The organism is Paenibacillus sp. NPDC101420, assembly GCF_050277435.1.
Taxonomy (GTDB): Bacteria; Bacillota; Bacilli; order Paenibacillales; family Paenibacillaceae; genus Paenibacillus_AQ.
Genome location: NZ_JBNNSE010000002.1, coordinates 632183 through 689853, shown reverse-complemented (window position 1 = coordinate 689853; position 57671 = coordinate 632183). Strand labels below are relative to the sequence as shown.

Sequence of the window (57671 nt, the reverse complement as noted above, 5' to 3'; positions counted from 1 at the left end):
TGTTCCCATGAGTCACGCCTCTTCTCGCTGACTGATTTAGGTTCTTACATCTATTTACCCAAATTATAAAAATGAACACAAGCATCATTTGCTTCTTGGTATAAAGTCAATCGTTGACTCTTCTCAAGTGTTAATGATAATATTTGGAAATAAATATCTCAGCAAGGGAGAAGTTTACTGGTGAAAAAGACTACAATGAAAGACATCGCGCTACAAGCTAATGTCTCCGTTGCGACTGTAAGCTATGTTCTGAACCGCGTCGATAACCAAACCATTCCTGAGAAGACCCGCAATCAAATTCTGTCACTTGCCGAAGAACTTCATTACATTCCTAATCTAGCAGCCCGTTCACTTGCCAATAAAAAAACGGGATTAGTAGGGATACTTGTCAATCATTCTGCTTATATGCCCCCTTGGAAACTCTATGACCAGTTCACCTTTATCCGTGCTTTGGAACAGCGTTTAACGGATGCCGGATATCATACGCTGTTATATTCTCTTGGTACTGACCATCCTTCTCTGAATATCATCGTCGAAAGAAAGCTCGAAGCCGTCTTTCTGATCGATGTACACGATGAATCCTTCTATTCGATTTCCAAACATTTTGTAGAAGGAATCCCTTTGATTTTGATCGACAGCATGATTGAAGATAAGCTGTTTAAGCAAGTTCTTTACAATTATCGTTCAGCTCTACAAAAGGTAATGCCGGAGGATCTTTCACAGGTTTGTTTAATTATGGAGAGCTTCAATAACTCCCTACTCACTAGCTTTATCCAAGACAATCTTCCTTTACCTGAGAAAGCAATATTCAAAGTTCAAAATATGGTGGAATTGAATACAATCTTATCGGAGGGGATTTACAAAGAGGCCATAGTTATTAATGAGTTTATCGGAAGTTGTGTTGAAAAATCCGGGGTATTCGCACGTCTTTCTGTTCTATGTACCTGTAATTGCCCAGAAATGCTTGGAGAAGACGTTCAGAAATTCATATTCACTGGGGATAAATCAGCCACTGCTTTTGAACTAATGGAGGAGTTATTACATCGTCCTGACTACTCCAAACAAGAGAATAATCGTTATTTTGTTGATTAATTTTTTTTCGATATTCACTTAATCGTTTAAGTCGAGAGGAGATTTTCCAATGACAGATCCTGTATTAGCAAAACATGCATCCACCACCGATCAATTCTATCCAACCCTTTGGGGAAACCGGAGATTTATGCTGCTACTTAGCTCGTATTCCATTTCTTTGTTTGGAAATACCTTTCACAGTATTGCTTTAAGTTTATGGGTACTTCAGACGACCGGAAGCGCTAAAATGATTGCCATTATTACGATAATCAATCTATTGCTCAGTTCTTTACTCGGATCGATAGGAGGCACACTCGCAGACAGGATCAATCGCAGAACCATTATGTTAATCACTGATTTGATAAGCTGCGGTCTAGCAGGTACGCTTGCTCTGGCCATTTCCATGTCTTCTACATCATTCATTATCGTGGCCATATTAACGGGACTTACGACAGTCTCAGCATTATTCCAATCCCCTGCGTATCAAGCTTCAATTACCACTGTAGTTGGAAAAGAACATGTACAAAAAGCAGTCGGGATTCTGAACCTGTCGGAGAACATCTGTCGGACGATTGGTTATTCGGCTGGAGGTATTTTTGTAGCAAGTTTTGGAGCGGCAGATGCCATATTATTTGATGGAGCTACATTTTTCGTTTCCTTTCTACTAGTTCTTGCTGTCCGCTCCCTTCCACTCCCAAACCGAGTGAATACCGGACCTAAAGAAGAAAGAAAATTCACACAGGATCTTGCGGATGGCGTTCGTTATATTTGGAGATACCCCTTCGCCCGAGCAATAATCATCATGCTTCCTACGCTCACTTTGTTCTTTATGCCTTCACTGATGCTAACGCAAGTTATGGCCGTCAAAGTATGGAATTCTAGTCCCTTTCAGTTTGGACTCATGGAAGCCTGTATTCCTCTAGGTTATATGATTGGTTCCAGCATGATCTTGTTTCTCGGCTCCAAATTAAAGAATCGCGGCTTCTTTATCATGACTGGACTGCTATGTCTGGGTCCCCTGTACCTCCTGCTATCGTTCGTCACTACTGCTGCCTTAGCCATTCCCATCATTCTTCTTATTGGCTTTATGTTCTCATTCTGTACATTGCTGATAAATACCATCCTCAGGTTGGAAGTTTCGGAGGATATACAAGGTAGAGTCTTCGGTGTACTTGGGTCCATTATGAGTGTAGCACCCTCACTTGGTCTTACAGCCGTTTCATTCCTGTCCGATCACTTCAGTCCAGCCCCTGTCATGGGTTCCATCGGAGTCCTGCTACTACTATTTGCTTTATTAACCTTGACCAAGTTAAAGGTGATTCGAAATTATAAGTAATTTTAGAACATATCTTATGACCGTTATCGCCCGTTTTTCCTAATAACGCGCCTATTATGAAGCTCGATCAGTAATTGAACAACTATAATGATCAATAGAAAGATTCCCACGACACCTGTTAAAAATGGATAAATTAGAGGGAAAAATACACTTGGATAACTTTTAGTAATATCCGAATAGTATCCCATACCCATAAGTGATGTACCCGAGAACTCGATAAGCTTCACCCCTAGATGATTGTCACTTCTTTGAGCATAACTCAGCACCTTTTCTTCTATACTGCCATCATGTGAGATCGTGATTATTTTCCATTTTCTCTTTTCCATCGGCTGACTATCATCTGTAAGTCTTTGGACTATATTAATTTCTTTCTCGCCAGTCTTTCGATCCGTAACAGTGAGAATATCTATCCATGAGAAATATCTGCTTCCTCGTTCCCGATTAGACAACCATATTTCATCAGGAGTTGAGATTTTTTGACCATTTAATAAAAACTGAACTTTCACAATATCTCCAGGCGGGACACTCTCCTCTTCATCCCAAAGGGTCAATTCTGCTTTCCTGCCTGTATTTTCTTCTTGGATCTTAATATGCTTATCATCAACCGTTAGTTCTTGAACGTTTAACGTGTTATACCCTTTCTCAGCATGGTTGATCTCATAACGCTGATTGATTTGATCTGAAATCATATACTCACGGATATAGTTGAACAATGGGCTGAGAGAAATCGCTAGCAAGAAAAATGAAATCACCGATAAAAAAATTATTTTTTTCATAATGAATCCTTGTGAGCGATCGTCAGCTTGAAATTTTGTCTTGAGCCACCTTCGAGGCCATTTGGAACCCCATCCTGCATAGGAAAGAAACCAAACTTCTGATAAAATCTTCTAGCAGGTTGACCCTCTGGATGATCCTCACCAAATGTAGTAACGAATATCTCTGCTGGGGTTTCGATACTTTCGATAATATAGTTAAGAAGGGCTGTCGCGACACCCTTATTTCTCTCTATGGCTGAAACAGATAACCAACCAATCTTGTAATTAGGGGCATTGGATGAAGAGAATAACACAGCTCCAAGTAATCTTGAACCTGGCGAACCATTGTTTTCTCGTACACAAAAAGCGCTTTGTCGCCTGATATTTTTTTCTAACGCTAGAGTGAAATTCGGATCATCTACCATCGGCCCAAAAAGGGACTCCACCTCTGCCGCCAGCTCCAGCCATCCTCTTATATCCTCCATAGTAGCTTTTACTACATTCATATATAAGTTCTCCTTTAGTAGTCTTGGTTACACCATTCGATACACTGAGGAATAAAGTTATCATAGCCATTTAAAGCAGTGATTGTATTTATTACTTCACGGGTTCCAAGTTCTCGCTCTGTATCATCCGTACTCTCTATTCCAAGTGACCGTCTGATATTATAAGCTAACCATTCTAGCTTCCCATGAAAACCATAGTTGAGCACATCGGACCAGTTAGCATAAATCTCGCCGCCATGATCGCGGTATGCATTAATAAGCGTGCAGAAAGCATCTTTGCTTACACTTCCCGATTCAAAGCCTGACCAATAAAGTGCTACATCTATTAACTCTTGGGTTGGATGGATAGGTCCTGCTGCTTCCCAGTCAATAATAATGGGTATCTGATGCTCATCCCATAGTACATTTTTTTGATCTAAATCCCGATGGCTGATCACCATATGATTCAATAATTGTTCCGCTGAAGAATCTACAAGTTGTTCCCAATGATTTATTTGGTTCAGGTTATCTAATAGCAAGCTAGACCATTCCAAACCATCCTGTTTTGCTTTTAGTGCATATTCATTCCAACGAACAGTGGATGTATTTACTGCCTCAAGATTTTCATTAGGATGATGATCAAGAAGTGTAGCGAAATCGATCTTATGAATTTTAGCAAGGTTTTCGCTAATCCTTTTACAACACCCTATATTAATACCTCCTGATGGCAATGCCTTACCTTCGACCCATGGAAATAATAAATAGAATTGACCCTCGAATTCATGTATAAAACTATCTTTGGATACGATGGCCGGTACTGCATTTATCCCATTTTGATAAGCCATATTTGCAACCTTTTCAGAAAGAGTATAGTTGTACATAGCAGTATCCCGCTGCATAATTTGAGGATTTAAAGCTTTCACTGCATAGAGCGCTTTGTCCGTTTGTAGACGATACATTCTGTGTAGAAGACCACCTGTTACCTGTTCTGGTTCATTTTTCAAATGACCTAACCCGTATTTTGCACATAGCATTTCGAAATTTAAGTTATAATTCAGATTTCCCATGTTATGTATCCCTTTCCTATCAATCAGAATCCCAACTTCAATAACCAAGCCGACAACTTCTCTTCCCGCTCTTTTAAGTCCCCATTTATGCGATTGTATTTACCAAGCCATTGCTCAGAAGCTATGCTGCCATCCAGCATATACAGGACACGTTCTGCCTGAGCAGCGACTTTCGCATCATGTGTAGCCAGTAGAATCGTTGTACCGGTCTGATTAATATTTATTAATATCTCCATAATTTCACTAGCAGCTTTAGAGTTCAATGCACCTGTTGGCTCATCACCAAATAGAATATCAGGCTCATTGATGATTGACCTGCAGATCGCTGCTCTTTGCAGTTGTCCACCCGACACTTGTGTAATATCACGCTCAGCGAGTGCGGAGATTCCGGTTTTTTTCATTAACTCAGCGGCTCTGTTATTGATGGTTCTACGACTAACGATTTTAGCTCGATAAGCGGATAAGATGATATTGTCCCGAATAGTCAGGTTTTTTAAAAGATGCATCTGCTGAAAAATAAATCCCATTTGATTTAAACGCAGTTCAGCTAATTCACTCTCAGAAAGACCACTGATGTCCTGTCCTTTAAAAACAACACTTCCTGAAGTCATCCGGTCCATACCGCTGATCGTATAGAGCAATGTTGATTTCCCTGAGCCAGAAGGGCCCATTATAGCTACGAATTCTCCCTTTGATACCTGTAGATGAACATCTTTTAATACCGTCTGCGGGGTTCCTTGCCCGGTTACAAAGGTTTTATTTAAACACTTCGTCTCTAATATGAACATACTACCACCTCACCCTCATTCGACAATCAGTTTAGATAAATTGGATTTCTTCATCGATATCGTGCTTACTACGGTTGTGAGTGCTACAATGAGCATGAAAAAAAGAGGGAGAACAAGATAAGCTATTATCGGATTAACTACAAACTGTATTTTGGATGCTCCCATAAAAGATCCGAGTAATTGAGTGAATTTTTGACCGATGGTATTCGCTGCAAAGGTTCCGAGAATGATTCCAAGACCAGAAACCAGTAGCAGCCTTACCTGATATTGCTTTCGAATATCTTCTAACGTAAAGCCAATGCTTCTCAAAATTGCAATTTGCGAGACGTCCTTCGCTAGCAGCATTTTTAGAAATAAAGCTGTAATCAATACTGAAATTGATATCGAGATGGCAATGGATAAGCCAGTGACCAGCTTTAATTGGCGAATCGTATTCCCGAGCGTCTGAGATAAATAGCTTTCTAGATGAGTAACTTTGGCTGGATAAAATAACTTTGCATATTGATCCATTTTCTCCTGAACGGAAACATTCGGATTCACATCTAAAGCTACGATATACCATAGCACGGACTTCGGGTCATAAGGTAATCGGGCTTTTGCAGTTCGACCTCCATTCGTTATATCTTGGAAGATCCCGCTAACCGTCAATTTTTTCGAAGTGCCATCTACCTCCAAAAGAACGCTATCCCCAACCCTTTTGTTCCATTCCTTGGCATTCAGATCAGAAAGGGCAATCTCCTCCCCACTTTCAGGGGTTCCTCCGTTAACATAAGTGAGCGGAAAAATAGAGAAATCTCCTGTTTCAACATTGATATTCTCCCATACGCCATCGCTGCCTAGCACTTTAAATCGAGAAGTAATTAATGGTGAGAATTTAGCTATATCGGAGTCCTTATTTAGCGTCGTTATCAGTTCATTAAATCGCTTCTCTATTTGATCAGATGGCTGCAAATCGATTCTCATGTCACTCTGACCTACACCCATATAAGAAATAAACCGAGGGGACTGAAGGGTATTCAATATATTTACTGGTACAAGAATGATAAACAGACAGATCACAAATACGAAGAATAACAATCCAAACATGGTGAAGCGTCCATAAACATCCTTTAGGCCAAGAAAAAGATTCACATTTATATGCCTGCGCTTACTCAGCACTACTCTACTTTTATTGCCTTTCAACTCACCCACAGTCCCTGACCTTAAAGCGTCTATTACTGTTATACGATTAAACCTTCTAAGAATAACTCTGCAAAAGAACACAATCATCCCGAAGATCAAACCGACCGCTAAGACTGGAACAATAGGCTGAAGGATCGTTTTCGGAGCAGTCCCCAAGTACAATGTGATATTCGCTGTAAACAATCGCACCACACCCAAAGATAATATATATCCTAGCAGTGAAGCGCATGCTGCCATCACCATATATTTTGCCAAATATATCCTTCTAATATCTCGCTGTGAGATCCCAATTGCTTTCATGACGCCAATCTCTCTATAGTCCTCCTCTAAAGTCGCGATCATCGTGAACCTTAAACATAGGACGGCAATAATCATAAGAAGGATACTTACCAAAATAATGACAACTGCAATAATCCCATCTGTCAGCGCATTCAGCGTCTTAAACAAAGGATAGTCTATCATTGGTCCTTTAGCGGGCATATCTGAGGATTGATAGATATTCCGGAACTCGCTAAGTCTACTTAAATCGGTGATTTGAAATTCAATTAAGTACTCAACTTCTCCATGGTTCTTCTTAAGTACATTATAATCCGTGTCATTTACGACAAAGCGCTTAGAGCTAACAATAGCTGGATTCATTTGGATGTCTCGAACAAAATCCGTAACCATAAATTTTTGATCTGACTGTCCATTGGAAAGGGTAACCTGATCACCAATGTTCAGATCATTCTGCTTCATATAATAAATAGGAACTGCGATTTCTCCTTCAGCTACCCTAATCACTTGATTCTCTAAATTCAGCAGCAAATCAAATGATGGGTTCTGCTTAACAAAACCTATATCCATTACGCTGTTCTCTTCCGACTTATTGCTGTTACCCAAGACAATCTTCGAGCCATCTATCCTTAGCATTTCTACTGTCTGTTGATTCTTAACAAGTGGATTTGTAGAGGCAAATTTTTGAATACCTGCGTTATCTATTGGACCAGAATGCATTTGAACAAAATGGGGAGCTTTTGATTTATCCAGCAAATGACTTAAAGAACCGGACAATTCCATAATGACTTGAGAAGCACAAGCAGCAAGCAACGCCGATAACATCATAAAAATAAATAAGACGATCGTTATGATTTTATTTCTTTGAAAATCTTTTTTCACAATTTGTAGCAGCATTGACGATCTCTCCCCTGCGTCTCATTCATCCTCCCTGCCCGGACCTTACTCAAACATTTGCGTTACGTAGGAAAAGCTTCCTTTTTCAGCTCCCAACGTAGTCTCCATAATATAAATAAAGCTCTGAATTTTGAGAATGATCTCTTCCGGCTGCCACTTGAAAATCCCTTCATCCAATAAAAATTGTGAGGCGACCAACAGAAATTCCATCGTTTCTTTAGGATAAGGACAGTGGAACAAGCTCTCCTCGATTCCCTGCTCAATCACCTCTGTCAACACAGGTGTTAGCTTCAAAATAGTTTCAGCCAAGCTTTTCTGATGGATTAGTGCATTCTCAGCTTGATGAAACTGTTCAATCATGTGACCTTTTCTCTCCGAATCAGGTTTCTGTGCCATTATGATTTGTAGTAGCTTTTCATGTACGGAGAGCTTTGAATCAGCAGCAATGATCTTCGCAACGTCTACTCCAGCATCGATGAATCGTGTGACCACTGCTTCCATAACCTCCTCCTTCGACTTGAAATAATAGTAGAACGTGCCCTTGGCAATCCCGATCTCCTGCAAGATGTCGTTCACTGTAGTTCTCGCATAACCTTTCGTAAAAAAAAGCATTTCTGCCTTATCTAATATTTCATTTCTGCGTTCTTCCGCTTCTTTAGAAATTCTCATTTATTCTGAGTCCTCCTTTTATAGACCGACCGTCGGTCTATTCCATTTAAATACATTTAATACATCATGTCAATGATGTTCCAGCAAATTAGACAAAAGAAAAAGGTAACCTCCAAAGGATGAGGTTACCTTAATGTGCAGTCAGCATAATCAGGAGACTTTTTTGCGCTTTAGAATATGATACACATTGCTGAACATACCGGACAGGATGCCAGCAATTGGGAATACAGCCCAGTTAACGTCCCATCGCCCATAGACAAAGCCCGTAAACAGAAAAATCGCCGTCGCCAAAGGCCACAACACAGCCCCAACAACTCCAACAAATCGGTTCTCTTCCTGCTTCTCTGCAGTGATGTTCGGCTCCTCCAGCAATTTCGTATAAGTTCCCTGAATATTCCCGTAATAGATGAATAGAAACACCGCCACAGCCGCAATAAAAAGAAAAGCAGCGACTCCATATGGAGCATAGTCATCGTTGACATAAGAAGTTGCGAAGATAAAGGTCGGCGACAGCACACAAAGACAGACGCCCACAATCAAAGCAAGGCGATAAGTCGGAGCATAAAGGGCTTGACTGCGCTGAAGCGCCGTTTTGAGCGCATAAGGTAGCTGAAAGCCTTGCTCTAGACTTTCGAAGCGCTCGAGTTTCATGCCGCTATGAATGAACATCCCAACGGCCACAGCGACCAGCACGAACATTCCGACCATCCCCAGCATTGAACCTTTATCAGCCATATCAGCATTATTTTCAAACAATGTACTAAGAGTAATCAACAGCGCCACCCCGCATGCGCAGAGAAAAACACCGAGACCGGTCCATAATCCGGAGCTACGTTTGGCAGCCGCATAAGCATAAACCTCTTCTTCACTCAGCATGGGCACAGTCTTCTCCTGTCTGGCTGGATGGATGCCTAGCTCAGCAGTCAGCTCCTCAATATTGCCGAATTCCGAAATAACGATACCGATCGCCTCATTCTCAGACTTACCATCCCGCTTCAGCTCCAGGTACTTATCTTCCATCCCGGACAGCAGCTCCTGCTTCAAACGCTCCAGTTCCGGAGTCTTCGGCAGACCTGCAAACATATTATCCAGATATACTATGATCGTCTCCATGCACTATCACCACTCCTTGATAAATTGGTTTACAACTTCCTGCGTAACCTTCCATTCCTCACATTTTTCTCGGTAATAGGCGAGACCCAGCGGGGTAATCCGGTAATATGTGCGCCGCTTGCCAAGACTCTCATCCAGATAAAAGGATTCAATGTACCCGTTCTTCTCCAGCCGGGTAAAGGCGGAATACAGCGTTGTCTCCTTCATGACATACTTCTCCTGAGTCAGCTGCCTGATATTCTTAGAAATCTCGTACCCGTAGGATTCCCCATCGAGCAGCATGTAGAGGATCATCGTATCATTGTAACCACGTATAACATCACTGCTGATCAAAAATGGTACCCCCTATGATTACTTCATCTGTCGTAGTAGTTGCAGTATACCATAATTACTACGACAGATGAAGTAGTTGCAAAAAAATAGGCAAAAAAATCTAAAAAGCATAAAAAAAGAGAATTGCTCTATGTGAGCAACTCTCCTCAAATCAGCTAGTTTCTTGAATTTTCAAAAATCTGATCAATCTTCTCTTTCGCACCTTCCCAGGAGGTCAATAATGGAAATCCATATTGTTCACGGGCTCTCAAATTCCATGGATGCGGAATACAGAGTACTTTCCTTCCGTCCTGCAATGCAGGAACCAAGTTGTGAACCCCGTCATCGATCAGAAGATCATAATTAATAAGATTCTTTCGTTTGCATGGGAAGAAATTTTCGATGGGAATAAACGGCATATGCTTCTGCAGCCAGTTCCATTTTTCAACAACTGCATTGGGCTGGGCCGCCGTAACAATAATAACATCATAAGCATTGTGCAGTTTCTCCATTTCACCTACAACATGCTCGTCGAATAATTCAAGCTCCTCATATAAACCAGGCCGCCCATAGAATACATCTTGTGTACAATCTGGATGACGTAAATGATCCGTATTCCAATCAAGCATCTCCTCGTACTTCAGTACATGAGTGGGGAAATCATTGTTGTTATGGTATATAGCTCGTTTGACTAGATGGCATATCGTGTCATCCATATCAACTGCAATTATAGGCTTTCTCATCTGTGTCCCCCATATGTTTTTTTATATTACTATTTAAGTATACACAATATAATTACTGTTTTCGTCTTGAGTTAGTTAAATTTCAATTTAATGTTTTTTAAACGCCTCTACGCATCTTTGACAGATACAGGCTTTACCACTCAGTTCCAAAGGTACCCTTTCTAGTAGTTCTGCAGAAATTTCCGTATGAAAACACCAACAATCACCACTATTAGCACCACAATGATTTAATTCTTTACATAAAGGACAATACCGTTGTTCAACTTGTTTATTTTTTATTTCCAAAGCTTCTACTCCCCCATACGATTAAACATTTCTCTTCTATTTAGTTACCAAGCATAGGATTATTCAATAAAGCATGCACAGCACTTTCCCAACATGCAATAAAGTCATTCACATTTTTTCCAATCATTTCATTCCTTCTATAGATCTTTGCAATACCTCTATACTTTCCTGAAGAAATGCCTTATTGTTCTCAATTCCTCTGGTTTTACACCAAACTACCGCACTAAAAGCATCATAAAAATTATAAAACGGTATAATATTTTCGAGATCAGGTAAAGGATGAATCGATTCGTAGCCTTGCACATAAGGGAGCCGTGTTAGCGGGTTTACTTCCCAGACGTATCGGTTTATTTTTGTAAAATCAATTTCGGAGGAACCACCACGAGCGCTCTCGTAATCAATTACACCAACGACTTCATTATCTTTTATTAATATATTGCCTGGTCGAAAATCCATATGAACAACACAAGGCCCATCAGGTTCAGGTAACACCGAATATACGCTATCAAAGTGAGTAATACATTTCTCAAATAAATCAGGATGAAGGAGTTCCTTACAAGGTTCTTTCCACTTTTCAAAATTATTTTTCAGGTATAATCTCCAGCTATTGTTCTCTACCATCTGAAAACCATCGGATCCATAACATCCATACGCTGGCATGGTAACTTCATGAAGCATGGCATGATAATTACCGATTTGAAACGCCAGACTCTGATCAATGTTACTCGTACAAGGCACCCCATCTATAGCGGAGAGAAGCAATGCACCGACACTTCTATTATCTCCGTCCCAGAAATCCAATACTTTTGGAACAGGTATAACACCCTTTAGTCTTTCAAGCATCTCATTTTCGCGAACCAGTTTATCCCTGTTGTATGGAATTTTCACGTATACGTTGTCTAGATTATTAAGAGTAAGTTTATACACTTCAGAACTAAACGACTCTGGAACAGACTCTATATTCAAAACACTCAGCTTAAAAATTTCAATTAATTTATGTATGGATTTCATACGACTACCTCCAATCTCAAGGGAAAGGTGCTCTGTTCACGGTTGTGAACTCCCTATTCTTGCATTAAGATAGAGAACATTAGGAGTTTCTAAGGAACTCAACCGGGAGATTTGAACAGATGAAATTTAAGAATCACAGCTTTTCAGGTATCATTCATAGTGATCTGCTTGCTACCCAAGAGCTTCTATATAACCCGTGCAATCTTGATTGCTCTGACCTCATTCATGAACCACATAATGCTGATTATGGGGCGTATATATTTAATATAAACGCGCAATCCATTAGATTCCGTGTTGCAAAAATCACACCTACAAAGATCGGGCAGTTTGTCACGTTATGGGAGAGAATTGGAGATGGCCCCATCCAACCCTATGATATATCAGATCCTGCTGATCTCTTCGTTATAAGTACGCGCAATGAAAATCACTTTGGTCAATTTGTATTTCCAAAAGCTGTGTTAGGTAAACAAGATATATTATCCAATAAAGGTGAGGGTGGCAAAAGAGCACTACGAGTGTACCCGCCATGGGATAATCCCACGAGTCGTCAAGCTCAAAAAACACAAAAATGGCAGTTGGAATATTTCTTAGAGATACCGGTAATTAAGCCAGCAGACGTTCTTCGTGCGCAAACACTTTACGGTTTTCCAGTAAATCGAACAGTCTGACCTATGTCCTCCACATGTTTTATATCCGCCCATAAAATAAAATAATTGTACAAAGAATCTCCTATTTTCACCGCTTCTGGATATTTCAAAATAATAGCAGCCTGTTGATTCCATTCCTCTTCCTGATCAGCAGAAGGCACAATTAATCGTGCTTTCTCTTCCGCTTTTACCCCCTCTAGTGTCAGTTCAATGATTTGTGGATCAGAGCCATAAGGCTTCAGTTGATGAAATGCATCCTTGTTTGCTACTTCATCGATGGATAACCCCTCTCCAGAAATAGCGGATAATTGAAAAAATCCGTCGTTCCCCTGATACCTCTCAGCATATTCTGGATTTAGTTCCCACTCGGAGGGATACTTCAAAGTGACCTTATACTCTTTTGAAGTATATGTTGACAACCCCGATGGCTTAACCAGCATTCCGATTCCAGTACTTACTAATGCAATAGCCGCAATAATCAGGACCCCTAACCACCATCTTTTATACGTTGACGTCTTCACATTATCCCCCTAAATCAATATTTAGTTGACATGCACAGCATCAGGAAATAAGATATAAGCAAACATATGAGCAATCATTCATATGTATTGGTGAGGAGGAAATTACAATGAGTAATCTAAAAAATATCCTATCCCTAATTCTTTTCTCCATATTCCTTATTTCTTACCTTTTGAAGCTCCTTATACTTTACAAAAAGAACCACATTAAAGGAAACGTATTAGCTAAAGGAAATAAACGATCTATGATCCATTATACCGAGCTGTTCGTTAAGACTACTACTTTTGTGTGGGGAGCAGCGTGGTTTACGTTTTCCTTAGCGGAGTCATACATAGTTACACTAGTAGGAGAACATTTTAATCATCCGGCGATTCACTTTATCGGTGTTGGTGTAGTAGCCCTCGGATGTTCCATTTTCATACAAGCAATGATTGCCATGCGTACTTCGTGGAGAGTTGGGATTGATAAGTCTACTGTAACAAAACTCATCACGCACGGTATATATAAATTTAGTAGAAACGCCGCATTTGTCGGTTTTGATCTCATGTTTCTTGGATTGTATCTTATGTATCCAAATTCATTAACACTAATTATATTCTTTCTTAACATTGTAGCCATTCATTTACTTATTCTTCAGGAAGAGCAGCATTTAAAATCTGTATTCGGAGATGAATATATTCAATATTGTAATAATACACCTAGATATATTTTATTTTGAAATCTTGCCTACTGTAAATCCTATGCTTTCAAGCACGCCACAATTTACATTTTTTACAATATCCGAAAACATTCTCTTAATGTAATTACTATAGTATGAGGTTGTAAACATACATTAGGAGGGAAATTATGAAATCACCGAAAAAGTACGGCGTTAAGACGGCAATTGTAGCGACTGCAGCAACTGCTCTCTTCGTTTCCAACGTAGTCACTACACAAGCACCAAATCAGGCCAATGCAGCTTCATCAAACACAAGAAATGTGATTCTGTTTGTCGGTGACGGAATGGGTACTGCCCAGCGCAATGCCATCCGCCTAGCTACAGTAGGTGAAAAAGGAAATCTAGCGATGGATTCTATGCCATATGCTGGACTAATTCATACAAGCTCCACTGTCCCTGTTACAGATTCAGCTGCTTCAGCCACAGCCTATGCCAGCGGAGTCAAGACTTATAACGGTGCCATTGGGATGAATGCAGATAAAAAGTCCGTACAAACCATTATGGAATATGCAAAATCAGCAGGGAAATCTACAGGCGTTGTAACTACCAGCCAAATTACTGATGCTACAGGCGCTGCCTTCGGTGCTCATGTTGAAGATCGCTCCAAACAAAGTGATATCGCTCTGCAGCTTCTGACCAAGAGCAAAGTTGACGTTCTTCTCGGTGGAGGCGAAGACTTCTGGTATCCTGCTGGGAATCCAGGTAAGTTCGCAGATGAGCCAGCTGAAGATCCTTCAGAGAAGAGCAAAGGAACACAAGGGAACCTTGTAGACAAAGCTAAACAGCTTGGATACTCCTACGTAACGAACAAAACCGATATGCAAAAGGCGAAAAGCGGCAAACTTCTCGGGTTATTTGCAAATGAGGAAATGTTCCAGCAAAAGCCAGAGGGTGAAGGAGATATCTACAACCCGGTTGTATCCCTCCCTGAAATGACGAAAAAAGCGATAGACACACTTGCAGCAAATAAAAAAGGATTTTTCCTGATGGTTGAAGAAGAGGGTACTGACGAATTTGCACACCAAAACAATGCCAAGATGACGATTAAAGCGGGACAAGAGTTAGATAAGTCCGTACAGATTGCCAAAGATTTCGCTAAAAAGAATCCGGATACCCTTGTCCTAGTTCTCGCCGACCATGAAACAGGTGGATTCTCTATTGAAGCCGTAGACGCTGAAGATGAATCAGGTGACGGCATTTCCAAAGAAGATGGTCCGTTTGCCATCGCTAACTCCAAACAGAATTTCGTTGTAGACTGGACGACTTCAGGTCATACAGCAGTGGATATTCCAATTACGGCCATGGGCAAAAACGCTCAGTTGTTTACAGGAGTATACGAAAATACCGAAGTATTCACTAAGGTTGCGCAAGCCATGGGTATTAAAGTGAAATAAAAAGATCGAACAACATAAAAGACTAGCCAGACTTTCTGGTTAGTCTTTTTGATTGATGAATCGCAATCCCGGGTTCTCCCTTATACACTATGATGATCTCCATACCTACTTAGCATCTGTTCGAATAACAAACGTGATTTCCTTAGTCTGGTCTAGCCACTCGCCTGTCAGTCGAAATCCCCGTATAGTTGCCCCTGATTCATAATCCTTACTATCTGAACTAAGAAAAGCCGCCATATTCGAATCGAGCTTAAAAGTAGCTGTCTTATCCGCCAATTCAACATTTACCGGCTCTGCTGTTTCTTTTTTATACTTTAAAGTACCATTATCTTTCAAAATATAATCTGTCAACTTGTAGCTGTCCGGGGCTGTATTGCTAAATTCGATTTCTATGATTTCTCCAAGCTTCACATAGGGAATTGAAACATCCGGTTCAGTCATAAGGCTTTGGAAAGATACATTAACTTCTTCTGAATTAGTGTTCCTTTCAAGTGGCTTTAAGACAGATTGAATGACTCTCCCCTTGGTTGTAACCGTTACTTCCTTAATTACAGAATCACTTGCCTGTTCTTGATCGCAGGCTGAAAAAATAAACAGGAGTACAAGACCAAGGGTTAATAAGTATACTTTTCTCAAGGAAAACCCCCTTCTTCATTTCAGTTACAATGATGATCGACAGCGAGATACGGATCAATGCATATCCAAGGCGTCCAGTTTATGGGAAAGCTCATGGATTAACTCTAGCTCATGTAATACCATACTTCGGGTATAAAAATATAGCTCTTCAGAGTAATCCAAATCTTCACCGTTCCCAACCACTAGGGATAACTGTTGTAAATGTTCCAGCTTCTCTTTCATGTAAGTCTCTCTGTAATCAAGTAATCTTTGGCGGGACTCCTGATCCAGTAGCTCATAATAAGCAAGACGAATAGACCATTCATTATCAATACGAATAGTCTCCAGTGAAAATTCGTTCAAGCAGATATGAAACCGCTCCTCACCCTCGGCTGTGATGGAATACACATACCGTTTAGGCCGGTTTTCCTGCATTTCCGTTTTTTTAATCACCCAACCTCGCTTTTCAAACAATTTCAGCTTCGGATACAGCGAATTATTATTAACGATTTTATCGTTACTCATTACGAAAATGATATTTTTTTTAATCTCATAACCATGTTTTGACCCTTTCATTAGTTGAGCCAGAATCAAGACTTCAATATCCATATTCATCCTCCGAACTACCGGACTTCATTTCCGGTCATTTTCTTATCTTACCTCAAGGACTGCATTTGTGCCAAATACTTCGTGATTTTATGCACATACTTTTATCGTTACGTTCGATAGTATAGGTTAAAATAACCTAGTTATTTTTAACCTATATATAGAGAGGAAGTTATAGCATGGAATTCGCACATTTGTTCAGCAAAGGTACGATAGGAAATATGGAGCTTAAGAACCGGGTCATTTTGCCTGCCATGGGAACAAAAATGAATGCTCCGGGTGGGTATGTCAGCGAGCGCTTGATTGATTACCATGTAGCACGCGCAAAAGGAGGTAACGGCTTAAATACAGTTGAAGTAACAACCGTTCACCCAACGGCTGCTTCTGAGGATGCTCCAGCCATATTTGATGATAAATTCATTCCTGGTATGACCCAATTGGCTCATGCTATTCGTGATGCAGGCGGCAAAAGCTGTCTTCAGTTATGGCATGGAGGGAAAGTAACTCCCAACCTGATTCAAGTCTCCTCCTCCCCTGTCCCTTTCGAGGGTGTAACACATATCCCCCGAGAGCTGGAGAATCACGAAGTTAGTGAGATGGTTCAAGCTTACGCAGATGCTGCTTCACGTGCGAAAAAAGCTGGATTTGACAGTGTAGAATTCCATGCTGGTCATGGTTATTTGCCACAACAATTTCTAAGCCCAGCGATGAACTTCCGTCAGGATGAGTACGGCGGTTCCTGGGAGAATCGTTGTCGCTTTCCGCTCGCTTGTATCCGTGCCATTCGAGAAGCCGTTGGACCTAGGTTCCCTATCTTGATGAGAATCTCTGCTATCGAAGATCTTCCCGGCGGACTTACACTGGAAGATATGAAGCTCTTCTCGAAGCTCGCTGAGGATGCTGGTATTGATGCGATTAATGTATCGCGCGGCGTTCCAGCAGGCGCAGCTATTAAATATGAAGTACCACCTATCGATTTACCTGTGGGCTTCAATGTAGATAACGCAGCACAAATTAAATCCGTGGTTAACATTCCAGTTATAGCTGTAGGTCGTATTAATGATCCAGCTATTGCTAATCGAATTATTGCCGAAGGACTGGCTGATTTCGTAGCTATTGGCCGCGCTCAATTGGCAGATCCTGAATTCTGTAACAAAGCATTAGCTGGACGCGCGGACACCATTGTTAAATGTGTGGGTTGTGATCAAGGCTGCTTCGATGGATTCGTAAATCCGAAGGTGCCTTTCATCAGCTGTGTATTTAATCCTGCTACCGGAAGAGAAAGTGAATATGAATTACAACGAGCGAGCACACCAAAAAAAGTACTTATAGCCGGTGGTGGGCCAGCCGGATTAGAAGCAGCAATCACACTGAAACGTCGTGGGCATTCTCCAATTTTATGCGAAAAAAATGACATTCTAGGCGGACAGCTTTATATCGCTGGTGCCGCACCGCGTAAAGAAGAAATGACCGCGGCTGCTCTGAATATGGGAGAGACCGCTAAACGTGAAGGTGTAGAAATCCGAATGAATACGGAGGTTACTCCAGAGCTTATTCAAGAAATTAGTCCGGATGAAGTCATTCTTGCAATCGGATCAGCCCCGATTATTCCTCCAGTAGAAGGTGTTCTGAGTAGTCATGTTGTAAATTCACATGATGTATTATGGGGAACAGCTCACCCTGAAGGTCGAGTTGTTATTATTGGAGGGGGTTTGGTCGGTCTCGAGGTCGCTGAGCTCCTGGTCGAACGCGGAAATCAAATCACTGTTGTAGAAATGCAAGCCGATGTAGCAAATGATCTGGGTATCCTTCGTAAAATCTGTGTAATGGAAAGCTTATATGGCCACGGTGTTAGATTAATGACCAACAGCAAGTGCATGACGATCCAAAAGAATAGCGTGATGGTTGAAAAAGATGGGGAGCTTCTCAGCCTGCCAGCCGATTATGTAGTAATCGCAGTAGGATCACGCGCCCTAAACAAACAACCCCTTCAGAACTTCTTGGAGGAAAGCTCCATTCCTTATCATGTAATTGGGGATGCAGTACAAGCTCGCAGAGCGCTTAATGCTATTTGGGAGGGTGCAGAATTAGCTAGACGAATTTAGTTCATATAGTCAATTAGATTTATGAATAAACCCGGCAGGTCGCACCTGCCGGGTTGCGTTCTTATCAGAACTATCTGAAAAATCAACTTTCAGGGGCTAATAAGTGCGTTAGTGCCTGCACTTGTTCCATATGTATTCGTCTTCTATAAAGCACCTTAACTCGCCCTCATTCATGAACTTGATCTTCACCCCTGAACGATATTTTCATTCTCATGTCAATGTAGAAGACACGCTAAAATTGAGTATCGGCAGCCCGATAAAAGCAGCATATCTTTCAACAGCTTTAAACACAGCTTCTTCAGCATTTCCAAGTTCTCTAAATGGATGAATGACTATCTCAATTCCTTTTTTCTTAATCGAACGTTTCCATGTACCTATAACTTGGCCACCAACAACAATCATAGGCAGGAAAACACCGTTGTTGCCAGGAACAATTAAAGGAGCCGTCTCAGGTTCAAGTACAGCACTCCGGTCTTTATAACCAAGAATGTACTCATCGAAACCTGGAAGTAAATAGATACCTGACTCTTCATCCGCTGAAACTACTCGATGGTTAGACATCCAATGCTCATTGCCATTTATATCTGTCGATTGAAGTTCTTTTTTCACAGATTCTAGCCCTCGTCTGGCATCTGTAAGGGTTATGCCTGCCCACCAAGCGAAGTCCTGAACGGTCGCTAATCCACGGGCTGTAAAATACCGCAAGGCGAGTTCTTGCAACGATTGTTCGTAAGATAGCTCTCGGCAATCTGGCACCCATTCCTCTAACAATACAATCGTTTGCTGTTTACCATTCATCGGACCAAAACAAATCAGTCCTTGATAGGCACTATTCCAGAGCATGTGATAACCGCGTTGATTCCCCGTGTAGATGCCTTCCTCTTCTATTAGCTGAAGTAGGACCGAACGATCCATTTGCTTCCCGCCCTTTAGAGCATCCACAATAATTTTTCTACAGCGCTCCAGTGTCTGATCATCAAGTCCAAGCTCAGCCATTCGCCGCTTCGTTTGTGATGCTAAACGCGGTGCAGAGAGCTGTAGCATCCATTTTACATCTTCTGCTGGGACGAAATGAAGCGTACCTCGCAGCGTCCAAGTAAGAATAATCTTGCGGTCAGCGATTGCACGCTCTATATCAGCTAATTTCGTAGCAGGAGAACGTAGTCCGATGGCCCAAACCGCCTGCATATAGTCTTGCGCTTGCATAGCCCCCATTTTTTTCACGACCTGCTCTGGTGTGTGATGTAAAGAGCCTGCAATCATTTGATTATACAATCTACTATTTGCAATAAGATTATTCGTCACACTACTCCCCCTTTTCAGAAATGAATCCTCAAATTATATACTTCCAGTTATTTAACAAAATGGTTAAGTTCTTGCTCATGTCTATGTCGATATTACTATTGATTCTATTGAAATACGAGATTAAATTAGAATATGAACTCCATTCCATTGCATAATGTGCAATAGAAAGTCATATACAGACCTCAAAAAAAGGTTTCTGTTGCACTTCGTACATTAGAATTTGCTGAAAACCTTCAAAAAAGAGTTTTAACCTATATTTAATTGTAAAAAATGCAACAGAATTCAGATCCCCTTTCTTTTGGATCCATTCTGTTGCACGAAATACAACGTTAGGGATAAACTACCCTTTTAAATTACAGACTGAAGGTATTTTCTTAAACAGAGCCCTTCTTTTTAAAAGAAAAACGCTGCTTCTTCCGCTTGCTTCACTTGCTGCATCGCATTCGTGGTGTTCACCAATTCATTAGCTAGTCGATTCAGTCTAAAAATAATATCATCATCCACAATTACTTTCCGGTCATATTGTTTCTCTTCAATAAAAACATACTTAGGAACCACCACCGCTCTCATATAAGAGAGGATCGGTTTCAGTTGTTGTTCTGCCACTAAGTAATGTTTTGAAGAACCTGCAGTTACTACAATACCGATAACTTTATCCTTAAACCCATTAACCGGGAGTAAATCAAATAGATTCTTAAGTGTTCCTGGAATCGAAGCTTGAAAAACTGGGGTGCCAATGATATACGCGTCGGCGGCCATGATTTTCTCCAGAACAACTTTGGTATCACCTGTATAATCCATGTAGCTGCGTCCATCACTAAATTCCAGCTTATAATCTCCTAGATCAATTAGTTCTACGTCGAAATCCGGATGCTTTTCTGTGATGTTGTTAAGTGCTTGCTGTACAGCAATTCTAGTCTTCGATCCAACAATGGATCCTGAAATCCCAATGATCTTCATACTATCCCTTCTTTCTTATTTCTTAGCTGTAGCACGTCTTACGGCTGGTGCTACTTCAGATGCGAACAGGTCAATCATTTGTTCCACTTGAGCATAAGGTAACCCACCGACATCAATCTGAGCTAGAAAACGATTATGGCCATACATCTCATGTTGATAGAGGATCTTCTCCACAATTTGTTGCGGGCTTCCCACGAGCAGTGCATTTCTCACACTCATCGCTTCCGCAAATTGTTCTTTCGGATAGTAAGACCCACGAAGCTCTTTCATCAAGTGATTGATATATGGATAATAATCGCGGAATGCTTTTTGTGAGTCCGGATCAATATACATTAAAGAAGTTGTGCTGATGGGAAGGTCTGCTGGATTAAACCCTGACTCTGCAGCAACCATACGATACGCGTCTACAGAACCTTTAAAGGCAGATGATGGTCCACCAAGGGTGGTCAGCATCATCGGGATCCCCATTCTTCCCGCCTTAATTGCACTTGCTGGAGGTCCCCCAACCGCTCGCCAAATTGGCAGCTTTCCATTTAAGGGCTTAGGGAAGATTTCCATATCATTTAATGCAGGGCGGAATTTCCCTTCCCACGTTATGCGATCGGACTCATTTATTTTCATGAGCAATTCAATTTTCTCTTCGAACAATTCTTCATAATCTCTTACGTCATAACCAAAAAGTTCATAGGCCCCGAGACGCGATCCACGTCCAGCAACAATCTCTGCTCTACCGCCTGATAACAAATCCAATGTTGCAAAGTCCTCATATACACGTACAGGATCTGCTGTACTTAGTACAGTTGCTGAACTGACAAGCTTTATACGTTCGGTTGCATTTGCAATGGCTCCAAGGACAACCGAGGCAGCTGAGGTAATGAATTTCGGTTGATGACTCTCGCCTACCCCAAATACATCTAATCCAGCATCCTCAGCTAATTTGGCAGCAGCTACGATCTCTTGAATCCGTTGTCGTTCACTAATTGCTTTTCCTGTTAAGGCATCTGTGGTGTGATCACCTAACGTGTATAAACCTAGCTCCAACCCTTTTTTCTCATCGATTCTATATTGTTCCATCATGATTATGTCCTCTTTTCATAGTTGTATTAGGTTTAGCGGATAGGATGAAGCTTCGATTCAATCTCTTCACGACGTTCTTCCAGAAATGAAGGTAAGGTCAAATTCTCTCCTAGCGCGTCAAAAGTTTCATCAATCTCAAATCCCGGGCCTTCTGTAGCAAGCTCAAAAAGAATATGGTTCGGATCCCGGAAATACAAGGAATGGAAGTAATAACGATCAATGACCCCTGTATTTTTAAAGCCTGCAGCAGTGATCTTGGCAGCCCATTCGGTTAGTTCTTCGATATCCTTCACTCTTATAGCCACATGATGGATGCTCCCTTTACCCGGTCTCTCCCGATCTTTGTCATTTACTTCTTTGACCTGGAGCTCGGTGTATAAACCACCCTTCCCCGTTTCATATATATCTACCATAATCTTGGAATCACCCATGGAGGGTACTGTCCGAACTTGTGTATAGCCCAAGATATCTTCCAAAACCGTCTTTGTGCGGCCAGCCTCACTTACAGTCAATTCAACGGGTCCTAACCCAACGATGGCATACTTTGGAGGGATGTCTTCTGTAATCCACGACTCAACTAGCTCGATACCGTTATCTTTTTCAGCCGATACTAAATGGACCGTCAATTCATCTCTATCATAAAAAGTAAGCGACTTACGTTCCCCGATACTTACAATCGCTTCATGAGGAACTTCAAAAGAATCTAATCGACTAGCCCAATATGACAAGGCTTCATCGCTAGGAACAAGAAGGGAGAAAGAACTAATACTGTTCGTCCCTTTGCGGGTCTGACCTGCATTTGGCATTTCAAAAAAAGATACTTCGGTTCCAGGAGCACCATTACGATTTCCATAAAATAGATGGTACATGGATGGATCATCTTGATTGACCGTTTTCTTTACAAGTCTCAGTCCCAGGACCTCTGTATAAAACCATAAGTTTTGTTTAGCGTCCTTAGTAAGCATAGACACATGATGTTGTCCGTTTATGGGTTGTTGTTTCATTTTAAAAACCTCCTAATGAGTTTTGTTGAATTTAAGTTTACTAGTATACTGATGAGGAAAAAAGTAAGCTTTATTATCAATAAAGCTTTTGCGATACTACTGAACACCTCGCGGAAGTCGATTCTCATCTTGGCTATGGCGATGAATCTTTTTAAGCATGCTGTAAAACACTTTCTTCTCCTCATCTGTCAGTGGATCGAATAACGAGGCTTGGAAATCCGATTGCAAGGGCAGTACCTTCTCAATAAGTGTTTGGCCCTTTTCCGTTAAAGTAATGTACTTCACTTTCCAATCCTGTTTGCGTTCAATCCATCCTTCTTTCTCTAATCTGCCAAGCATATGGGATACCCCACCTTTAGTAATGGTTAGATGCTCGGCAATTTCCATCTGTGTTACAGGCTGATGTAATAATATTTGTACCAAGGTATCGAATTGATTAACTGTTAAATTAAATTGCTTCAAGAATTCATTGGAAAGATCGTTACTATTCTCATATACCCTAACCAGCCGCAACCAGATCAATAAGCTTAATTGGTTATCTTCAGTGAATCCATTGTTTCTCATTTGGTCACGTCCATCGTTTGTTTATTTTATGTGTTAATTGATTTGTTAATATGAGTATACTAGTAAACTGACAAGGAGTCAAGCTCAGTAAAAATCCTACACGCTTGCCAAATACCACTTCGGAATATAGGGTTGAAATTCATCATACCACTCCAGAACACTCTCCGCTCGGCTCAGCATATTAGTAACTTCCCTTTGACCACCCCCTATGAACCGGTTCAACTACCTCCCCTTTAGAAGCATTAGGGATGTCACTAAAAAATGGAATCATTTCACAACCTCCTTTTAATCAAACTGCTTCACAAAATAGAAAAATTTTCTTATTTATTTCTCAGAAGATTATTTTATTCAATTGATGTTGGAACAACAATAGTGTATGATGCATAGTATAGATCAAATACTGTATGACACATAGTAAGTATAAGCGGCTTCGACGTCCTCTCAAGGACAGCAAGCGTTTAAACCTAAAATATAAGAACAATTTATAAGAGATTATAAATCCTTATATTTTAAATAATGAGGTGGGTGAATGAGTACTTTATTAAATTCTTTAATCACAGAGCTTAGAAGAGGTACGTTAACGCTAGCCGTTTTAAGTCAATTACGAACACCCCAGTATGGATATTCGCTCGTTCAATTGTTGGAGGAATCCAGCATCATCATCGATCAAAGCACCCTATATCCATTACTTCGCCGATTAGAGAAACAGGAATTAGTGACGAGCAGCTGGGACACATCCGAGAGCAGACCCCGTAAGTATTATGTTCTAAGTGACTATGGCGTAGAAATTTTTTTACAGCTAAAGGAAGAATGGCTTAAGAATTCGAAAGAGCTCTACGGCCTATTACAAGGGGAGGATGACCATGAATCTAATTGAGATTTACATTCATGAAGTGACTCGGAGGTTACCGGAACAAAATCGGGAGGATATCGCTCTCGAATTACGATCTACCATCGAGGATATGTTACCGGATGATTATGACGAAAAAGAGGTAAAAGCCGTCCTTACAAAATTGGGCAATCCCGCTATTTTAGCTAGTGAGTATCGCGATCAGCCCATGTATCTCATCGGCCCACGCTATTTCGATTTATATGTTACGTTGTTAAAAATGATTATACCAATCGCTGTAGTTGTTTCTTTAATCGCTCTGGTTGCTGATTACTTGATTGGCTATAGCGGAGATAAAACAGTTGCGGATATTGTTACTGCAGTTATAAGTAGAGGAATTGGAACCTTCCTTGAAGTAGGAATCCAAGTCTTTTTTTGGATAACTGTTGTGTTCGCTATTATCGAACGGGCGGATAAAGGAAAGGAAGGTCATCCACTTACTACAAAATTAAGGAAATGGACTCCTGATGATTTGAAGGATATCGCGCTTGTCCATAAGAAAAAAGCAATTACAAGCTTCGAAGTGTTCGGAAGTTTACTGTGGACTGCCATTTGGGCTACTGTTTATTTTAATGCTGAACACCTGATCAGAGTCTATAGAGGCGGTGAAGGCGCACTTAACTTCGTAGCCCCAGCTTTTAATCAGCATGTGTTACTTGATTATTGGCCTATTATTCTTATTGTGATCGGATTAGAAGTCGCATTAACTATATATAAATTAATCAAGAGACAATGGACTAGAGAATTAGCATTATGTAATACGGGCCTCGAGCTTTTAGTGCTTATTGTATTCGCTATTATCCTTATAAATCCGAATGTATTTAACCAAGAATTCATTAACTACATGTCTAATTTATTAACAACTTCAGCTAATCAATTTGAAACGGGGTTAGTAGGTGGGGGAATTGCTTGCCTGATTTTAGTTGCGGTTCTCAATATATATGAAGGCTTCCGCAAGGCTCGCCTTTAGTATTCACAGAACGGCGATTCTCCTGTTATTTGGAGAATCGCCGCTTTGTATTCTGATTCGTTGGCTGCCTGCTTCAACAGCTTCAACAGCTTTCACAGTGTCAGTCAGCACCGATCCGTTAACATCCCAAAAATGCAATAATACTGCGATTAGGGTCATCTGTGTCCGATTGGTGCTTTGTATATGTCGTAATCGTTATCGAATCAAATGAAAAAAATAGAGTGCCCCAGCAGCCATTCATGACTTATGGGACACTCTATCTGGTTTAATTAAAGAAGCTCAAGCTCAATAACCGTATCCATCTCGTCGGGAAGCTTAGCCCCTTTTAATGTAATAAACGCTCCACCGTCAACATCCGAATATTCCTCAGCCATCCAAGGCACCTCCACCTTTAGCTCGGTACCATCACGTAGTAATCTAGCCTTTTTAATCTTCCCTTTCAAGCCTTGGAAATAGATCGGGCCAATTCCACGGTCGTAGACGTGCGCATACAACTTCTTGCCCTTTTGCGTATAACGTCCCCACTCTGGCTTAGGCAGCGAAGACTTCCCGCATCCATAAATACTTTCGCCATTAAGGCGCATCCACTCCCCAACTTCGTCAAGGATAACCAGTGATTCCCGTGTCATTTCACCTTTAGCATCTGGTCCAACATTAAGGAGGAGGTTGCCATTCTTACTGATACATTCGACCATTGAGCGAATCACCTGCTGGGTTGATTTATAATTTTTATCTTCGGAATGGTAACCCCAGTTATCATTAAGTGTAATGCATGCTTCCCATGGAATGGATTGACCATTCACGTCAACAATGCCACCGGGAGGAATGATCTGCTCTGGAGAAAAGAAATCTCCAGCATATTCTTCTGGCTCGGCCGCGCGGATATTCCCACCCAAACGATTGTCGATAATAATATCCGGCTGGATAGAGCGAATCATACGGATTAGCTCCGTTGCTTTCCATTTCTCTCCGGTCATATTGTCGTAGGAGAAGTCAAACCACATGATGTCGATTTTGCCGTAATTCGTCAACAGTTCCTTCACTTGTCCATGCATATACTCCAAGTATCGATCAAAATCAATCGGCTTGTCTTTAGCCGCTTCGTTATCCCGATCCGGATGCGCTTTATCACCATATCCAGGGTAGTCATCATGATGCCAATCAATAATAGAGTAATACAGACCTACAGCAATACCTTCCGCCCGGAAAGCGTCTACATATTCTCGAACGAGATCACGTCCAGCAGGCGTGTTAGTCGCTTTAAAATCTGTTAGCTTGCTATCAAACAAGCAGAATCCGTCGTGGTGTTTGGTCGTAAGAACCGCATACTTCTGCCCCGCTGCTTTTGCTGCGCTGGCCCACTTCTTCGGGTCATATCGAGATGCGTCAAATTCATCGAAATACGTCATATAATGCTCTCTACTCATTCGCTCGTTTCCACGAATCCACTCACCTCGTGCTGGAATGGAATATAATCCCCAATGAATGAACATACCGAATCTATCCTGTAAGAACCATCTCGTTCTTTCTTCTCTTGTACCCATCTCTTCAGCCCCTCCGTTTTCGCTAGCTTTGATAAATAGTTCAGATAGTCTAGACGGTATGAAATAATGCTGCAGCGCCTATAAGACCTACATCATCCCTCAGACCTGCTGATTCAATAGTATAAGTTCCTTTATACGGCTTCATGACAAGTTCCTCTGTTTTCTCTCTCAGCGCTGGAAACAGTAGTTCACCAGCTTTGCTTACGCCTCCACCAATTACAATGCGATCAGGATTAAACGTATGTACCGCATTAGCTAATCCAATCGCCATATAATGAATCGTTCGCTCAATCACCTCGACAGCCACCGGATCTTTTAGTGCCATCGCTTCGAAGACGTGTCGAGAATTAATCTTTTCACCACTTCTACTAGCCAGCTCTGTAATCATCGACGTTCTGCTCTCCATACTCCGAAGTGCCATATCCCGAATCGCTGTACCCGAAGCAAATACTTCCCAGCAGCCATATCTTCCACAGCTACATTCCGTTCCGTTCGGGTCAATAATATTATGACCGAGTTCTCCTGCAAATGAGTTCGTTCCGAGCAGTAGTTCACCATCCATAACAATTCCAGCTCCAATTCCTGTGCTGAAGGTAACATACACCATGTTGTTCGAGCCTTTACCAGCCCCTCTTACATACTCGCCCCAAGCCGCAGCGTTCGCATCGTTTACCACCTTCACTTCTATGCCAAGTTCTGACTCCATCCAATGTTTCAGTGGAACATTATCCCATTCAGGAAGATTGGTACCGTGAATTACGATTCCATCCTGGCTATTCACAGCTCCAGGAGAAGCCAGTCCGACTCCAATCAGCGGTCGCCCTTCGGATACAGAGCGGATCATTCCGATCATTCGCTGCACCACCTCTTCAGCGGTGCGCGCGCCAGCTGTCTCCATTAATTCCCGATTCAACATGGTACCCTTTAAATCGAATAATGCTGCGGCAATTTTTGTTCCGCCTAAATCAATTCCTACTACATAGCTCTCAGCCTTATGCATAACCATTCACCTTTTCACTATCTATTATTAGCCGTTCGAATGAATATTCTTAGCTAACGCCCGCAGGGCTACTGGATCGATTGGCGACAAAGCATCTTTGCCATGACGAACAGCCGATCCAAAATGTACTTCTGTGACTCCGGTCTGTTGAATAAACGATGTAATACCTTCTGGCTTCAAACCACTTCCAGCCAAAATACTTATCGAACTACCTCTTGATTCCTCTACTAGCCTACGCATAGCGGGAATGGCTTCAGGTGCCGGACCTGGTCCAGCAGAGGTAAGTATACGAGTGATTTGCGGGTAATTACAAAGCGTCCGATAACCTGCAATTTGGTCCTCCAGCTCGTCAAAAGCACGATGGAAGGTTACTTGTAAGCCATCTGTCAACGGCAATAATATTTCAAGCGCATGCTCATCGATCTTTTTTTCCGGTGTTAATGCGCCAAGAACAACTCCCGAAGCACCACTGGCTGCAATCTGCCTGATCTCTGCAGCCATGGTCAAAATATCATCCTTGGAATAGTTAAATGATCGACTGTGCGGACGGACCATAACAAAGACAGGAATGCTAACCGATTTGGCTACCTGCTCCACCAACCCTATTCCTGGTGTTAATCCACCTTCCGTAATGGCAGTAATAAGCTCAAGACGATCTGCGCCATTCGCCTCAGCCGTCAGAGCATCATCCATACAAGTAGCGATGATTTCCAATCTCATAACTTTCACCCACTCTTCCAGTTGTTAATGATGCACTTGCTTCATGACATAATCGGCGAGCAGACGTGCACCATATCCCGTCGCTCCAGCTTCAGAGTACCCCACATCCTGTTTGTACTGTACCGTCCCAGCCATATCAATATGAACCCAGCTCATCGATTCTGCTACAAAGCGCCGAATAAATAGGGCTGCTGTAATCGCACCTGCAAAGGGGGAAGTACTAACATTGCGGAGATCAGCGTAATTACTCCGAAGATCTGCTTCATATTCATCCATTAACGGCATGGGCCACAGTCGTTCTCCATTACGCTCCCCGATCTCAACCAGGCTCTGCGTTATATCTGCATCGCCCCATATGCCCGCGATGCCTAATCCGAGCGCCGCACCGACATTTCCAGTTAGGGTAGCGATATCAACAGCTTGATTTGCTCCGATATTCGCGGCATGAATAAGCGCATCCGCTATGATAAGTCGACCCTCGCCATCCGTATTCGCAACCTGAACAGTTACCCCGTTAGGGTAGCGGATAACAGACGAAGGTAACATAGCCTCAGCATCTGGCACATTATCAACGACTGGAATAAGTGCGGTCACATTTACATTGGCACGCTTCCGTATCAAAATATCCATAGCCCCAATTACAGCAGCTGCACCACCCATATCCATGCGTGCATCGCTGATATCGCTAGCCGTCTTCACATTCATGCCACCTAAGTCAAAGGTTACACCTTTACCTACCAATGCTAACATCGGTAATTCAGGGTTACTCTTGTAACGAATTTCAACTAGGGCTGGAGCGTGCTTACTCCCCGCTCCAACTGCGAGCAACCCATTCATCTGAAGTTCCACAAGCTCCTGTCCTCGATAGATATGGACTTTCAAAGCAGCATCATCACGGTCGAAAAATTCTGCCATCCATTCCGCAAAACGATCAGGGTTCAGTGTCCCAGGTACTTCATTCACAAGATCGCGAGCAACTACGGCTCCTTCAGCGCGTATCTGTGCAGAAACACGCACAGCTTCCAATTCAATCGATGTCAGCTCAGGCCAATCTATCGATTGAAGCTGTAAATCAACAGAGCCTTCCACCTTGGTAGTTCCCCGATAAGTTTGGAAACGGTACAAGCCGAGAATCCAGCCTTCCATCCAAGCTTGTAATTCATCAGCAGCAGAAATATCCTTATTCCTATTTATAGCCTCGGATGCTAAGCGAACAAGCGATGCACTACTGCGTCCTTCATTCAGAATTTCACGAGCAGCAGCTCCACCCGCTCGGCGAATCCTCTCAAGCGTAATATCCTTGCGCTTTCCCATTCCTACCGCTAACACATCAGACTCTTCCTCAGTGCGAGCATGTAACCAAGTCACACTGCTGCACTGTTTGTGGGGCGATCCCAGCTTAAAAGGAAAAGACTCCTCGTCATAAGCTAAATAGACAATAGTATCCGCCACATTAGCGGAATCGAATAAGATATTCATTGCTGTCCCTTCTTTTCCGTAAAGTTATCTCACAATTTCAGCTACCGCTCTAATTTCAGCATTTCTTCATCAAATAAATGACACGCAACCTCATGACCTGGTTCGACTTCTCGGAATATCGGTACATGCTGCTTACAGATTTCCATGCAGGAGGGACATCTTGTATGAAAACGGCATCCCGACGGTGGATCAACCGGACTTGGAAGATCTCCCTTCAGAATAATGCGCTCCTTCTTTAAGGTAGGATCGGGTACAGGTACAGAAGATAGCAGTGCTTGTGTGTATGGATGCATTGGACGATCATACAAGGTATCCTTATCCGCCGTCTCTACGAGCGAACCAAGATACATAACTCCAATTCGATCACTAATATGCTCAACAACACTCAGATCATGTGAAATGAATAAATATGTCAGGCCATACTCTTCCTGCAGATCCTGCAACAGATTTAGCACTTGTGACTGAATCGATACATCCAGTGCTGACACAGGCTCATCCGCCACGATTAAGCTTGGGCGAACAGATAACGCCCGGGCGATTCCAATCCGCTGTCGCTGCCCACCGCTGAACTCAAAAGCGTAGCGCTCGGCGTGGATACTATTCAATCCTACTGTCTCTAGTAACTCGCATGCTAGTTTATCCCGTTCTTTGGACGAGAGCTTTGTATGAATGAGCAGAGGTTCAGCCACAAGATCCTTCACCTTCATCCGTGGATTAAGCGAAGCATAGGGGTCTTGGAACACCATTTGTATATCTTTACGAATAGGCCGCATTTGATTGTCTGAGATATGGCTAATATTTTGACCCTTAAACCACACTTCACCGTCATTCGGCTCCAGCAAGCGAGTCACTAATCTACCCGTAGTAGATTTACCACAGCCACTTTCACCCACAAGGCTGAACGTTTCTCCTTTACGTATAGCGAATGAGATCCCATCAACTGCGTGCAAATATCTAGTAGTTCCGAAAAAGCCCTTTTTCACCGAAAAAAACTTCTTCAGACTTTTAACTTCAATGAGTGGAGTCTCCTTCACAAACGTTCCCCTCCTTCCGTGTTCTCCTGCTGTGTAAGCCAACAACGACTCTTTCGCTCTAGTCCCTCAATCGGGAGTAACTCTGGCTCCTGCGAGAGACAACGCTCTGTGACATAATCGCAGCGTGGCGCAAACTTACAACCTGCTGGCATTTGTGATAGATCAGGTACATTCCCTTTAATGGAATCCAAGCGACGTACGTTTTGACGCAGCTTAGGAACGGATTGAATTAATCCCTTCGTATATGGATGCTGCGGTCTTGCAAATAGTTCATGAACGGAAGCTTCCTCCACTACACGACCAGCATACATAACAACTACACGGTCGCATAGTTCTGCTACTACACCAAGGTCATGGGTTATGAGCAGCATTCCCATATCCTGTTCTTCTTTCAGGTGCTTCATTAGATCAAGGATTTGAGCTTGAATCGTTACATCAAGCGCCGTTGTTGGTTCATCTGCAATCAGCAGTTTCGGGTGGCAAGACATCGCCATCGCAATCATTACACGCTGCCTCATACCGCCAGAGAGCTGATGCGGATATTCATCCACCAAGTCTTCCGCACGTGGTATACCAACTAACCGCAACATATGAATGGCATGTTCACGAGCCTTCTTCCGACCATAACCCAAATGCAACATGATCGGCTCCATCAATTGCAAACCAATCTTCAGCACAGGATTAAGCGAAGTCATCGGCTCCTGAAAAATCATCGCCATTTCATTTCCCCGTATCTGGCGCATCTCTTTGTCCGTAACCTTTGTCAGATCCGTTCCCTCGAAACGAACAGAACCGCCAGAAATTCTGCCTGGCGTATCCTTAAGGAGCCGCATAATCGACAGTGAGGTAACGCTTTTGCCACAGCCGGATTCTCCAACTAGACCCAGCACTTCACCTTTCTTAATCACAAAGTCAACACCTGCAACTGCCGTTATACTTCCATCGCCGCGTTTGAACTCCGTTTTCAGCCCTTGTACTTCCAGCAAATTTTGAGTCATGTCTTGTCCCTCCTTAGTTTTTCATTTTGGGATCAAGAGCATCGCGCAGTCCGTCCCCGACCAGGTTAAATGCAAGTACTGTCAAAAATATAGCTAAACCCGGAAAATAAACGATATGTGGAGCTATACTTAAATAATCGCGCCCCATGCTTAACATTGCCCCCCAATCGGGCTCCGTTGGCTTCGCACCCATTCCAAGAAAGCTCAGTGACGCAGCGGCTAAGATTGCCCCGCCAATTTTCATAGATAGATTAACGATGATACTAGGGACTGTTTCAGGAAAAATATGTCGCCAAATGATTCGACGATTCTTTGCACCCATTGAACGGGCAGCTTCAACAAACAATGTTTCCTTCGCAGACAATGTTACGCTCCGAATAATGCGGGCGAACGAGGGTGTACCGAAGACTGCAACTGCAATCACAACGTTGGATAAACCAGGCCCAAGTATAGCGACGATCCCAATGGCAAGCAGTAAATCAGGGAATGAGAACAATACGTCACTGCCACGCATAATAATCCGATCCAGCCAACCGCCATAATATCCACTGACAAGACCAAGGATGGTTCCAAGTACACCTGCAATCAATACGGAGCTCAGACTGACCGCCAAAGTCAACCTTGTACCATCAATTAAGCGACTTAGAATATCACGGCCGTATTCATCCGTTCCCGCCCAATGCTTGGCAGACGGACCCTGCATTAGCGCATCATAGTTCGGTTCATCAGGATTATAAGGGGTCAGAAATGGCCCGAAAATGGCAATTAAAAAAAGCAATATGATAAAAAATGCAGCCACAAGGGGCATCTTTTGTTTGCTGAACTTGCGAATAAAAACACCCGCGCGGCCTTTTGTTTTCTCCGGGGCTATTACCTCTCCGGGTATAGGAGAATTAGTTCCCATTACCGCTGAATTGTCGCTCATGATATCCCTCCTAATCCTATATTCACCCTATAGAAAACTATCGTAATTCTGCCTCTCAGTTACTCTAGCTTACTGAGAAAACCTGATTTTCGGATTGAGTACGCCATACAATAAATCTACAATTAAATTGATAAGGATAAATTGTGTTGAAAACAGGAGCAGCAAAGCTTGAATAACTGTATAATCCCGGAACAAAATGGAATCCACCAGCAGTCTACCAAGGCCAGGAATACTGAACACTGTCTCAACCATTACCGATCCACCAAGCAAGAATCCAAATTGAAGTCCAGCTACAGTAACGACCTGTATAAGAGAATTGCGCAGCGCATGCCTGCTAATAACAACATACTCGCGTAAGCCTTTCGCACGTCCAGTACGGATATAATCCTCCCGTAACGTTTCTAGCATCGATGACCGTGAGTAACGAGCCAGCATCGACATAATTCCCATCCCAAGTGTAATGGAAGGAAGAATATACGACTTCCAGGAATCTACACCACCGGTCGGAAACCAACCAAGCTCTACCGAGAAAATTTGAATGAGTACCAAACCTAACCAGAATCCAGGAATCGACATCCCCGAAATGGCTGTCAATGTGCCTAAGTGATCAGGCCATCTATTACGATAAACCGCTGAAATAACACCAATTAGAAGACCAATGACAAGCGCCCAAGCCATGCTGAGAAACGTTAACCACAAGGTAGGCATTATTCTACTTTCTAGCATATCGGTTACTGGAATCCCTGATCGAATCGAATTGCCCAGATTACCACTTAGTAGATCGCTCATGTAGTTTATGTATTGATTCCACAGCGGCAGATTGAGACCTAGTTGCTCTTGAATGCCATGAATCTCTTCAAGTGTGGCGTCTTTACCCGCAATAAGCCGGGCCGGATCGCCCGGAATTAAGTGAATAAACAGAAAGACTAATACCGATACAATGAATAGCAACGGAATAACCCCGAGGAATCTTTGTAAAGCATATCTACCCAACTCATAAGCCCCCTTCAGTATCGACAAATGATTTAGTTAAGGCCGCTTCCTACCATTCTTAAGAAGCGGCCTCGTTCAATTCTTGGGAAATTAAATCTTGCGTTTGACTTGAATTATTTCACTTCTGCATTTAGGACATTAATGGAACCATCCGGGAAGACTTTGACACCTTCCAGATTCGATCTGTTGCCTGAGATGATTTGGTCAACGCCCATGAATGCCCACGGAGCATCTTCCCATACTGTTTTTTGAATATTTGCATAAATGGATTTAGCCGCTTCCGGATCAACAGATTTGTTTGCTTCAGCAATCCATTTATCTACATTTTCATTTTTATAATAAGCTGTATTCGAGCCAGCAGGTGGGAACATTTCACTACTGAACAAACCTCTAGTAGCACCATCTGCATCACCGGAGGATGGAGACCAGCTGACATACCACATTTGAATTTTTGCTTCTTCAGGTGTTTTAGCAGCGTTAATTTGGTCGGATAAAGTACCGCCTTCCATGGACTTCACTTCTACTTTAATGCCTACAAGCGCTAGCTGTTGTTGGATAAATTGCATACCCTTCATAGTTTCGGATTCATTCTCACCCCAAATTTCGGTTTCGAATCCGTCTGGATAACCCGCTTCAGCAAGCAGTTGCTTAGCTTTTTCAATGTCATAGTCATAACCTGTTTGTGGGGAATAATATTGTGTTTTGGATGACATCGTGGAATCAAGCTTAGCGCCAAGACCCGATTTCACCACCTTGATATACGCATCTTTGTTGATAGCATAGTTAATGGCTTGACGTACCTTTACATCATCGAAAGGTTTCTTCATCGTATTCAAAGTAACATAACGAACAATGGTTGAATCGATGGTATCTATAGTAATTCCTTCAATGCCTTCAACCTCGGATACTTGCTCGGTAGGCATTGGATAAATGAAATCAGCCTCTCCAGTCTTCAGCATCGCAATCCGTGATCCATTCTCTGGTACGGGTCTAAAGGTTATACTATCCACTTTCGGCAAGTCCTTTTGCCAGTAATCCGGATTCTTCTCAACAACTAGCCGATCACCTTGCACCCATTCTTTGAACTTAAACGGACCCGTTCCTACAGGTTTTTTCGAAATATCAGCTCCGTTTTCTTCTAAAGCTTTCGGGCTAATAATAGGTGCCATAGCAACTTTATTTAAAAATGCGTTGTATGGCTCGCTGAGTGTAATAACCACGGTTTTGGCATCAGGAGTCTCCACTTTTGCTACCTTTGCAAAGCTTTTGCGCAGTCTCAGATTGTTCTTCTCATCTTGAATACGGGCGATGTTTACTTTAACCGCTTCAGCATTGAAGTCAGTACCGTCTTGGAATTTAACGTTCTCTTGTAAGTTGAACGTGTAGACCAACCCGTCTTCACTTATGGAATGGCTAGCAGCAAGGACAGGAACTACGTTCATATTCTCATCAAAACCCATTAGACCTTCGTACATCGTTCTGGCAGCGCTGATTGAATGTGTATCGCTTGCGTTATGAGGGTCCAGCGTAATAAAGTTAGCATTGATGGCAATTACAATGTCTTTATCATTTTTTGTAGTTGGGGTGCTAGTTTCCGTTCCACCAGCGGTATTGCCGCCTTGTCCCTCGTTGTTCGCTTTGTTGCCGCACCCTGCAGTCACTACTACTGTAATAAGCAGCAGCATGAACATTGACCATACTTTTCCTTTTGCTTTCATGTTATACACTCCCCTTTAGAAACGATGTATTAGAAAAGCTCCCAGTCCGATTATTCATGAGACTTGAAGATTATTCTCGATCCTTATAATCAGACTTCCCATTGGAATACAGCACGTCGCTCGCCCACAATTGTACCGCCATCATTGACAATAGTGTTCGGCACGAGTGCATATAAACGATCAATCGTATCTTGATTGCTATAGCCTAAACGTTCCAGAATCGATGCGATGATACAAGGCCATACTTGCTCGGAGCCATCGGATACTTTTAGCGAGATACCGATTCGTTCCTTTCGGAGTCCAATCCCATATACACCTTTAGCGCCGCCCTTTGCCGTCAGATTATCATCCTTTAGAAGCTCTGAGCAGACGAATTTCGTATCTGCAATCATCACCGGATTATCGTTCATAAGCTTTGCAGTCGCAGCAGCTGCGTTACGTATTTCCGTATTCTCAATCAAATCAGGACAGGCTAGCTTTAAATATGAATAAGCGATTTTATGAAGAGGGAGTGCGAAGATAGGAAGACCACAACCATCAATCCCTTGAGGAATGGATTCCTTCGATACTTCTGCGATATAAGCCATGATATCAATGATCTCCTGTTGCACGGGATGGTTAGGATCATAATAAGTATCTATATCCCAACCCATATATTTGCTAAGGCCCATTAACCCTGCATGTTTACCTGAGCAATTATGAAAGATTTTACGAGTGGGCTCATTCGCCCGATGGCGTTCTGCCTTGGCTTCCTCATTCAGTGGGTATGTAGAACAACAATGAAGTCCCTCTTCTTTTAATCCCATTTTCTGAAAAAGAGATTCAAGTGCTTCAATATGAAAGGCCTCTCCCCGATGCGAAGCAGTAAAGAGTGAGGCTTCCTTACTTGTCAAACCGTAAACTTCATCGATCCGGCGCTTCATAACCGGTAAAGCTTGGAATGGTTTAGCAGCTGAACGAAGATAGGTCATATGCTCCGGATTACCTGCTTTATACAAAATATTACCTTTCTCATCGACCACGCTAACTGCACCATAATGGACATTCTCCAGTAAGCCACCGCGATATTCTTCTACTAATGTTGTAAACCCCATCTGTACAACCTCCTTCGATGTAATTATTTTAATCCAATGCGAAAAAACGATTTTGCGATAGTAGTCCAGATCCGATAATTACACCATTCTCGTTCAACATCGAACGATGAATGGAGAAAGACCCACGAAGGGGCTCCCATGTGAAGCGTGAAAGATATAGCTTCTCGACTGCTTCATAAATATCCGGAAATTTGTCTACGAGTTCTCCACTCAGGATCACACTATCGGGGTTATACATGCATACGACATTGTTGATAGTAATCGCCATATACATGAGCGCACGCTCGATCAAATGAACCGCCCAATGCTCTCCTGCATCCTTTGCTTCAAATAACTCCTCAATCGTGCGAATCGGACGAATCCGATTGGCTTCTGACAACAATGAACTGATATTTATGTAGGTCTGTAAGCAACCCGCCTTACCGCACTCGCACATCATTCCGTTAGGATCCACAGTCGTATGCCCTATTTCACCAGCACTGTTCATCACCCCGCGATAGATCTCTCCCTCAAGGATCATCGCCGAGCCAACGCCTTGCCCGAAGCCCAATAGTGCGGTACGGACAGATCCAACAGCAGCACCCTTGAGGTGTTCAGCAAGAGCTCTAACTTTCAACTCATTATCTACAGCAATTTCAAAACCGGTTAGTTCCTTTAGGCGTTTTGCTAAGGCAACATTCTTCCATCCAAGCTGAACAGAGAAGACAACAATACCTTCTTCGTTATTCACAATGCCAGGAAGTCCAACGCCAATACCGACGATACGCGTTCTGTCAATCACATGCTGCTGCGTCAGTTGTTCAATCGCTTCATTGATTCGTTCCAGTGTCTTGTCTGGACTCTCGTCCGGAGTACGCGGGTATTGCTTGCTGCATAGAAGCTTACCTTGCAAATCTACGATACCTACAATCATAAGACTGCGATCCAGCTCAACCCCAACCGACAATACAGAAGCGTCAACCATAGCTAGCAACGTTGATTTCCGACCTAATCCTGACGATACCTGATCCGAATCCAGTAGATAGCCCTGTTCAGTTAATTCCCCAACAATTCGACTTACAGTTGTAGGGCTCATACCCGTTTGTTTGGCGATGGAAGCGCGAGAAATTGGTTGTTGATTTTTTATGATTTCGAAGACCGTCAAACGATTTTGCCGCTTCATAAAATCCTGATCGTGCTTTTTCACAGACATTCTCCTAATTATTTTCTTCAGTGCATTAATCAAACTAATAAAACTATAAAAATAAGAAAAAATTTGCCAATTAAGCTACGCTAATGTATTATTTGATTAAATTTCAGTTTAGTTTCTCCAGTGATGGGATTAATAATAAAGGCTCATTGATTGTATGTCAATATAAATGACATATTTTTTTATTCGAAATAAATGAAAGCGTTTAATATGTGATTTTTATAACAATCTCCAATAAATACATAACACAAACATAACACAAAAGACCAAAACCGCTCTCATAATAGACCGAGCGGAAACTATAAATAGGAAAAACTTAATTTAGAGGTGGAGGAAATATCTTAAAAACAAAAGAGGTTTGGGGTCGATGCAGAAGTTTTGTGGATCTGAATATTGAAAAAAAGGTAGAATCGTGCGCGGATTGATAGTGAAATGGAAATTGCACCCGCATCAAAAGTAAGTTCTTCATATAGAAACCAACTTTTGATACGGAATGTTAAAAAAATTATTGAAACTCTACTGCCTTAACAGACGCGTCCTCTTGTATCAGTGACAACAATTTCACAGCATTAAACGATTCAGGAAATTTTACGATAATTTCTAAATTCAATTCGGAGGCAAGACTATTATTTTCAGCGTGAAAGCTTAAAATGGTAATATTTTTTCCTTCAAGGAGCTGTTGAATTCTACTCACGGCTCCTTCTGAATTAGTCAGACAGATCACAATCTGTTGCGTTTTCGGTGAGGCCAGCCAACTGTATCGGCCATGCAAAATCTTTTGTCCAAGTAAGATAATAATTGTTGCTCCTCCACCAAGAATATATAGGCCCGATCCAATCGCCAGCCCTAGTCCCGCCGTTGCCCAAATCCCCGCTGCAGTTGTCAGGCCCTTCACAGTGTGTCTATGCATGAAAATCATTCCTGCACCAAGAAATCCCACTCCACTTACTACCTGGGCAGCTATACGTGCGGGATCGAGCTTAACATAGGACCAATCAGCTTGATCCTGAAATCCATATTTTGAAATGATCATCATAAGTGCAGCACCTAAAGCAACAATAAAATGCGTTCTAACTCCCGCTTCTTTCATCCGACTTTTTCGTTCAAAGCCAACTAAAACACCACAAATTCCAGCTCCAACTACACGAAGCAAATATTCAAACTCCATACATAGTCCTTCTCTCCTTATAATATTGCTATTTATTGTATCATAAACGGATTTCTATATTTCCCCCTCCTATAATATGAACATGATATTTAACATAGTTTGAGCATGCGCACAGTCACATCTGCAAAGATTTAACTGTGATACCTTTATAACTGTTACTCCAGTAGACATTTTATAACGGTCTACAACTAGTGAAAGAGGTGCGTATATGAAACTGCCAACAATCCAATTTGGGCATATTAAATCCAAGGTTCCTGTAATTCAAGGGGGTATGGGCGTAGGCATATCCTTAAGTGGCTTAGCTGCTGCTGTAGCCAATGCAGGCGGGATCGGCACCATTTCCGGTACAGGAATCACCACTGATGAACTGAGAATGCATATTCGCAAAACAAGAGAGCTCTCAAAAGGGATTGGATATATCGGTGTGAATGTTCTATTCGCGATGAAGGATTTTGCTGATAAAATGAAGGTCGCTTTGGAAGAAAAAGTGGACTTTATTATTTCTGGAGCCGGGATTTCCAGAGATATTTATGCTTGGGGTAAAGAGTATGGTACTCCTGTGGTGTCTATTGTTTCCTCCGCCAAATTAGCCAGAATATCCGAAAGACTTGGTGCCTCTGCAGTCGTAGTGGAAGGATTTGAAGCCGGGGGCCATTTGGGCACAGAAAGATCCATGTTCGAAATTCTTCCTGAGGTTGTAGAAGCCGTTTCGATTCCGGTTATTGCTGCTGGTGGGATTCTGACGGGAGATGATATCGCAAAAGCCCTTCGGATTGGTGCTTCTGGTGTTCAGATGGGGACTCGTTTCGTGGCGAGCCATGAATGTGATGCTCCTCTGGCCTTTAAGCAAAAATATGTAGATGCTCAGCAAGGTGATACTATTCTAATTAAGTCTACAGTTGGGCTAGATGGCAGAGCGATTCGTAATGAATTCACAGAACGTATTAGTGATGATGCCAAATTAAAAATAGCCAAATGCTCTAATTGTCTAAAGGTTTGTTCGCATCGCTTCTGTACCATGGAATCCCTGCTAACTTCCCTTAGAGGAGATGTTAAGAACGGGTTAGTGTTTGCCGGGTCCAGAGTTCATGAGATTAAAGAGATATTGTCCGTACAGCAGATCATTGACAATTTAATGTATGAGTATCAGGGAGCATTGAACCCAGCAACTTAAGATTGTAATACGATACTTATGCGATGATAAAGATAAAAAAAGAACCCTTTGTTGTATGCAACAAAGGGTTCTTTTTAAAAGGCGTTGTTTATAGTTGACTCTATATCAGCATAGCCTTACATCATTCCACGAGTATTAGAAATGCCTTCTTGTAGATGACAGCTCTTATACATTTGTTCTAGCTCGGAATCACCTAAGTTAGGATGTCTTTCTTTCATAAAGGGCAACATCTCTTTAAAAGTGCTTGGAGCAAACCCGGCAGCATAAGCTGCTGTTCCAATTCCAAATGACAAAATAACAACACAGATTACTGCAAATACTCCTCTTTTCAAAAAAACCATCTCCTACTTTATAATACGGAAAAAATCAATACGAAAAAAATTTGCTGAAACCAACATGCACATCAGACCCATTCCCATAACTAGAATGGCTATGATCCAATCCGCTTTTTTCATATTCATCCTCCCGTGCCATCGAACACCCTGAATTCAATGAATAGTGGGGTTCAATAATATTAATGATTATAGATGAATATTGTGTGGAAACTATGTGGGACATGCTTAAGAGATTAATTTTTGTCAATTCCGTGAAATTAATCACTATATAATCATTTGTTCATACTGCGTTCTTATTTGAAAGATATGATTTCAATATAACAATAAACATAAAGGAGTCATGATCATGAAAAAATTGTATTACACGTCTTTTTTCTATGCCATTCTTGGTTTGATAGCAGGTGTTGCTTATCGTGAAATTACCAAAATGAATGATTTCGAAGGAAACACCATCTTAGTTGCACTTCATACTCATATCCTTGTACTGGGCTTCTTCTTCTTTATAATCGCATTGATCCTAGCCAAGTTATTTAATATCCATGAAGCTAAATCCTTTGGCGCATGGTACATTGTATATAACATTGGTCTCCTGATCACGATCGGTACTATGGCCACTCGCGGGATGCTGCAAATTAACGGGACTGATATCAGCTTCTTACCGCATATTGCGGGTCTCGGTCATGCCATAGTAGGTGCTGGTATCATTTGGCTACTAGTTCTGCTCGGTAAACGAATTAAATCATAGGAAAAGAGCCGCTGGATCATATTCCAGCGGCTCCTTTTTATAATCATGTAAAAGTTCATACCAAATGAGACTATAAGTATATTTGTTTATACACTGGTAAATGATACAATATGGAAGTAGCGAGGTATCTTAAATTTTAACTTTAAACTATACTTTCGATGCCAATAAAACTTTTAAGGAGTGAAGTAAATGTCTATCGATGTTTATCTGAATTTCAATGGGAATTGCCGTCAAGCCGCAGAATTTTACGCGGAGGTATTTGGCGTTGAACGTCCACAAATCATGACCTTTGGCGAAACACCACCTGATCCCAATTTCACTCTTCCTGAAGAAGCCAAAGATTTAGTTATGCACACTCGCTTGAATATCGAAGGCAGTAATGTAATGTTCTCTGATGTTTTTCCGGGCATGCCTTTTGTAGAAGGAAATAACATTAGTCTTTCGGTAGTTAGTAAGGATTTGGATGGCATAAAGAAATATTTCCATAAGCTTAAAGAAGGCGGAAAAGTAGGTATGGAATTACAAGAAACCTTCTGGAGCTCGTGTTATGGTAGTCTAAAAGATAAATTCGGCATCGATTGGCAATTCAATTATGATGACGGACGAATGAATATGTAATAAAAATAACAACGAGTATGGAGTGGCTGTGGAACCTATTAATACAGGTGCAGCCTACCTCCAGCTCGTTGTTTCTTGTTCAAGCTCTTAGTCCATAATCAAATCATATACACTGACCTTCCGAATCCGTCTTGCAACTAACATGGATACCACATAAGCAACAACTAGAATGACAGCACACAGTAGAAGCACTTGAGACAGACTAACCGCCAGCTGAACGTTATAAATGCCTAGACTTGAAAGCAATAATACAAACGCCGAATCCGAGAAAAAATAACCTGCTAAACTCCCCAATAATACTCCAACTACAATCACCGGAAAAAGACTGAACGTAATCTGTGTCATCAAATTAAAGGTCGTATATCCGATACCTTTAAGAATACCGAATTCCCGCTTACGTTTCATAATCAACGTCTTAATCACCAAATACAAAATTAAACTAACCACTATAATTGTGACCGCGGTAATGACTGCTGTCATAGAAGATACTGCTGAAGTGAATGTACTGAGCGTACTTTCTAACATGTCTAAAATGTTCGTTACGTTCCATTGTCCAGGGAGACGTTCTTCAAGCTTTTGAATGAAGACTTGAGGATCTTCCCCTTCCTTTAAGTACACATTAATGGACTGGACTGAGTAATTCGGCTGCAATTTTCTCATTCCATCTTCTGTTATGGTAGCAACCATACCTAACTGATTAATCTGCTGGCTAAGACCAGTCACCAAATAATTTTGGGTTACCCCATTAAACGTAACTGGAATCTCGTCCCCAATCGATTTATTTTTCATTTTTGCAATTACACCGGATATCGCAATTTCATTATCAAAAATGGGCTGCCTACCTTTATAGACCGTCTGCGTCTCCAGCTTGGCATAATCATCAGATACACGGATCATAAAACTGGAATCATCTATAGAAGCTACTCTACCTTCCAATATGGAGATCTTCTGAACCTCAGGCATGGCCTCTACTTCTGCAAATATCTTTGGATCATGATCAGCTTTTTTTAGATCAAGTTGCAAATTGGTACGTTCTAGACCCACTAAATCTAAAACGGCTGAAGTATCCCCTTTAAAGTTAAAATTAAGGATGGAGCAAAATATACTCGAAAAGGTCAACCCTGCAACGATCAGCACGATCATAAAATTCTGCTTGGTCTGTCTAAATAAAGACTTCAGACTTAAGGCGAATTGCAAATTCAATGAAGTGCTCGCTAGTTGAAAATGATTTTTCTTAAAATTGTGGGTAAGAAGCCCGCTCTGAAGAGCTGCTATCGGAGTAATCCTTCGAATCTTTCTACTAGACAGGTAGGCAACTAAGAGAATCAGCACCGTAACGATAAGCAAACTCAACAAAGCACTTAATAATTCAAAAGTTGTCGGCCACAACAGTCCAACTGAAGACGAAATCATATTACCTACTAAGGGCATGACTAGAACAGAAATCAAACTTCCCGGTATGGAGGCCATTATAGACACTGAGACGAACTGTAAAAGAAATGAGGATATGATCTGCCTTGACGTATAACCGTTCGCTTTCAAAACACCGATGTTGGTTAGGTTATCCTCAATATTCCCGAAGATCTGAAACCTGATCACAATCAACGAGATTACAACCATGATCAATGCAAATACAATCAGAATAGCGGCTAAAATATTCACAAAAACACGGTTACCTTCGAGCCCCACATCAGTTCGCATGACTAAAAATGAACTTGTGTTTCCAGATCCAAAAATCTGTTCACTCAACTTTTGCTCCAGCTTGACTTCTTTCGCCCGTTCGTTTAATTGTACAGATAAAAAATTAAATTGAACTTCTTTCCCAAGCCGTTCCTCTAATTGCTTATAACCTTCATCGTTTAAAAATATTTTCAAAGCCCCATTCGTCAATGTCCCAAAAAGGGGTTCCTCCGTAAATCCACCGATGGTATAAGTAAATTTGTTGTTATCGTATTCAAACGAGATCGTGTCCCCAAGGTTATACCCTGAGCCTCCGTGAAAGATATACGGCAAATAAATTGTATTTTGATCCGCAGGTTCCAACCGAGAAGTGGTATTAAATAGTCCCATAGAGCGCTGCGAATCCTTATTAAGAATCAAGAAAGCAATAGCTGTATTGTTTCCCCCGTAGTTTATCTTTACATCAGGTAGCAGAAGCGCCGCCTCATTCTCCCATGTTTCAGTATAAGGATAGCTATCCACCAGAGATTCATAATTCTTCACATTCTCATTTAAAGGAAAATAAGCGGTGATATCAGGTGTATTTAGCTTCAATATTTTTTCTTGCTGAAAAGAATTAAGCTTCAAGCTGACCGTGAGGCCAATGTTCAGCAGCAGCGCAGCAATCATAATCAATACGAAGAGCGTAATCGTTGCACTTTTTCTTTTACGAATATTGGACCAAGCAAGCTTTCCTATTAAGCTTCTCATCCCTACCACCCCAATTCGGTCAGAAAGGACTGTAATTGCTGCTGCCGTTCAGGTCCACTATCTTCGCTATAAGGGGAAAGGCGCAAATCCCCGATGACTACTCCATCCTGCAGATACAAGATCCGATTACCACGCAGCGCAGTTTTGAGATCATGGGTTACCATAATTATGCTTTGCCCCTGCTTATTTACCTCGGTTAGGACACGCAGTACCCCTATTCCTGCTGAGCTATTTAGCGCTCCAGTCGGCTCATCCGCAAAGACCGCTTTTGGACTGTTGATCAGGGCCCGGATAATTCCGGCACGCTGAGCTTCTCCTCCTGAGATTTGTGCTGGAAACTTACCCCAGATGGTGTCATCCAGGCCTACATCTAAGAGCAGCTTTTTGGCTTTTTCCACAGCCCCAGCTCTATCCTTTTGGACAAGAAAAGCACTTGATAATACATTGTCGAGCACACTCATTGAATCGAGCAGATGGATCTGCTGAAACACAAATCCACAATTCTTCCGCCGGAATATCGCCAGCTGATCATTACTCATCGCCGTAATATCTTGACCTTCAAACAAGACCTCTCCAAGCGTTGGTTTATCCATTCCCGAAATGGCATACAGCAGTGTTGATTTACCAGAACCAGAGCTGCCCATGATAATCGTGAAATCACCATGATATAAGGTCAGATCCAGATTTTTTAATACATGCTGCTGAGTTCCTCCATGGGAAAAGGTTTTTCCAAGCTTATAGGTCTGCATCAATACTTTATTATTCACTTCGTTCATGTTGAACACTCCATTTACATTCATGCTCATTAATTACGCTAATAGTAACCCTAGCTCTACGCACAATATAATGGCTGCAATCACAGACTCATTCGTAATTGCAACCTAATCGTACGTTAAATGTTCTTAACATGTCTTTGTGCAATCCTTAGCGAATTCTTAATTCTATCCTGCTAAAGGAATCAGCAGCTTTACAGTAAATCCATCCTCCCGATTGGAGCATACAATGTCGCCCTGCATTTTTTGCATCATATAACGAGAAATGTACAGACCTAGACCTGCACCGTTCTGGCTCACGGCCAGACTGCCCCTAAAGAATTTATTGAATATTAAAGGCAATTCCTCCTCAGGGATACCCGGACCATAATCCAGAACATCAATCTCCAGATAATGATCCCTAATCTCGAATTGAATATCGATGGGTGTACCGGCGTAGGCATACTTATAGGAATTGTTCACCACATTATCGATGACCTGCTGCAGCCGTAAGGGATCCACCATAATGATGCAGTCTGGCACAGATGCTGCTGAAATCCGTTCGTAGAAATTCACATTATTTATAATTTGGGTCAGGAGGTGACTATGCTCCTCCGTTAAGCTGACTTTTAGTTCATTCAGTTCCTCCAAGGTGGAATGGAACATGTCTGTGACCAGACGATCAATCTGATCCGCTTTGGAATACAAGGTGTTTAGCTGTCTACTTGTCTTCTCATCTCTTGCGCTTAATAACATCAGTTCCGTAATCGCCTTCATCGAAGCGACGGGTGTCTTAATATCATGACTGAGACTAGCAACCAGCTCCTTCTTACTCTTATTCGCTAAATATTCACTGTGCCTAGCCGCCGCAAGCTCTTCCCGCATCATATCGAAGCTTTCGGTAAAAGCACCAAATAGATGATTACGATCCATCTCCAGAGGCACTTCAAGATCGCCTCTTGCGATATGCTTTGCGAATAGCTGCATTTTGCGAAACGGACGAAGAATGGATCTATTCAGGAACCAAATATAGAGGATGCCTAGAATTGTAAGCAAAAGCAGCATCGCAACTGAAACTTGTATAAATTGTTGTTTCATATGTATAAAAATCGTACGGTAATCATTATTAATAATTACTTTACCCACCAGCTGATCCTGAACAACAACGTCGACTAAGGTATCCCGATTATTGATAGCTTCATTAACGCTAACGGAAATCGCATTTTCAGTCTGATATTTTAGTTCACCAGAAGTATCAATAATGGCGAAATCATAGGGACTTTCCTTGTACAGTTTCGGCTCAAGCTTATCCCAATGCTGCTCTGTAAGCTTAACAATGGTATTGATCGCCACTCGGTCTGTTGAGGTCTCCACCTTCAAATTAAATATCAGCAATAAGAGAGTTATACTTGCAGCGAGTATAGTGAGCATCAGAGCTATCAGCAGTTTTTTAGTCATAGCTTATTTATCCTCAAAAGCATAACCGATGCCCCATACGGTACGGATGTACTGTGGATCGTTAGGATTCTGCTCAATCTTCTCACGAAGATGACGGATATGTACATTTAAGGTGCCATCTCCCGCAAAAACATCCCCCCATACCCCTGTAAATAGCTCCTCTTTAGGGATTACCCGATTTTTATGCTGGATCAAAAACTTTAGCAATTTATATTCCATTGTTTTCAGCTTGAGGGGTACGCCGTTAAGACTTGCCCTTCTGAGTTCGGGATCAATCTGGATGGGTCCGGATTCAAGAAGGGAGGACTCGGCTACAACTTCGTTGTTGTACCGTTTAAGCACCGCCTTTACTTTTGCCAGCAGCACTCTCAGGGTATACGGCTTATGAATATAATCATCTCCCCCGATATCTAGCGCAATTAATACATCATCCTCACTGGAGCGGGCACTAATAAACAGGATGGGAATCCCGGTCGTCTGACGCAGTTCTTTGCATAACTGGAAGCCGGATTCACCACCTAAATTAATATCTAGGAGTAACATCGACACCTGATGCTCACTCAAAAAGCTCCGACAGGCATCGGCGCTCGTAACAAATGCGGTTTGAACATCAAACAAATTAAAATATTCGCAGGTGGTCTCCGCAAGTTCAATTTCATCATCAATAATCAAACAATCATATCTCATCGATTTCTCTCCGCTTCAACTGAATTTATTATTATGTTAGAATATGCCTTTAAGGAGGGGTTACCTGTGGATACACAATTCCAGCGTCTGGAGCACTATTTAGATAAATACGAACAAAGCTGGCCATTAAGTGGCACAGTCTTAATAGCTCAGCGTGGAGAAATCAAGTTACATAAAGCGTACGGATATGCGAATCTTGAACATCAGGTCCCGAACACTTTAGATACCAAATTCCGGATCTGGTCACTTACCAAATCATTCACTGGCATGGCTATCCTGATGCTAAAAGAACAAAAACGTCTTAGACTGGAAGATCCAATCCTAAAATATCTCCCTCAGCAGCATGCACTAGAGGGGATTACCATCCTTCACCTGCTGGGACATACCTCTGGTATAGCCAACTACACTTCCATACCCGAATATAATCAAAAATTAAATAAGCTAAAGCTGACTCCACAGGAGATGTTTCAGCTATTTGTGAGTCAGCCCCCTGCATTTATGCCTGGCACTTCATTTGCCTATAACAACTCAGGTTATTATTTGCTGGGGATGATTATTGAGAAGATTACAGGGATGACATTTGAAGATTATATCACTACTTTTATATTACAGCCTCTGGGCATGGTAAATACAGGAGTTTATAACAACCAGCAAATTATTCCGAAATTAGCCTCGCCTTATCATTCTTCTTGGGGAGAGTATACTCAGGGGGAATACATAGATATGAGTTCTATCTTATCCGCTGGCGGGATGTATTCGACGGCTGCCGATCTTTTCCTGTGGGATCAAGCCTTGTACTCTGATCAATTAGTGTCTCATAACACCCTAGAGATGGCTTTTCATTCCAGTAATCTCAAATATCGATTCGGTTGGTTCTTGGACGAACGTTTTGATCGAAAAAGAATGTATCACGGCGGTGCCTATCGCGGCTTCCGAAGTGAACTGCATAGATACCCTGAAGATCAAACAAGCGTCATCATGTTGACTAATTATGATTGCGTACCCGTCACTAAGTTAACAGAATCGCTAGCTGGATTAGTATTCGGCGAACCTGAAAGGGTGCCTGTCTCTCCACATGCCTTCCCGCTTGATGACAGCATTTATGCTTCATATATGGGAACCTATGAGGGATATGGCTGCAAAGCGAGCGTGGAGCGTAGTGGGCAAGATTACTATTTTGTCTGGAATGATGTAGAGGTCACTCCCTTTTATCCAATCTCGGAAACAAGATTCCATCATACGAAGCATGATTCAGAGTATGAATTTAAGCGGAATGTACAGGGTGAGCTTTCATTTCTGGGGATGCACAAAAAACAAGACAAGTCTTAAATAGACCTGTCTTGTTTTTTTTGTTTGTGTTTACGCTAGGCCTTAGCTATAATGATGAACTCAGCCAGAAGCACAAGTAAGGCAGTAGCTACGCCAAGCGAATTAATTACCGTTAAAGCATCTGGGTAGCTTTCTTTCTTAAATTGCGAAAATAAAGATACCATCCATAATACACTGAAGAATAATGCGACCAATCCGGAAATAGCCTCACTATCCACTTTTCTGCTCCGCATAAAAAATCCTACAAGGCCAACAACGGTAAAAATCATGTATATAACAAGCTCTATGGATGTGATGACAATCGCCTCGCCTGCAGAGAACAAATGCATTAACATGTATTGAATCCCTAAACAAATAAACACAAGCTGGTTAAAAGAAACTTTGCTCACTCTCATAGCTTATCTCCTTTTAATTTAAGTAAACTGCAATAAAAAAGATAACGCTTTCATTATATCGATAATTAAAATAATCCTCTGTGACTTTCAGTACTCTTCCGATATCAGCCCAATCAAAACAAGCCCTGAACAAAAAAATCTCCTGGCAATATTGTTGCCGGAGATTTTATATTAGAGTTTAAATGCTGACATAAAGGATGTATCCAAAACAGCCAATTTTCTAATAAAACTTCGTCAAAAACAGGATCTCAATTAATGATGCATAAATTCACTAATTTTTAACAGCATTCAAAGCATCTAATTGGTCACTATGTCTTTTTTCTGTAAAAATAAGGCATAGGCACATACACCAGCAAGCTGCAAATGTAGAGACCATAGGAGCTACTTGTTGAGAAGCGTTTTTATTCAGTTCCATTGTTTAGTCCCCTCCTTTCAGTTTGTCATAGGGTCTGTTTTGAATACATCTCTTATGTCAGCATTGAGAATGATAGAGCGAAATTTCTATGCCACTACTTTAGATGTTTCGGTATAACTTCAATAAGTTTTTCTACAGTTAAGTCTTTGATTTCACGGACAAAAGAATCATTGATCTGGAATCCAAGTTCGTTCTCGAGATCTGTTAAAATATAAATGATATTTCTAACAGAAGTTACACCTAATAGATTGGTCGTTCTATCGAATTCTTTGACATAATTTTTGACTGTTTCTTCTATAACCTGTTCGTTTAGATACAACAACTCCTTCCCCTCCTTTAAATCATCGGAATATTATTTTGCAGCTCACTTATAATTCTTCTAAAAGCCTCTTCCTGACTTGTAGAATTAGAAAGATTAAAAGTATACATCCCCTCTTGAGAATAGGAATTGTTTTCCACTGAGTCCAGATAATCTACAGAATAGTATTCTAGTTGTCTTGCTTCTGGATTATATAAACAAACATTCTCAGAAATATGATAGTAATCAATATTAACGCCATATTTGTATAAACAAGTGGACTTCATTTCTTTCAAATGGGATTCTTCGTAATTTCCGTTATACAAACTTAATATTGTGATATCTGGTGTGACTGCATTACTGATTAGGAAAGGTATATACCCATATCCATTGGGAACTGAAGTGCTATACTTAAGAATGCTTCCTGGAACTCCAATAATAATGACATCTGGATTCTCAGCTTGTTCTATATATTTAATATAGGCATTAATACTCTCGACCTGTTCTGAAAACGTTAGATCATTGCCGTCTATAATGTCTGGGATTGTATGGTATCCCCATAATCTAGATAGTGCATTGCTGGAAATCAAACTCATCTTATATCCCGAATTGCGAAAGTTTTCACTTAGTTTAAGCTGCAAATTCCATTTTCCGCAGTTTTCCCCCATCCCCATAATTAAAATAACTGGGACGTCGATACTCGCTAATGCTTTCTGTTTCGATATAGAAGGATGCTCTAGATTCAGACATTCCCAACCCTCTATGGTTGATTGGTTTAATACAGTTTTCAATTCAGCCACGTACATAATATGCTTTCCCTTCTCTTCTGCAAGAGAAGTTAACCGGCAGTAACCTGATTCATCAACTTGAAATTGAGGCTTACATAATAACAGTACATCAACAGAGTTAATCAGATCATTTAAATAAAAGCTCTCTTCATCACATATTAAAGCCTTTTTAGTGTCGTCCACTTCATCGAATGACTCCCAGCCTTTTGGAACTACGGCATATATCAGCTCGAAATTCTGAAGCTCACTTTCTGTTAGCAATAAAGGCATCAGACCTTTATGAAAAGGGTAAACCGCCAGTTTTTTCTTCACAGTGAAATATCCTCTCTTTTAAACTGATATTTAAATTCCCTCATCATCGTATAGTTCTTCAAATTCTCTAATGCCGACGCTTTAACCCTGTTGCATTTGCTAAGCTTATAGCTTTCTGAATAATGTTCATCCTTTCCATTATCCGCTGCAGCGGGGCATATAGAGCAGCAATGAAAGGCCCAGCATTCTTTACAGTGTTGTTCCGTAACTGCTCCAACATTCAAAATTTCTCGAACCTTTTTAATATCAAAACCATCCTGAAGATTTCCCATTTTCATTAGTGAAGAATTTTCATCTATACGCTCACAAGGAAAAAAGTTACCGTTTACATCTACAAAAAGTTTTTTCAAGCCTGGTATACAAGTCCCGCTAGGATGAGCAATTTTTGGGGTCTCATTGATTGGCGAAAGAAACTCTTTGTAGCTATAAATGGTTTCAATATCACGTTTATGATAGGCCACAGGCTCTTCTTTTACTTTTCCTAGCAGCAATAGATATGCCTTCAAAGCTTCGTAATTTCGTTCTTCAAAATAAGCCTCACCATAAACGAATTCCGTCTCTGTATAGTTCATGGATAGTGTATTAAAGTTAACTTTAGAGAGGTCACTAACTCCTTCTCCCGCTCTAAAATAATCAAAGATTTCTTCGAACTTACCATCTGGACTAATAACTGTATTGAACTTCAGTTTTTGATATAGATCAGGATAGTTATCTCGAATATGTACAACATTACGATATACAATCTCATAGGAACCACGTCCATTTACAAACGTCCTATTTTCATTATGAACATCCTTCGGTCCATCCAGGCTAATCATAATGGATATGTTAAAATCACGAACTTCCCTTGCAAAACTATCATCCAGAAGTGTGCCATTAGTAGTCATACCAAAGGAAATTTCTTTGCCGCTGACTTTTTCCTGTGTATATTTCATAGTATCTATGATGAGTTTTTTTTCAATCAAAGGCTCCCCACCATAAAAAGCTACATGCAAGTGGTCCACGTCTTTAGAATGGGCTACAAGGAAATCAATCCCTTGCTGCAGAGTATCCCAGGTTATATTCAGGGCAGAATGTGAACGATTATTATAAATTTCATTGCTTGAGTAAGGACAGTAACCACAACGCAAGTTGCAATTTTGAGACATTTGAAAAGTGATTGAGTTAACACAGCGCTCTAACTGGTACTCCAACATTTGACTTGCCGGATGCTCAATTTGTAGAATCGGAGATTCAGCTAAAAGCCCTCTCTTTTGAAAATCTTTAAGCACATTTACATCAGCTTCCTCATAACTGCCTTCAGAAATATGACTTAACGCTTCATACTGATTCTGTTTGATTTTATAAATACTGTTTCTATTCATGTCATAGACGTAATGTAGATTCGCTCTCGTTTGAAAAGGAATAAAAGGCATCCGGGGTTTCCTCCCTTTGCGTACTAGTAATCATATCTCTAAAACTCTCCTGAGATGTATACAACTCATCAAAAGTTCCTATCCCAAGAACCTTGCCACCATTTAAATAAATGATCTTATCTAATCTCTTTAATACTTCCGGTCGATGCGTGATAATGATAGTCATCATATAACGATCTGAAGATAACAGTTCCTCGTTAAAAACCTGCTCCGAATAATAGTCATAGCTTGAGGTTGCTTCATCCAATAGCAGAATTTTTGTATCCTTACGTGCTAATGTTCGGGCAAGTGCTATTTTTTGTTTTTGTCCACCCGATAGTTTAGCGCCATTATAACCAATTCGAGTGTCCATTTTTTCGGGCAGGTCTTGGATAAATGAATATGCCCCTGATTGTTTGCAGCTTTCCAATATCTCAGTAAGTGTAAGTTCTTCAGAAATGTTGATATTGTTCGCCACAGTATCATTGAAAAGATAATTGTTTTGAGCCATCAAGCTCCATATTGAGCGATAGGATTCAAAAGTATACTCTTTCACATCTTTATCGTTTATTTTGATGCTGCCTTCAGTTGGCTCATAGAATCTTAGCAGCAGATTTACAACAGATGATTTGCCGCTGCCGTTCAAACCAATAATCGCTACTTTCTCACCTTTTTGAATGGTGAAATTCACTTGATCCAGAGCTTTTTCATTCTCATAAACCAAGGATACGTTTTCGAATTTCAGATCATTGATAGATATTGATTCTAATAATTCCTTCGCTTCCGGTTTATCAATTTCAGCATCCGTATTTAGAAATTTTAAAAACCGCTCAAAAGCTGGTTTCACGCTGGATAATTGAGTAATCAAATACGATATGATAGTAATTGGTTCAAATACCAATGATGAGTACGAAATGAAGGATACCAGACCGCCAATAGTGATTTCATCTTTTTGGATTAACCAAGCACCGTACAAGTAAAGACCACAAGTAAACAATGTCGTCATTAATGAACCCGATATACTATCAATAAATCCATAACGCATTAACTTGGATTTAGCATTTTTACTTCCATCCAGATTCACTTTCAGTTTCGCTAGTCGTTTTCCAGTAATCCCCCATACTTTTATCGCTTCAATGCCACTAATTGCATCCCCTAACCATTCTGAGAAATTTGATTGCAAGTGCATAATGATTTCATATACCTTTACTTGCTTTTTATATAAAAAACTGCTGATTAGCATTTTGACTGGAATTGTAGCGAGCATAACTAGAGTTAATTTCCAGTTAATATAAAACAATGCTGTTAAGCCGGCGAAAACTTTAAATAGATTAACGAAAGATGTTAAAAATTGCGTGTCTGTCAAAGACGATATGTTGGCGATATCTTGAAAAAGCTCAGACATCACTACTGAGAAATTTCTGTCTTTAAAAAATTTCGTGCGTACGGATAACACATGTTTACAAGCTTTCTTATTCAAGTCATATGGTATTCTCACACTTATTTCCTTATAGTAATAGAATTGAAAAATACCAAGTAATTGTTGGATAAGGAATATTAAAAAAATCAGTCCTACGTATTGAATAACTCGATAAAAATCCAAACCTAGAATACCAATGTCAATAAGTTGCTTGGTAAACCAAGGAGTCAAAAAGCTCCCTATAGAAGTCACCAACATAACAATACTGATTATCCAAATGTTTTTACGGTAAGGATGAAATAACTCTTTAATGCTGATCCATACTACATTGTATTTCATTTCACATAACTCCCCGCGACATATACTGAGACTAGCCTCATCCCATCTCAATACCAACAAAAAGAACAACAAAAACTACAATAGCTAGCAACGCACCTACAATAACGATCGTTTTTGGTGATCTATTACCCCTGTCCATTTCAATTCCTCCTTTATCTACGCGTGTATATCTCTTTTTCCAAACGAAATATAGGTGACAGACAAACTAATAGCTATGATAATCACAGGAATCAACACCACTTCCATAAAGCTCTTTGCTCCGGTTAGGACTATATGTTGTGAATTAACGACGTAGATTCCGGAAAACTTCATAACCTGAGTCGTTAAAGCATGGTCTGAAATCCCCCTTAACAATGCGGAGGAAGCATCACGGAAATAACCGGATATCATGAAGTCCCCGAATATAATTAGAAAAGTTACAACCACCGCTGAAGCCGTTCTTTTAATAAGAATACCTACCATAATGATTAGAGCAGCATAAGCTGATAAATAAAGGATATTTAATCCCAGTACACGGGAAACTTGAATCAAGTCAGCAGAAAAATTACGATTACCGATGTCAGTCCCAATTATCAAAGCAGCTATCATATAAGCGAGATAAAACACTACTGTAAATTGTAAAATCCACCATATAATAATTTTAAAAACAGAAAGGTATTTCCCCGTGATATAGATAAACCTACTTTGTCCGGAAGCCAGGATAACTTTGATAGATCCATATTCAAATCCTTCGGTTGCAAAAAAACATACGTAAACTGGAATAATAAAATAAAAAAATAAAGATAAAGGTGTCACAATCGTTAAGGGTTCCGCGAGATTACCGATTTCAAAACCACCTTTACCGCCAATCCAGATTGCTAGTACCAGACTTGCTATAAGGAACAGAAGAGAAATTCCCTTAAACATGATATCCCTTCTTATAAAGTAAGACTCAGCTTTCAGAAAATCCCTCATTGCTCATTCTCCTATCAGATCCATATAATAATGCTCAAGATTTGCTGTGGACAGGTTGATTCCTTCAAGTGGAATTCCATTTCTAATTAACGTTGACATTAACTGTTCAAGATCTGTCAAATCCTTGGGAACCAATATTTCTCCGGCTTCTGACAATGTGATCGAATGAATATTAAGATCGTTCTTAAGCACGTTTATTGCTGCAGCTATTTCAACGGTCTTAATACAAATTTGTGCTTCGGCTGATTGCAAGAGTTCTTCCACAGAGACTTCCTTAATGAACTGCCCTTTATGAATAAACCCGAATTTGGTAGCTAACAATTGGAGCTCACTCAAGATATGGCTGGAAATCAAGATGGTAACCCCTTTTTCATGTGCCAGCTTAGCCAATAATTTTCTCATCTCTACAATTCCTGTAGGATCAAGTCCATTAATCGGTTCATCCAACACTAAAAATTCCGGTTCATTGAGAAGGGAAATTGCCAGCCCTAAGCGTTGACGCATGCCCAGAGAATATTCCGTTGTATTTTTGTTTTCAACATCCGTTAGTCCCACTAAATTCAGCACATCTTTAATTCTCTTGAAATCCGAAATACCATGAATCTTACAATAAAAGCTTAAATTCTCTTCAGCATTCATATGGGGGTAGAGGGCAGGTAGCTCTATTAAAACCCCCATTTTTTTTCTGACTCGTGCGATGTCCTTCTCACTACTTTTACCCATCAATTGGATAGTCCCTTTTGTAGGGTAAACTAATCCACTAATTATTTTCATGAGTGTGGTTTTACCTGCTCCATTCTCACCTACAAAGCCATAGATATCACCCTGTTTAATCTGCATATTTATATTATGAAGCGCATTTGCACTGCCGTACTGTTTAGTTAATCCCTCAGCTTCAAAGATTGTTGTATTCATTTTTCAACTCCTCCATACCGTCTACTACTAATTGATATTAAATTAGCATGTTTACTAGAATTACTAATCGCAATAGTAAAAAACACTGGAATAAATGTAACTTTCACCACTTCCAAGTGATCCCTAAAAGGATAAAGGTTGATTATACTCCCATATAATGTATTATTATTTATACACAGGAGGGGAATTTCACATGATACATATTGCTATTTGTGATGATGATTTTAAGACAACAGAATGTATTGAGAGATTGATCCTTAACCATCCCATTCAGCAGACCGTAAAGATAGAGGTATCCATATTCTATTCTGGTGAAAGTTTCACGAAAGCCATTCAACATGGTTGTCCATTTGATCTTATTTTTATGGATATAGAAATGAAGGGAATAAGCGGAATAACAGCGGGTCATATATTACGGAGAGATTGTGATAATGATAGGGTTCGGTTGATTTACGTATCGAGCCACGAAGAGTATCATGTTCAACTATTTGACGTTCAACCTTCTGGTTTTATAAAGAAGCCTATACATAACGAGTCTTTTGAAAAAAAACTAATCTCTATGATTCAGCAAATAAAGGTCAAGCGTCAGCAAAATCAACCAAAATTACTGCCTGTACACCAAAGCGGAACTAAACTACTTATTCCAATCCGTAATATTATGTACTTGGCAAGTGATCGCCGAAAAATCATTTTGCAAACAACGGAAGATCAAACGGAATATTACAGTACTTTATCTATAGAAGAAGGAAAGCTACCTTCGAAGCAGTTTGTGCGGATTCATCAATCGTATCTTGTGAATTTCGATTACATAAAACAAATTCAGGGCAAAAAAATTGTATTAACGAGTGGGGAAGAACTTCCGATTAGCGATAAGCAAAGCACCGTAGTGAAAAAGAGTTATTTGCAATTCAGGGGGAGTCTGCTTGAATAATATTCTACTGGATGAGCTGTTCTATGCCCTCACACTGGCAGCTCTCCCATTTATCATTCATTATTTCTATGATCATTGTTTCCCACGGCTTTGGGAATCCAAAGTAATCCTTTATTCCGTATACACTGCTTATTATATTTTCGTACTCCTCCTTCATTACAGCCCATTCCCCGGCTTATGGATGCTAGGGCTTAATATAGTGGGGATCGTTCTCTTGTCCTTTTTGTATAAAGGAAAAATACAATGGCGAATTGGTGCTGCTTTATTTATAGTCGCACTGATTATTCTTTCAGATGCAGCTACTGCACCTGTGTATACGACAAGCGGATACATCTTTACCTTGTTTTTGTCGAAGATTCTGATGTTTATACTGGTACAGATCACGCTTCGTTTTACCAAAGCTTTTGGCGAGGGCAGTCTAAGCAGTTGGTATTGGATCGGGCTGTTCTGCTTTCCGTTTATCAGCATCCTCAGTATTGCAAAATTATCGGGCGAGCTGTCATTGCGGGAATATCCGGCGTTGTATCCGACTTTGTCCGGAGGATTGCTGTTAATCAACTTCCTGATCATTCTTTTGTGTGATCGTGTATTAACCATACAATCGGCACAGAATAAAAACTACTTGTTGGAACAGCAGAACACCTACTATATGAACCAGTATCTGCTCACGAAAGAAAGGCAGCAAGAAGTCTTTACGTTTCAACATGATTTCAGGAATATCTTGCTCGGCCTGAGGTCTCAATTACAAGCTGGGGAA

The 57671-nt window shown here is 41.1% G+C and carries 59 protein-coding genes (1 of these 59 cut by a window edge); 14 read left to right on the top strand and 45 right to left on the bottom strand.

The annotated features are described in order from the left end of the window. The first annotated feature begins 180 nt into the window (after positions 1–180). Together ACQKMP_RS11920 and ACQKMP_RS11915 are read left to right on the top strand one after the other, a co-directional pair. Positions 181–1092 (top strand): LacI family DNA-binding transcriptional regulator, encoded by a 912-nt coding sequence (locus ACQKMP_RS11920; RefSeq protein ID WP_427469426.1) that lies wholly within the window; start codon positions 181–183, stop codon positions 1090–1092. Between the two features lie 49 nt (positions 1093–1141). Further along, the gene (locus tag ACQKMP_RS11915; RefSeq protein ID WP_427469425.1) at positions 1142–2407 is read left to right on the top strand and encodes an MFS transporter; all 1266 of its coding nucleotides are present in this window, start codon (positions 1142–1144) and stop codon (positions 2405–2407) included. A 23-nt stretch (positions 2408–2430) separates the two neighbouring features. On the opposite strand, the gene ACQKMP_RS11910 is transcribed toward ACQKMP_RS11915, so the two are convergent. The 11 genes from ACQKMP_RS11910 to ACQKMP_RS11860 form a co-directional block, all read right to left on the bottom strand. Next, positions 2431–3183 (bottom strand): hypothetical protein, encoded by a 753-nt coding sequence (locus ACQKMP_RS11910; protein WP_427469424.1) that lies wholly within the window; start codon positions 3181–3183, stop codon positions 2431–2433. Next, entirely contained in the window at positions 3180–3668 is a 489-nt protein-coding gene (locus ACQKMP_RS11905) for a GNAT family N-acetyltransferase (protein WP_379423665.1), read from the bottom strand. Before ACQKMP_RS11905 ends, ACQKMP_RS11910 begins: the two co-directional genes overlap by 4 nt. A gap of 14 nt (positions 3669–3682) precedes the next feature. Continuing rightward, positions 3683–4714, bottom strand: coding sequence for an aminoglycoside phosphotransferase family protein (locus ACQKMP_RS11900; protein ID WP_427469423.1), 1032 nt, complete (start codon positions 4712–4714; stop codon positions 3683–3685). 23 nt (positions 4715–4737) lie between these two features. After that, entirely contained in the window at positions 4738–5502 is a 765-nt protein-coding gene (locus tag ACQKMP_RS11895; RefSeq protein WP_427469422.1) for an ABC transporter ATP-binding protein, read from the bottom strand. 15 nt (positions 5503–5517) lie between these two features. Continuing rightward, positions 5518–7857, bottom strand: coding sequence for an FtsX-like permease family protein (locus ACQKMP_RS11890; protein ID WP_427469421.1), 2340 nt, complete (start codon positions 7855–7857; stop codon positions 5518–5520). A gap of 45 nt (positions 7858–7902) precedes the next feature. Beyond that, on the bottom strand, positions 7903–8526 hold the full coding sequence (locus ACQKMP_RS11885; protein ID WP_339242482.1) for a TetR/AcrR family transcriptional regulator: 624 nt from the start codon (positions 8524–8526) through the stop codon (positions 7903–7905). A 150-nt stretch (positions 8527–8676) separates the two neighbouring features. Continuing rightward, on the bottom strand, positions 8677–9639 hold the full coding sequence (locus tag ACQKMP_RS11880) for a permease prefix domain 1-containing protein (protein WP_427469420.1): 963 nt from the start codon (positions 9637–9639) through the stop codon (positions 8677–8679). A gap of 6 nt (positions 9640–9645) precedes the next feature. Further along, positions 9646–9972, bottom strand: coding sequence for a PadR family transcriptional regulator (locus ACQKMP_RS11875; RefSeq protein ID WP_042189881.1), 327 nt, complete (start codon positions 9970–9972; stop codon positions 9646–9648). Between the two features lie 155 nt (positions 9973–10127). Next, a complete protein-coding gene (locus ACQKMP_RS11870) occupies positions 10128–10694 on the bottom strand; it encodes a 5' nucleotidase, NT5C type (protein ID WP_339242486.1) in 567 nt (188 codons plus the stop codon). Positions 10695–10781: 87 nt separating this feature from the next. Then, complete coding sequence (locus ACQKMP_RS11865) at positions 10782–10979, bottom strand: cysteine-rich CWC family protein (protein ID WP_427469419.1); 198 nt, start codon at positions 10977–10979, stop codon at positions 10782–10784. A gap of 123 nt (positions 10980–11102) precedes the next feature. After that, on the bottom strand, positions 11103–11990 hold the full coding sequence (locus tag ACQKMP_RS11860; RefSeq protein WP_427469418.1) for a phosphotransferase: 888 nt from the start codon (positions 11988–11990) through the stop codon (positions 11103–11105). Positions 11991–12109: 119 nt separating this feature from the next. Here ACQKMP_RS11860 and ACQKMP_RS11855 point away from each other — a divergent pair, with 119 nt between their 5' ends. Beyond that, positions 12110–12658, top strand: a complete 549-nt coding sequence (locus tag ACQKMP_RS11855) for a MepB family protein (RefSeq protein ID WP_341124607.1) — start codon at positions 12110–12112, stop codon at positions 12656–12658. Here ACQKMP_RS11855 and ACQKMP_RS11850 read toward each other — a convergent pair. Continuing rightward, the gene (locus ACQKMP_RS11850; protein WP_427469417.1) at positions 12628–13158 is read right to left on the bottom strand and encodes a peptidase M56; all 531 of its coding nucleotides are present in this window, start codon (positions 13156–13158) and stop codon (positions 12628–12630) included. The genes ACQKMP_RS11855 and ACQKMP_RS11850 overlap by 31 nt on opposite strands. A 107-nt stretch (positions 13159–13265) precedes the next feature. On the opposite strand from ACQKMP_RS11850, the gene ACQKMP_RS11845 reads away from it, so the two are divergent. After that, the gene (locus ACQKMP_RS11845; protein ID WP_339797232.1) at positions 13266–13874 is read left to right on the top strand and encodes an isoprenylcysteine carboxylmethyltransferase family protein; all 609 of its coding nucleotides are present in this window, start codon (positions 13266–13268) and stop codon (positions 13872–13874) included. Positions 13875–14002: 128 nt separating this feature from the next. Then, positions 14003–15268, top strand: coding sequence for an alkaline phosphatase (locus tag ACQKMP_RS11840; protein ID WP_076286586.1), 1266 nt, complete (start codon positions 14003–14005; stop codon positions 15266–15268). A 105-nt stretch (positions 15269–15373) separates the two neighbouring features. Here the strand turns inward: ACQKMP_RS11840 and ACQKMP_RS11835 are convergent, their stop codons facing one another. Together ACQKMP_RS11835 and ACQKMP_RS11830 are read right to left on the bottom strand one after the other, a co-directional pair. Continuing rightward, the gene (locus ACQKMP_RS11835; RefSeq protein WP_427469416.1) at positions 15374–15904 is read right to left on the bottom strand and encodes a hypothetical protein; all 531 of its coding nucleotides are present in this window, start codon (positions 15902–15904) and stop codon (positions 15374–15376) included. A gap of 54 nt (positions 15905–15958) precedes the next feature. Then, complete coding sequence (locus ACQKMP_RS11830; protein WP_427469415.1) at positions 15959–16492, bottom strand: PadR family transcriptional regulator; 534 nt, start codon at positions 16490–16492, stop codon at positions 15959–15961. Between the two features lie 176 nt (positions 16493–16668). On the opposite strand from ACQKMP_RS11830, the gene ACQKMP_RS11825 reads away from it, so the two are divergent. Next, positions 16669–18594, top strand: coding sequence for an FAD-dependent oxidoreductase (locus tag ACQKMP_RS11825; protein WP_427469414.1), 1926 nt, complete (start codon positions 16669–16671; stop codon positions 18592–18594). A gap of 210 nt (positions 18595–18804) precedes the next feature. Here the strand turns inward: ACQKMP_RS11825 and ACQKMP_RS11820 are convergent, their stop codons facing one another. The 6 genes from ACQKMP_RS11820 to ACQKMP_RS11795 all read right to left on the bottom strand — a co-directional run bounded on the left by ACQKMP_RS11820 (position 18805) and on the right by ACQKMP_RS11795 (position 23726). Beyond that, positions 18805–19899 carry a winged helix DNA-binding domain-containing protein gene (locus ACQKMP_RS11820; protein WP_379423651.1) on the bottom strand — a complete coding sequence of 365 codons (1095 nt, stop codon included), beginning with the start codon at positions 19897–19899 and terminating at the stop codon, positions 18805–18807. A 393-nt stretch (positions 19900–20292) separates the two neighbouring features. After that, positions 20293–20859: an NADPH-dependent FMN reductase gene (locus tag ACQKMP_RS11815; RefSeq protein WP_042189896.1), complete on the bottom strand. Its 567-nt coding sequence runs from the start codon at positions 20857–20859 to the stop codon at positions 20293–20295. A gap of 15 nt (positions 20860–20874) precedes the next feature. After that, complete coding sequence (locus ACQKMP_RS11810; protein ID WP_197071232.1) at positions 20875–21936, bottom strand: LLM class flavin-dependent oxidoreductase; 1062 nt, start codon at positions 21934–21936, stop codon at positions 20875–20877. Between the two features lie 32 nt (positions 21937–21968). Then, positions 21969–22940, bottom strand: coding sequence for a ring-cleaving dioxygenase (locus ACQKMP_RS11805; RefSeq protein ID WP_427469413.1), 972 nt, complete (start codon positions 22938–22940; stop codon positions 21969–21971). Between the two features lie 96 nt (positions 22941–23036). Then, entirely contained in the window at positions 23037–23504 is a 468-nt protein-coding gene (locus ACQKMP_RS11800) for a MarR family winged helix-turn-helix transcriptional regulator (protein ID WP_042189900.1), read from the bottom strand. A 96-nt stretch (positions 23505–23600) separates the two neighbouring features. Beyond that, the gene (locus tag ACQKMP_RS11795) at positions 23601–23726 is read right to left on the bottom strand and encodes a hypothetical protein (RefSeq protein ID WP_427469412.1); all 126 of its coding nucleotides are present in this window, start codon (positions 23724–23726) and stop codon (positions 23601–23603) included. A 307-nt stretch (positions 23727–24033) separates the two neighbouring features. Between ACQKMP_RS11795 and ACQKMP_RS11790 the strand changes: the two genes are divergently transcribed. Together ACQKMP_RS11790 and ACQKMP_RS11785 are read left to right on the top strand one after the other, a co-directional pair. Then, positions 24034–24381, top strand: coding sequence for a PadR family transcriptional regulator (locus tag ACQKMP_RS11790; protein WP_042189902.1), 348 nt, complete (start codon positions 24034–24036; stop codon positions 24379–24381). After that, complete coding sequence (locus tag ACQKMP_RS11785) at positions 24368–25363, top strand: HAAS signaling domain-containing protein (protein ID WP_339242509.1); 996 nt, start codon at positions 24368–24370, stop codon at positions 25361–25363. Before ACQKMP_RS11790 ends, ACQKMP_RS11785 begins: the two co-directional genes overlap by 14 nt. 269 nt (positions 25364–25632) lie before the next feature. On the opposite strand, the gene ACQKMP_RS11780 is transcribed toward ACQKMP_RS11785, so the two are convergent. The 12 genes from ACQKMP_RS11780 to ACQKMP_RS11725 form a co-directional block, all read right to left on the bottom strand. Then, entirely contained in the window at positions 25633–26907 is a 1275-nt protein-coding gene (locus ACQKMP_RS11780) for an alpha-L-fucosidase (protein ID WP_427469411.1), read from the bottom strand. A gap of 49 nt (positions 26908–26956) precedes the next feature. After that, complete coding sequence (locus tag ACQKMP_RS11775) at positions 26957–27907, bottom strand: ROK family protein (RefSeq protein ID WP_427469410.1); 951 nt, start codon at positions 27905–27907, stop codon at positions 26957–26959. A gap of 27 nt (positions 27908–27934) precedes the next feature. Continuing rightward, a complete protein-coding gene (locus ACQKMP_RS11770; protein WP_076300524.1) occupies positions 27935–28627 on the bottom strand; it encodes a copper homeostasis protein CutC in 693 nt (230 codons plus the stop codon). A 24-nt stretch (positions 28628–28651) separates the two neighbouring features. Next, positions 28652–30106 carry a leucyl aminopeptidase family protein gene (locus tag ACQKMP_RS11765; protein ID WP_427469409.1) on the bottom strand — a complete coding sequence of 485 codons (1455 nt, stop codon included), beginning with the start codon at positions 30104–30106 and terminating at the stop codon, positions 28652–28654. Positions 30107–30147: 41 nt separating this feature from the next. After that, complete coding sequence (locus ACQKMP_RS11760) at positions 30148–31140, bottom strand: ABC transporter ATP-binding protein (RefSeq protein ID WP_042189914.1); 993 nt, start codon at positions 31138–31140, stop codon at positions 30148–30150. Then, positions 31137–32138, bottom strand: a complete 1002-nt coding sequence (locus tag ACQKMP_RS11755) for an ABC transporter ATP-binding protein (protein ID WP_042189916.1) — start codon at positions 32136–32138, stop codon at positions 31137–31139. The genes ACQKMP_RS11760 and ACQKMP_RS11755 overlap by 4 nt, the downstream gene beginning before the upstream one ends. Positions 32139–32151: 13 nt before the next feature. Then, a complete protein-coding gene (locus ACQKMP_RS11750) occupies positions 32152–33063 on the bottom strand; it encodes an ABC transporter permease (RefSeq protein ID WP_042189918.1) in 912 nt (303 codons plus the stop codon). A gap of 69 nt (positions 33064–33132) precedes the next feature. Continuing rightward, positions 33133–34056 (bottom strand): ABC transporter permease subunit, encoded by a 924-nt coding sequence (locus ACQKMP_RS11745; protein WP_427469408.1) that lies wholly within the window; start codon positions 34054–34056, stop codon positions 33133–33135. 113 nt (positions 34057–34169) lie between these two features. Continuing rightward, complete coding sequence (locus ACQKMP_RS11740) at positions 34170–35774, bottom strand: glutathione ABC transporter substrate-binding protein (protein ID WP_427469407.1); 1605 nt, start codon at positions 35772–35774, stop codon at positions 34170–34172. Positions 35775–35863: 89 nt separating this feature from the next. After that, positions 35864–36868 (bottom strand): asparaginase, encoded by a 1005-nt coding sequence (locus ACQKMP_RS11735; RefSeq protein WP_339242520.1) that lies wholly within the window; start codon positions 36866–36868, stop codon positions 35864–35866. Between the two features lie 28 nt (positions 36869–36896). Next, positions 36897–38060 (bottom strand): ROK family transcriptional regulator, encoded by a 1164-nt coding sequence (locus ACQKMP_RS11730; protein WP_256721763.1) that lies wholly within the window; start codon positions 38058–38060, stop codon positions 36897–36899. 502 nt (positions 38061–38562) lie between these two features. Beyond that, positions 38563–39225 (bottom strand): MgtC/SapB family protein, encoded by a 663-nt coding sequence (locus tag ACQKMP_RS11725; protein WP_427469406.1) that lies wholly within the window; start codon positions 39223–39225, stop codon positions 38563–38565. Positions 39226–39433: 208 nt separating this feature from the next. Here ACQKMP_RS11725 and ACQKMP_RS11720 point away from each other — a divergent pair, with 208 nt between their 5' ends. Then, positions 39434–40399 (top strand): nitronate monooxygenase, encoded by a 966-nt coding sequence (locus ACQKMP_RS11720; RefSeq protein WP_339242522.1) that lies wholly within the window; start codon positions 39434–39436, stop codon positions 40397–40399. Between the two features lie 116 nt (positions 40400–40515). On the opposite strand, the gene ACQKMP_RS11715 is transcribed toward ACQKMP_RS11720, so the two are convergent. Then, entirely contained in the window at positions 40516–40731 is a 216-nt protein-coding gene (locus ACQKMP_RS11715; protein WP_427469405.1) for a hypothetical protein, read from the bottom strand. Between the two features lie 349 nt (positions 40732–41080). On the opposite strand from ACQKMP_RS11715, the gene ACQKMP_RS11710 reads away from it, so the two are divergent. Together ACQKMP_RS11710 and ACQKMP_RS11705 are read left to right on the top strand one after the other, a co-directional pair. Beyond that, positions 41081–41479 (top strand): DUF2871 domain-containing protein, encoded by a 399-nt coding sequence (locus ACQKMP_RS11710; RefSeq protein WP_042189934.1) that lies wholly within the window; start codon positions 41081–41083, stop codon positions 41477–41479. A 189-nt stretch (positions 41480–41668) separates the two neighbouring features. Then, on the top strand, positions 41669–42097 hold the full coding sequence (locus ACQKMP_RS11705; protein ID WP_042189935.1) for a VOC family protein: 429 nt from the start codon (positions 41669–41671) through the stop codon (positions 42095–42097). An 87-nt stretch (positions 42098–42184) separates the two neighbouring features. Here the strand turns inward: ACQKMP_RS11705 and ACQKMP_RS11700 are convergent, their stop codons facing one another. The 4 genes from ACQKMP_RS11700 to ACQKMP_RS11685 form a co-directional block, all read right to left on the bottom strand. Continuing rightward, positions 42185–44527: an ABC transporter permease gene (locus ACQKMP_RS11700; protein WP_427469404.1), complete on the bottom strand. Its 2343-nt coding sequence runs from the start codon at positions 44525–44527 to the stop codon at positions 42185–42187. 2 nt (positions 44528–44529) lie between these two features. Continuing rightward, positions 44530–45303, bottom strand: coding sequence for an ABC transporter ATP-binding protein (locus ACQKMP_RS11695; RefSeq protein ID WP_405174628.1), 774 nt, complete (start codon positions 45301–45303; stop codon positions 44530–44532). A gap of 165 nt (positions 45304–45468) precedes the next feature. Continuing rightward, positions 45469–46737, bottom strand: coding sequence for a HAMP domain-containing sensor histidine kinase (locus tag ACQKMP_RS11690; protein WP_427469402.1), 1269 nt, complete (start codon positions 46735–46737; stop codon positions 45469–45471). Between the two features lie 3 nt (positions 46738–46740). After that, the gene (locus ACQKMP_RS11685) at positions 46741–47424 is read right to left on the bottom strand and encodes a response regulator transcription factor (protein ID WP_076300532.1); all 684 of its coding nucleotides are present in this window, start codon (positions 47422–47424) and stop codon (positions 46741–46743) included. A 66-nt stretch (positions 47425–47490) separates the two neighbouring features. On the opposite strand from ACQKMP_RS11685, the gene ACQKMP_RS11680 reads away from it, so the two are divergent. Continuing rightward, complete coding sequence (locus ACQKMP_RS11680; protein WP_427469401.1) at positions 47491–48753, top strand: serine hydrolase domain-containing protein; 1263 nt, start codon at positions 47491–47493, stop codon at positions 48751–48753. A gap of 35 nt (positions 48754–48788) precedes the next feature. Here the strand turns inward: ACQKMP_RS11680 and ACQKMP_RS11675 are convergent, their stop codons facing one another. From ACQKMP_RS11675 to ACQKMP_RS11640, 8 genes are all read right to left on the bottom strand, one after another. Next, positions 48789–49148, bottom strand: coding sequence for a hypothetical protein (locus ACQKMP_RS11675; protein WP_060622809.1), 360 nt, complete (start codon positions 49146–49148; stop codon positions 48789–48791). A gap of 271 nt (positions 49149–49419) precedes the next feature. Continuing rightward, positions 49420–49563 carry a hypothetical protein gene (locus ACQKMP_RS11670; protein WP_156113154.1) on the bottom strand — a complete coding sequence of 48 codons (144 nt, stop codon included), beginning with the start codon at positions 49561–49563 and terminating at the stop codon, positions 49420–49422. A 94-nt stretch (positions 49564–49657) separates the two neighbouring features. Continuing rightward, positions 49658–49885, bottom strand: a complete 228-nt coding sequence (locus ACQKMP_RS11665) for a hypothetical protein (protein WP_042189946.1) — start codon at positions 49883–49885, stop codon at positions 49658–49660. A 14-nt stretch (positions 49886–49899) separates the two neighbouring features. Further along, a complete protein-coding gene (locus tag ACQKMP_RS11660; RefSeq protein ID WP_076284642.1) occupies positions 49900–50961 on the bottom strand; it encodes a TIGR04066 family peptide maturation system protein in 1062 nt (353 codons plus the stop codon). Then, on the bottom strand, positions 50958–52376 hold the full coding sequence (locus ACQKMP_RS11655; protein WP_405174633.1) for a radical SAM protein: 1419 nt from the start codon (positions 52374–52376) through the stop codon (positions 50958–50960). The genes ACQKMP_RS11660 and ACQKMP_RS11655 overlap by 4 nt, the downstream gene beginning before the upstream one ends. Continuing rightward, positions 52327–54114 (bottom strand): ABC transporter ATP-binding protein, encoded by a 1788-nt coding sequence (locus ACQKMP_RS11650; protein WP_427469400.1) that lies wholly within the window; start codon positions 54112–54114, stop codon positions 52327–52329. Before ACQKMP_RS11650 ends, ACQKMP_RS11655 begins: the two co-directional genes overlap by 50 nt. 156 nt (positions 54115–54270) lie before the next feature. After that, on the bottom strand, positions 54271–55068 hold the full coding sequence (locus tag ACQKMP_RS11645) for an ABC transporter permease (protein ID WP_076300537.1): 798 nt from the start codon (positions 55066–55068) through the stop codon (positions 54271–54273). 3 nt (positions 55069–55071) lie between these two features. Next, positions 55072–55983, bottom strand: a complete 912-nt coding sequence (locus tag ACQKMP_RS11640) for an ABC transporter ATP-binding protein (RefSeq protein WP_076284638.1) — start codon at positions 55981–55983, stop codon at positions 55072–55074. A 193-nt stretch (positions 55984–56176) separates the two neighbouring features. Between ACQKMP_RS11640 and ACQKMP_RS11635 the strand changes: the two genes are divergently transcribed. Both ACQKMP_RS11635 and ACQKMP_RS11630 read left to right on the top strand, forming a co-directional pair. Continuing rightward, positions 56177–56914, top strand: coding sequence for a LytTR family DNA-binding domain-containing protein (locus ACQKMP_RS11635; protein WP_339266062.1), 738 nt, complete (start codon positions 56177–56179; stop codon positions 56912–56914). Beyond that, a protein-coding gene (locus ACQKMP_RS11630) for an ATP-binding protein (protein WP_379424322.1) crosses the window boundary here: on the top strand, positions 56907–57671 show its 5' portion. Its footprint extends 543 nt past the window's final position; the window shows 765 of its 1308 coding nt (coding positions 1–765); its start codon is at positions 56907–56909; its stop codon lies beyond the right edge, outside the window. Before ACQKMP_RS11635 ends, ACQKMP_RS11630 begins: the two co-directional genes overlap by 8 nt.

What these genes read in the sequence shown, in the direction of transcription:
- ACQKMP_RS11915 (WP_427469425.1), top strand. Translation starts at nt 1,142, where the DNA reads ATGACAGATCCTGTATTAGCAAAACATGCATCCACCACCGATCAATTC.
- ACQKMP_RS11910 (WP_427469424.1), bottom strand. Translation starts at nt 3,183, where the DNA reads ATGAAAAAAATAATTTTTTTATCGGTGATTTCATTTTTCTTGCTAGCG.
- ACQKMP_RS11905 (WP_379423665.1), bottom strand. Translation starts at nt 3,668, where the DNA reads ATGAATGTAGTAAAAGCTACTATGGAGGATATAAGAGGATGGCTGGAG.
- ACQKMP_RS11900 (WP_427469423.1), bottom strand. Translation starts at nt 4,714, where the DNA reads ATGGGAAATCTGAATTATAACTTAAATTTCGAAATGCTATGTGCAAAA.
- ACQKMP_RS11895 (WP_427469422.1), bottom strand. Translation starts at nt 5,502, where the DNA reads ATGTTCATATTAGAGACGAAGTGTTTAAATAAAACCTTTGTAACCGGG.
- ACQKMP_RS11890 (WP_427469421.1), bottom strand. Translation starts at nt 7,857, where the DNA reads ATGCTGCTACAAATTGTGAAAAAAGATTTTCAAAGAAATAAAATCATA.
- ACQKMP_RS11885 (WP_339242482.1), bottom strand. Translation starts at nt 8,526, where the DNA reads ATGAGAATTTCTAAAGAAGCGGAAGAACGCAGAAATGAAATATTAGAT.
- ACQKMP_RS11880 (WP_427469420.1), bottom strand. Translation starts at nt 9,639, where the DNA reads ATGGAGACGATCATAGTATATCTGGATAATATGTTTGCAGGTCTGCCG.
- ACQKMP_RS11870 (WP_339242486.1), bottom strand. Translation starts at nt 10,694, where the DNA reads ATGAGAAAGCCTATAATTGCAGTTGATATGGATGACACGATATGCCAT.
- ACQKMP_RS11860 (WP_427469418.1), bottom strand. Translation starts at nt 11,990, where the DNA reads ATGAAATCCATACATAAATTAATTGAAATTTTTAAGCTGAGTGTTTTG.
- ACQKMP_RS11855 (WP_341124607.1), top strand. Translation starts at nt 12,110, where the DNA reads ATGAAATTTAAGAATCACAGCTTTTCAGGTATCATTCATAGTGATCTG.
- ACQKMP_RS11845 (WP_339797232.1), top strand. Translation starts at nt 13,266, where the DNA reads ATGAGTAATCTAAAAAATATCCTATCCCTAATTCTTTTCTCCATATTC.
- ACQKMP_RS11840 (WP_076286586.1), top strand. Translation starts at nt 14,003, where the DNA reads ATGAAATCACCGAAAAAGTACGGCGTTAAGACGGCAATTGTAGCGACT.
- ACQKMP_RS11830 (WP_427469415.1), bottom strand. Translation starts at nt 16,492, where the DNA reads ATGGATATTGAAGTCTTGATTCTGGCTCAACTAATGAAAGGGTCAAAA.
- ACQKMP_RS11825 (WP_427469414.1), top strand. Translation starts at nt 16,669, where the DNA reads ATGGAATTCGCACATTTGTTCAGCAAAGGTACGATAGGAAATATGGAG.
- ACQKMP_RS11815 (WP_042189896.1), bottom strand. Translation starts at nt 20,859, where the DNA reads ATGAAGATCATTGGGATTTCAGGATCCATTGTTGGATCGAAGACTAGA.
- ACQKMP_RS11810 (WP_197071232.1), bottom strand. Translation starts at nt 21,936, where the DNA reads ATGATGGAACAATATAGAATCGATGAGAAAAAAGGGTTGGAGCTAGGT.
- ACQKMP_RS11805 (WP_427469413.1), bottom strand. Translation starts at nt 22,940, where the DNA reads ATGAAACAACAACCCATAAACGGACAACATCATGTGTCTATGCTTACT.
- ACQKMP_RS11800 (WP_042189900.1), bottom strand. Translation starts at nt 23,504, where the DNA reads ATGAGAAACAATGGATTCACTGAAGATAACCAATTAAGCTTATTGATC.
- ACQKMP_RS11790 (WP_042189902.1), top strand. Translation starts at nt 24,034, where the DNA reads ATGAGTACTTTATTAAATTCTTTAATCACAGAGCTTAGAAGAGGTACG.
- ACQKMP_RS11785 (WP_339242509.1), top strand. Translation starts at nt 24,368, where the DNA reads ATGAATCTAATTGAGATTTACATTCATGAAGTGACTCGGAGGTTACCG.
- ACQKMP_RS11780 (WP_427469411.1), bottom strand. Translation starts at nt 26,907, where the DNA reads ATGGGTACAAGAGAAGAAAGAACGAGATGGTTCTTACAGGATAGATTC.
- ACQKMP_RS11775 (WP_427469410.1), bottom strand. Translation starts at nt 27,907, where the DNA reads ATGCATAAGGCTGAGAGCTATGTAGTAGGAATTGATTTAGGCGGAACA.
- ACQKMP_RS11770 (WP_076300524.1), bottom strand. Translation starts at nt 28,627, where the DNA reads ATGAGATTGGAAATCATCGCTACTTGTATGGATGATGCTCTGACGGCT.
- ACQKMP_RS11765 (WP_427469409.1), bottom strand. Translation starts at nt 30,106, where the DNA reads ATGAATATCTTATTCGATTCCGCTAATGTGGCGGATACTATTGTCTAT.
- ACQKMP_RS11755 (WP_042189916.1), bottom strand. Translation starts at nt 32,138, where the DNA reads ATGACTCAAAATTTGCTGGAAGTACAAGGGCTGAAAACGGAGTTCAAA.
- ACQKMP_RS11750 (WP_042189918.1), bottom strand. Translation starts at nt 33,063, where the DNA reads ATGAGCGACAATTCAGCGGTAATGGGAACTAATTCTCCTATACCCGGA.
- ACQKMP_RS11740 (WP_427469407.1), bottom strand. Translation starts at nt 35,774, where the DNA reads ATGAAAGCAAAAGGAAAAGTATGGTCAATGTTCATGCTGCTGCTTATT.
- ACQKMP_RS11735 (WP_339242520.1), bottom strand. Translation starts at nt 36,868, where the DNA reads ATGGGGTTTACAACATTAGTAGAAGAATATCGCGGTGGCTTACTGGAG.
- ACQKMP_RS11730 (WP_256721763.1), bottom strand. Translation starts at nt 38,060, where the DNA reads ATGTCTGTGAAAAAGCACGATCAGGATTTTATGAAGCGGCAAAATCGT.
- ACQKMP_RS11725 (WP_427469406.1), bottom strand. Translation starts at nt 39,225, where the DNA reads ATGGAGTTTGAATATTTGCTTCGTGTAGTTGGAGCTGGAATTTGTGGT.
- ACQKMP_RS11720 (WP_339242522.1), top strand. Translation starts at nt 39,434, where the DNA reads ATGAAACTGCCAACAATCCAATTTGGGCATATTAAATCCAAGGTTCCT.
- ACQKMP_RS11710 (WP_042189934.1), top strand. Translation starts at nt 41,081, where the DNA reads ATGAAAAAATTGTATTACACGTCTTTTTTCTATGCCATTCTTGGTTTG.
- ACQKMP_RS11705 (WP_042189935.1), top strand. Translation starts at nt 41,669, where the DNA reads ATGTCTATCGATGTTTATCTGAATTTCAATGGGAATTGCCGTCAAGCC.
- ACQKMP_RS11700 (WP_427469404.1), bottom strand. Translation starts at nt 44,527, where the DNA reads ATGAGAAGCTTAATAGGAAAGCTTGCTTGGTCCAATATTCGTAAAAGA.
- ACQKMP_RS11695 (WP_405174628.1), bottom strand. Translation starts at nt 45,303, where the DNA reads ATGAACGAAGTGAATAATAAAGTATTGATGCAGACCTATAAGCTTGGA.
- ACQKMP_RS11690 (WP_427469402.1), bottom strand. Translation starts at nt 46,737, where the DNA reads ATGACTAAAAAACTGCTGATAGCTCTGATGCTCACTATACTCGCTGCA.
- ACQKMP_RS11685 (WP_076300532.1), bottom strand. Translation starts at nt 47,424, where the DNA reads ATGAGATATGATTGTTTGATTATTGATGATGAAATTGAACTTGCGGAG.
- ACQKMP_RS11675 (WP_060622809.1), bottom strand. Translation starts at nt 49,148, where the DNA reads ATGAGAGTGAGCAAAGTTTCTTTTAACCAGCTTGTGTTTATTTGTTTA.
- ACQKMP_RS11670 (WP_156113154.1), bottom strand. Translation starts at nt 49,563, where the DNA reads ATGGAACTGAATAAAAACGCTTCTCAACAAGTAGCTCCTATGGTCTCT.
- ACQKMP_RS11655 (WP_405174633.1), bottom strand. Translation starts at nt 52,376, where the DNA reads ATGCCTTTTATTCCTTTTCAAACGAGAGCGAATCTACATTACGTCTAT.
- ACQKMP_RS11650 (WP_427469400.1), bottom strand. Translation starts at nt 54,114, where the DNA reads ATGAAATACAATGTAGTATGGATCAGCATTAAAGAGTTATTTCATCCT.
- ACQKMP_RS11645 (WP_076300537.1), bottom strand. Translation starts at nt 55,068, where the DNA reads ATGAGGGATTTTCTGAAAGCTGAGTCTTACTTTATAAGAAGGGATATC.
- ACQKMP_RS11640 (WP_076284638.1), bottom strand. Translation starts at nt 55,983, where the DNA reads ATGAATACAACAATCTTTGAAGCTGAGGGATTAACTAAACAGTACGGC.
- ACQKMP_RS11635 (WP_339266062.1), top strand. Translation starts at nt 56,177, where the DNA reads ATGATACATATTGCTATTTGTGATGATGATTTTAAGACAACAGAATGT.